A 57,671-nucleotide genomic window follows, 5' to 3' on the forward strand; every position below is an offset into this window, starting at 1 on the left:
ATCGAGAATCGGCTCAAATTATCGAGAATCGGCTCAAATTATCGAGAATCGGCTCAAATTATCGAGAATCGGCTCAAAATATCGAGAATCGGCTCAAAATATCGGGAATCGGCTCAAATTTTTGAGAATGCAGAAGGCTCGAGCAAAGGACTCGTGGCTGCACCCCGGACTGCACTATCCGCTATCGCTTGCAGTTCTGAGTTATTCGGGTAGTGTTTTCTAATGTGTGAGGCGAGGAGACGTGCGGGTTCCGGAACCTCTGAGTTGATGCTGTCTAGTAAATAATCTAACAAATCATTTGCAAGAATAAGAGAGCAGGTGCGTTCGTAAGGTGTGGTCATATCGTTAATCTGAGAAATTTTATCTGTAGATGGCAGAACTATTTGCGTAAATAGTTAATAACTATATTGTTGAACTCAGCAGAGACAGCTCGTTGCTTGTTATCCAAAAATCATTCAGACGATAAGGAGGTCGCCATTCCGCGAAAGGAATAACGGAGTCAAGAAGACGCCCAAACAGATTCGCATATGCTCGTTCGGGATGTGCCTTTGCAAATGCAGTCTCCGAAACTCTGACGGCATCACTGCTTTTCGGCAGGCCGCTTTGTATGCAGGCTGTGCGTATATGGTCGAGTACTTGACCTACATCGTGCATGTCCACGAGATAGTAAGAGTTACGATAGCCACTCACATCATGCAAAATCTTATTTTCTACTAGACGCTCAGTTAAACCAGGCACACCAAAACGTACATCCATCTCATGGAAGGTATAAAACATCGCCAGCCGGCTTTTCGCATCCATGACTTGGTCGGCATCAAAATTATGCTCTGCTTGTGGCAACGTCACATATTTCTTCTTTAATAACCAATCCCATTCATTTTGAGAACACTCTAAAAATGACCGCACCTCTTTAACAGTTGCAAGCTGCGGAGGTCGTAAATCATAAAATTCTGCTGCAGTTTTTCTATTTAGGTTAACGCTGCCACCGCCCAAAACGAGACGTATGTTTAAAGGAAGAAACGCGCTTGCCATTACGAATTTTTTTAGTGGCATCGTTGCAATCTCATAAGGGAGGTAAGGCATACGATGCGCGACGTGTTCTATTAAGTTCTCATGCAATTTTTCTGCATCGATTATGCCGTCATCCATTGAAGCGATGATGCGATTTAAAGCCCGCCTACGAGAGGCAACAGACATAATGGAAAATTGTTTGATTGTCCAATCTTCCCATATGAAGTCAATAACGCTAAACGAACATATTTGGGCAATTCCAAAAAGCGACTCTGCGTTTTCAACACATATATCGTGGTCTGTCCCGGTCTAGGTGGACACTAACTTAAGGTGGATAATGCCCACCCAGGAGTTATGTTTATGACCAAGACCAGACGTACTTATCCCGAATCATTCAAGCGAGATGCTGTTGAGCAGGTGCTTGCCGGCACGCCATTGCGTCATGTTGCGCATGCGCTTGATATCACCGAAGCACTGTTGGGCAAATGGAAACGGCAGTTTCAAGATGTTGGACCCGATGCCTTTCCGGGGCGTGGTAAGCAGAGCGGCGAAGCGGCTCAACTTAAGCGCCTTCGCGATGACCTAGCCCGCGTTACCATGGAGCGCGACATCTTAAAAAAAGCGCTCGCCATCTTCTCGCAACCCACGAAGTGAAGTTTCGGGCCATTGAGGCCCTGACTGAACGTTATCCGGTCGCTCCGATGTGTGTGCTGTTCCGGGTTTCCCGTAGCGGCTATTACGCATGGCTGCGTCGGAAGCCTTCGATGCGAGAGATGGCTAACCGCAAGTTGCTTCGCGAAATACGGCTGGTGCATGCCGAAGTCAATGGGATATACGGACACCGCCGAATCCATGCAGAGTTGATGGCACAAGGCCTGCCATGTGGCCGTCACCGGGTTGCGCGTCTGATGCAACAAGGCGGCATCAGAGTGCGTTCACGCAAGCGTTGGACGCCTGCCACTGGCGGTAAGCATGTTCTGCCAGTGGCCCCCAATCTGCTGGAAAGACAATTCGGTGCGGCATGCATCAACCAACGCTGGGTGTCGGATATGACATATATCCGTACTGGTGAAGGATGGCTTTACTTGGCAGTGGTGCTGGACCTGTACTCACGCTCAGTGGTGGGCTGGGCGATGCATCATCGCATGCAACAGGAACTCGTTCATGCTGCATTGACGATGGCGGTAGCACGACGCAAACCAACGGGTGAAGTTCTATTACATTCTGACCGTGGCAGCCAGTACTGTGCATTTGATTACCAGAACCTACTCAAGCGTCATGGCATCGTCCCCAGTCACTCCAGAGCAGGTAATTGTTGGGACAATGCAGCTATGGAAAGCTTCTTCCGTTCACTCAAGGCAGAGCGGGTGTACTTGACCCGATACGGGAGCTATGACGAAGCGCGTTCAGACGTGTTTGACTACATTCGGTTTTACAATCATCATCGCCGCCATTCGACATTAGGATATTTGACCCCAACGGAATTCGAGCAACGCCAATCAGCACTCAGTGCTTAACCTTGTGTCCATTGCGACCGGGACAGACCATCGTCTGCAATCTTAATTCGGTATGGTGCTAGTGCAGAAAAGTATTCTGAAAGCGTTACTTCTTGGTCGCTCACTTGCTCTGTTGGTATGTACCTTAAGTCTCTTTTGCAATGAGAGCAAAGTGTCATAGGAGTTCGAGCGTGGCTCAATGGCTTTTTACAATCAGGACAAATATCGATTAGAGCAATTTTATGAAGCGCACACACTGTCACACCGGAGAGGTCCCAGGCTTCTCTCAAATATCCATGCTCTTCAAGACATTTTGGGCAAATCTGCGCACGCTCTTCCATTAATGCATCGAGTGGTAGTGATGTACCTTGAACGTTAAAATAACGTCCCGCAGCTGAATTAATAGTTTTCCATTTACTTTGCATTAACTCGCCTTCATCAATGTTTGCGAGTTTCGCGATTGCTGCAACAACTTCACTTTTTGACACTATTGAAGGTCGTATGAACAATGGCGTATTCGTATAATCAGAAATAAGTTTTTTAATGATGCGTAGAGAGCTGTATCCATTTAACTCTCCTAAACGTAATAAGTAGCCGAGCACGGATTCGTCTCGATAACGAAGGGCTGATACGACAAGAGCAGAACGGGTTGGAAAGTCGGGTTTCAATTATTCAACCTTTGTGCTGAAGGCGACCTACGATGTCCATCATGGTTTTGTCGTCGGCAGCAAAAACGTCAATTAACCGCGTTCCTTCAACACTTTTTAAGTGTTGAAGGCGTTCTTCCCCTGAGCGAGAAAAATTTTTCCAAGCCATAGAAAAATGTTTCATTTTTAGTTGTGAATCCCCAGCTTGGCGTGCTCTAGACTCTGCCTGCCTAACGATTTGAGAGATAACACCAACGAGACCGTTAGAAGCTGCCAATAGGCGACCGAACCAAACATTTTCAGTGCCCAGAGCAATGGGGTCGACAAATTTGAGCCTGCCCCCTAAGACATTACAAAACGTTCTAAGAATTTCGATGTCAGTCTTGTTTGATGCTCGATAAGGTCCCAAAATTAATTTTCCACGAAATCGACGTGCCAGCTCGTCGCTTTCGGCCACTAAGTCGTCGACGCTTTTAACTCCAGAAAACACTACACAAAGACCGTCATCAATTAAAGACTTTCCGAGTTGAGTAAGTCCTAATCTGGCTCCGTCACTACGGGCTTCCGTAAGATGATGAGGTTCATCAAAAATAAGTAATTTAACCCCAGCCGCCGCAAGTAAATCTCTGGTTCTATATCGCAATTCTTTCTCTGTGCCGATTCGATGAGCGGGGTCACCCAGCGCACGTAGCACACCGATGTACACATCTATTAACTTTGCGCGCTCAACAAGATGGACATATAGAACAGGATGCTGAAAGCCATTAGGCGTGCCGAATTTTGGATAGCGGCGACATAATTCTTTCATGACTGTACTTTTAGCCTCCCAAGATTTCCTGTACGTCGACCTCACTGAAGAGTTGAGCCGGGAGGAATCCGCAATTTGGAAGGACACGATGGGAGAGCTCGATGTACTACAGGCGCCGACCGAGGATGTGCAGTACTTCGGAAGAAAAGGTCACGAGTTTCCAATGCCTTTCAACTTTGGCGGACCGAAATTCTACGAGTACGAGTCTGGCACCGCAATGAACCGAGCCGAGCGACGCAGGATGGCGCGTGAAGCCCGGAAAAAATCCAAGAAGGCAAACAATATCTGACGTTCACGGGGCATAACCTATAAATTTATAGGCTCAGATGTGTCTAGTAAACCCTGGTAACTCCATTTAGAGGATTTTTCAGGAAATGATTGAAAAACTGGATATCGGTAGCCGGTCAGCAAAGCCATCGCTGAAGACGCGTATGCGCTTATTTAAGCGGCGGTAGGCTGATACTGCTGCCAAATCGAATAGTGAAAACGTGCTGGTCGTCTGGAACGATGCCAACTTGTCGGCTTCATTTTTGAAGCACTGGCAGTCAAGATGGAATGAGGGTTCAATATTCGTTTCGAGATACTAAGTTGGAAACTGAATACTTGTGACAGCTTTAAACAGCTGGAGCTTACTTATATTGGCGGTGGGTAACTGAGGTAACAGGGTAACATTTGGCTGAGCATTGATATGCTAAGAACGAATGTTTCGAAAGTAAATTGGTTGTATTAAAACAGGTCTTTTTGTTTTAATTCAAATTGATGCGAAACATCAACTAGATAGAGTAGTGAAGTAGCACAGACACCCGTCGGATACGAGAACGGGAAACTCTGGCAAGCGCCAGAAAGTTGTCGCAAATTTGTCGCAAACGCTAGACCAAAATAAACCACTCCAGACCAAAAGCAAATGAGGGGATAAAATTGCGTTTTATCCTAAGTTAATGATTCCATTAACTATTTCTTGTCTGCGGTGGTCTGCAGTGGTTTCCCGAAAGTTGCTTTCAGAGGTATATTGGTGGAGACGGCGGGAATCGAACCCGCGTCCAGAAGCACTCTACAGACAGTTCTACATACTTAGCGCTGCCATTTGATTTAACCCGGACGACGCGGACGCGCACGCTTCGGACAGGCGAGTCACCTATTATTTAACGTCTTGCCAAGTGACCCGGCACGACGCGATTCCTTGTATATGACTTCACTGCTGTTGCCAGCCCGCCCCAAGGAAGAAACGGTGTGAAGCTAACCGGTTATTAAGCGGCTAGTGCGTACGAGTTATCGTTTGCAGTTATTACTTTTCTGGTTGTATTTACGAGGTGACCAGTCCTCGGTATGCCCTGCGCTGCTTTGCAACCCCTGTCGAAACCAGGTCGCCCCCAAGCATTGCCATTGTATCTCATTAGATGGGGTGATTCACCGCAGATTCAAGTGAGCCTGTATTTACCGATTAATCAACGTAAATAATTGCTCCGGAGATTCTGCCAGGGCATCGGCATTCCAGCTGGCCGGTGCAATATTGCCACAATAGCCCCAGCCGGCAGCGATGGTGGTCATGCCGGCAGCCTGGCCGGCCTGGATGTCACGCAAATCATCGCCGACATACCAGCAGTGCTCAGGATCGATGCCGATGCGCTTGGCAGCTTCGAACAAGGGTGCCGGGTGCGGTTTTGGATGGCTGGCGGTGTCACCGGAGATGACGCAGGCGGCATGATCGAGGCCGATCTGCGGTACCAGGCGATCAGTGAGGTAGCTGACCTTATTGGTAACGATGCCCCAGACGATGCCTTCTGCCTGCAGTTGCGCCAGCAGCTCGGTGACGCCATCGAACAAACGGCTTTCTACCGCAATCGATTGTTCGTAATTCTTCAGGAATGCGTCGCGCAATTCCGGGTACTCCGCATCTTGCGGCGTCAGGCCGAAGGCTGCACCTATCAGGCCGCGTGCACCGGCGGAAGCAGTAGGGCGCAACAGTTCATAGTCGGTCGGTTCCAGGCCGCGGGCGATGCGTAATTGATTGACTGCTCCGGCCAGGTCGGGCGCGGTGTCCGCAAGTGTACCGTCGAGGTCAAACAGGATGGCTTGTGGCGTACGTAGTTTCATGCGGGCTCTGTACAGGTAAGGAAAGTCAGGCCTGCCAAAGTGACAGGCCTGGCGGTAGACCGAAGATCAGGCGGGTTTGGTGCAGGCGACCAGATAGTTGACGCTGGTGTCCTGGTTTAGCGAATAAATCTTGGTCAATGGATTGTAGCCCATGCCTTTGAGTGCATCGATATCGAGGCCAGATTCACGCGCGAAACGTGACAATTCCGCCGGAGTGATGAACTTGGCGTAGTCGTGCGTACCTTTGGGCAGCATGCGCAGCAAGTATTCTGCGCCTATGACTGCATGCAGGTATGCCTTCGGATTGCGGTTGATGGTCGAGAAGAATACCTTGCCACCAGGCTTGGCGAGTTTGGTGCACGCAGCAACGATGGCTGCCGGATCAGGCACATGTTCCAGCATTTCCATGCAGGTCACGACATCAAAGCGACCGGCTTCACGTTCGGCCAGGTCTTCTGCTGCGATCAGTTCATAGCGTACCTGTACGCCGGATTCCAGGCTGTGCAGGTCAGCTACTTTCAGTGCTTTTTCTGACAGGTCGATGCCGGTGACATTGGCACCGCTCTTGGCCATGGATTCGGCCAGGATGCCGCCGCCACACCCGATATCGACGACAGTTTTGCCTGCCAATGGTGCACGACCATTGATCCAGCCGAGTCGCAGCGGATTGATTTCATGCAGTGGACGAAATTCTGATGTTGGATCCCACCATTGATGGGCCAAATCGCTAAATTTTTTCAGTTCTAAAGGATCGGCGTTCATGGGCTAAATGATAACTGGAAAGTGCTGCGAGCGTACTTGTTTGCATAGGCGAAAAAAAACCCCGCCGGAGCGGGGTTTAGATTTCGCAAGAAACGAATTATTTGCGTGTGCCAACAACTTCGATTTCTACGCGACGGTTTTGTGCGCGACCAGCAGCTGTTTTGTTAGTAGCAACTGGTTGTTTTTCGCCTTTGCCTTCGGTGTAAACACGTTTCGCATCAACGCCTTTGCCAACCAGGTAAGCTTTAACAGCTTCTGCGCGGCGAACCGACAGTTTTTGGTTGTATGCATCGGAACCGACCGAGTCAGTGTGACCAACAGCAATGATAACTTCCAGATTCAAGCCGTTGAGCTTGGAGGTCAGGTCGTCCAGTTTAGCTTTGCCTTCTGGTTTCAACACTGCTTTGTCGAAATCAAAGAATGCGTCAGCAGCGAAAGTTACTTTTTCCGAGGTTGGAACTGGAACAACTGCTGGAGCTGGTGTAGCTGGAGCAGGTGCTGCAGCAGCAACCAATGCACCGTCGCAACCAGGAACCGAATCAGCCGGTGTCCAGTAGCCAGTGTGCCAGCACAGACCGGTCGAATTGCGAACGATCGTACCGTTGGTAGCTTGAGCATAAGCGCTGTTAGGTGTGCTTGCTTTGATGTCGGTCTGTGCTTGAGCAGACATTGCGACAATCGCGGACGCAGCGAAGACGAGTTTTGCTAATTTATTCATATTTCTTTCTCCTCTCGAGTGAGATATCCGCAGACTAAACTGCGCAAAATTACGTGAATGACATCGGAAATGGATATTAACACGCGCTTCAACAACCACATGAAACAAATTGTTCGCATGCAATGGTTTAACTTGACTCCATTCTGCCACACCACGCCACTACAACGAACGATTGCTAAATCGACTAATTAACGTTTTTTCCAAAGCGTTGTGTTTAAACAACGCTTGCTAAGAAATATTTCCCCTGGCAAAACATTGACCTTTGGACATCAAAAACGTTCATGTTTTTGAGAAATCTTTAATAAAAAGCACTCTTTTATTTCGGCAAGTTATGCATTTCTATCAAAACGCGCCGATTTGGTGCTAAACATGCAACTAATTTGGTGCGGTTTAATTTTGCGTCACATTCCTTGACTGGCTGGCTGGCACCGACGCCGGCGACCTTCATATTGACCGTCACGCCCTTTTTCTTTAGATAGTCGGCCACTGCGGCGGCACGTTTTTCCGATAAGGCCTGGTTGGCGCGGGCATTGCCCAGCAGATCGGTGTATCCGGTAATGGTCATGCCGCTGGCACCATTGCATGCGGTCAACTTCGGCAAGACATCGTGGTCGATGCGATTTTTGGCCGCTCTATTTAATACTGCCTGGTTCAGCCCGAAAGTCTGGTCGCTTTCCAGTGCAATAGTGAAATCACAAGAATTTGCCGCAATGGCGGCTGGTGCCACCTTGCCGTCCAGATGGCTGGCCACTTCCGGCGCGGTCGGGTTCGGGATCGGGGATGCCAGTGCACCGTCGCAGCCGGCTATTGCATCGCCCGGCGTCCATGCGCCGGAACGCCAGCACAGGCCGAAGGCGCTGCGCGTCACGACGCCGCGGCTATCCTGGGTGTATGCATTGTTTGACGGGACCTGAATATCGGTTTGCGCGGCGACGTAGGACGAGGAGGCGCCAAGCAGCAAGCCAAGGACCACTTTGTTGATCATGTTTTTCTCTTGTTAATTAGATGAGGGCTGAAAAAATAGGCATATTTTTGACAGTCAGCATTTAAACATATTTTCTTCAGGCGACGTGGCTGCAATGGTCACCGAGGCGAAAGCGCGCGGATTGCCGAAAGCGGGGAGGGGAAGCCTCTGCCGTGTTAAAATCTTACGATTTGCCGGATCGCCCGTAACTAAGCTTTACCGCTCAAGCGATTCTTCATTATTAAAACCCCTAGCCAAAGACCAGACGAACCGCCAATGGATCAATTCGCTAAAGAAACAATCCCTATTTCACTCGAAGAAGAGATGCGCAAGAGTTACCTCGATTACGCGATGAGCGTGATCGTAGGCCGCGCCTTGCCCGATGTGCGCGACGGCTTGAAGCCGGTGCATCGCCGGGTCTTGTTTGCCATGCATGAGATGAACAATGTGTGGAACCGTCCGTTCGTAAAATGCGCACGTGTAGTCGGTGAAACCATGGGTAAATACCACCCGCACGGTGACGCGTCGATTTACGACACGCTGGTGCGGATGGCGCAGCCATTTTCCTTGCGTTACATGCTGGTCGACGGCCAGGGTAACTTCGGTTCCATCGACGGCGATAACGCTGCAGCTATGCGTTATACCGAGTGCCGCCTGGACAAGATTGCCGGAGAGTTGCTGGCTGATCTGGACAAGGAAACGGTCGATTTCGTACCGAACTATGACGGCAAGGAAAAAGAGCCATCGGTACTGCCGACGCGCATTCCCAACCTGCTGATCAATGGCTCGTCCGGTATTGCGGTCGGTATGGCGACGAATATCCCGCCACACAATATTACTGAAGTCATCGATGGTGCCTTGCACGTCTTGCGTAATGCGGATGCGACGGTCGATGAATTGATCGAAATCATTCCGGCACCGGATTTCCCGACGGGCGGCATCATTTATGGTGTATCCGGCGTGCGCGATGGTTATCGCACCGGTCGTGGTCGCGTCGTGATGCGCGCGAAGACCCACTTCGAAGAATTCGGCAAGGAAAACCGTGCCGCGATCATCGTCGACGAGTTGCCGTACCAGGTAAACAAAAAATCGCTGCTGGAACGTATCGCGGAATTGGTACGTGACAAGAAGCTCGACGGTATTTCCGACATCCGCGATGAATCCGATAAATCGGGTATGCGCGTCGTGATCGAACTGAAACGCAATGAAGTGCCGGAAGTCGTGCTGAACAATCTGTACAAACAGACCCAGCTGCAAGACACCTTCGGTATGAATATGGTTGCACTGGTTGATGGCCAGCCTAAGTTGCTGAACCTGAAGCAGATGCTGGAATGCTTCCTGTCGCATCGCCGTGAAGTGGTGACGCGCCGGACCATATTTGAATTGCGCAAGGCGCGCGAACGCGGCCATGTACTGGAAGGTTTGGCAGTTGCATTGGCAAACATCGATGATTTCATTGCAATCATCAAAGCCGCACCGACACCGCCAGTCGCAAAAGTTGATTTGATGTCGCGTGCCTGGGATTCGTCCGTGGTGCGTGAAATGCTGGCGCGTACCGGTGAAGAAGGCGTCGGCGGCGTGAATGCCTTCCGTCCGGAAAACCTACCCAAGCACTATGGCATCCAGGCTGACGGCTTGTACAAATTGTCCGATGACCAGGCGCAGGAAATTTTGCAGATGCGTCTGCAACGCCTGACCGGTCTGGAACAAGACAAGATCGTTAATGAATATAAGGAAGTCATGGAGCAGATCGCTGATTTGCTCGACATCCTGGCCAAACCGGAACGTGTCACCGTCATCATTACCGATGAACTGACCGTGGCTAAAAACGAATACGGCATCGGCAATAAAGATGAACGTCGTTCGACCATCGAACTGAACGCTACCGACCTCGGTACCGAAGACCTGATCACACCGCAGGATATGGTCGTGACCCTGTCGCATACCGGTTATATGAAAGCGCAGCCGATTTCCGAATACCGTGCTCAGAAGCGCGGTGGTCGCGGCAAGCAGGCGATGGCGACCAAGGATGACGACTGGATCGACCAACTCTTCATCGCCAATACACATGATTACATCCTGTGCTTCAGCAATCGTGGTCGTCTGTACTGGTTGAAAGTATGGGAAGTGCCGCAGGGTTCGCGTAACTCGCGCGGCAAGCCTATCGTCAATATGTTCCCGCTGCAAGATGGCGAAAAAATCACCGTGATCCTGCCGATCTCCGGCGAGAACCGTACTTTCCCTGAAGACCATTACATCTTCATGGCGACCAGCCTCGGCACCGTGAAGAAAACTTCACTCAGCGATTTCAGCAATCCACGCAAGGCTGGCATTATCGCGGTCGACCTGGATGATGGTGACTTCCTGATCGGTGCTGCGCTGACCGACGGCAAGCATGACGTCATGCTGTTCTCGGATTCCGGCAAGGCAGTGCGCTTTGATGAAAACGATGTGCGTCCTATGGGCCGTACGGCACGTGGCGTGCGCGGTATGAACCTGGAAGAAGGTCAACAGGTTATCGCTTTGCTGGTCGCTGAAAACGAACAGCAGTCGGTTTTGACGGCAACTGAAAATGGCTTCGGCAAACGTACGCCGATCACCGAGTACACCCGTCATGGCCGCGGCACCAAGGGCATGATTGCGATCCAGACCAGTGAACGTAACGGCAAAGTTGTCGCTGCGACCCTGGTTGATGCCAGCGATGAAATCATGTTGATCACCACCGGTGGCGTACTGATACGTACCCGTGTGGCGGAAATTCGCGAGATGGGTCGCGCGACCCAAGGTGTGACCCTGATTGCAGTCGAAGACGGCACCAAGCTGAGCGGGCTGCAACGCATACTTGAATCAGATGTAGAAGTAGATGACGATCAATCCGGTACGGAGGAAGCAGAATAATGAAGCGTGTGTATAACTTTTCGCCGGGTCCGGCTGCATTGCCGCAAGAAGTGATCAAGCAGGCAGCAGAGGAAATGACAAACTGGAGAGGTAGCGGTTTGTCAGTGATGGAGATGAGCCATCGCGGGCGGGAATTTACGGAAATCCTGGCAACAACCAAAGCTGATTTGCGCTCCTTGTTGTCGATTCCTGATAATTACAAAGTGCTGTTGATGCAAGGTGGTGCAATTGCAGAAAACGCGATCGTGCCGATGAACCTGGTTGGCCATAAAGCGCAACCTGCGACTATCGACTTCGTCAACACCGGCCACTGGTCGAGCAAGACGATAGAAGAAGCGCACAAGTACGCGAAGGTGAATGTAGCTGCTTCGTCCGAAGACAAGAACTTCACTTATGTGCCTGCACGCGATACCTGGAAGCTGACACCTGACGCTGCCTACGTACATATCTGCACCAACGAAACTATCGGTGGCGTCGAATTCGACTTCACGCCTGACGTTGGTAACGTACCTTTGGTCGCGGACATGTCGTCGAATATCCTGTCGCGTGAAATCGATATTTCCAAGTACGCGGTGATCTATGCCGGCGCACAAAAGAATATCGGCCCGGCCGGTGTAACGATTGTTATCGTGCGTGATGACATGCTGGGCCATGCATTGCCTATTTGCCCATCCGCGTTCGACTGGAAGCAAGTGGCTGAACATGATTCGATGTTCAATACGCCGCCGACCTATCCTATTTATATTGCCGGCCTGACCTTCCAATGGATGAAACGCCAGGGTGGTGTGGCTGCGATGGAGCAGGTCAATATCGCGAAAGCGAAATTGATGTATGACTACCTGGATTCGACTGGCTTCTACCTGAACAATGTCCCTGCCGCGAATCGCTCGCGCATGAACGTACCGTTCTTCCTGAAGGATGAGTCGCTGAACGGCAAGTTCATTACCGAAGCGGACGCACAAGGGCTGGTACAACTCAAAGGTCATAGCTCGGTCGGCGGCATGCGTGCGTCGATCTATAACGCGATGCCGATTGAAGGTGTGCAGGCTTTGGTCGCATTCATGAAAGACTTCGAGAAAAAGTACGGCTGATTTTTATTCAAATAAAAGATTGTTTGCATAACTATGACGACCGACGACAAGCTCAAACCACTGCGTGAACAGATCGATGCGATCGATGCGCAAATTCTCGATTTACTGAACCGGCGCGCACGCGTCGCTCAGGAAGTCGGCCACGTCAAGGCGGAGACCAATGCACCGGTCTTCCGTCCGGAACGCGAAGCGCAGGTATTGCGCAGCGTGGCAGAACGTAATCCGGGGCCTTTGCTCAACACGGATATCCAGACCGTATTCCGCGAAGTGATGTCGGCTTGCCGCGCGCTGGAAAAACGCGTGACGGTCGCTTACCTGGGACCGGTCGGCACTTTCAGCGAGCAGGCGGTGTATCAGCAATTCGGCCGCGCCGTCGATGCGATGCCATGTGCATCCATCGATGAAGTATTCCGTGCGACCGAAGCCGGTACTGCTGATTTCGGTGTTGTACCGATTGAGAATTCGTCGGAAGGCGTGATCAATCGCACGCTGGATTTGTTGCTGCAAACCACACTGACCATCAGCGGTGAAGTGTCGATCCAGGTGAATCACAGCCTGATGACGCGTACCGGTTCGATGACAGGTGTAAAGACTATCTGTGCGCATTCGCAGGCATTGGCGCAATGCCAGGTCTGGTTGAATCAAAATTACCCGAACATTGAACGCATGGCAGTTGCTTCCAATGGTGAAGCGGCTCGCCTCGCCGGCGAAGATCCGAGCATTGCTGCGATTGCCAGCGAAATCGCCGGGCAAAAATACAATCTGCAAGTCATCAAGGCGCACATCCAGGACGATCCGCATAACCGTACACGCTTTGCTGTCATCGGCCGCTTACAAACTTCGGCCAGTGGCAAGGATCAAACCTCGCTGGTCCTGTCGGTACCGAACAAGGCAGGCGCGGTCTATAACTTGCTGGCGCCTTTGGCCAAGCACGGCGTCTCGATGACACGTTTTGAATCGCGTCCTGCACGCATGGGTACGTGGGAATATTATTTCTACGTTGATGTGGAAGGCCACTTGCAAGACGCCAAGGTGGAAAATGCCTTGAAAGAACTAAAAGACAACGCAGCATTCTTCAAAGTGCTGGGTTCGTATCCATTCAGTTTGTAATCGGTTGTGCCTGGGCGGACGTCCCTGCGATGTCCAGTCCTGTCCCTGACGTGATTTATTTTGGAATCTGCTATGTCAATCAAGTTTGGTCCTGACTACGTTCGTGCGATTGCGCCTTACCAGGGCGGTCGCCCGATTGCTGAAGTCGCGCGTGAATTCGGCCTCGATGAAGCAAAAATCGTCAAACTCGCTTCGAATGAAAATCCGCTCGGCATGCCCGAGTCCGCCAAGCAGGCGATGGCCGCCGCGATTGCAGATGCCGGTCGCTATCCGGATGGCAATGGCTTCGAATTAAAAGCTGCGTTGACTGCCAAGTACGGTGTGCCGGCGGAATGGATTACGCTGGGTAATGGCAGCAACGATATCCTCGAACTGTCGGCGCATGCATTTGTGCAGCCGGGGCAGTCAGTGATTTACGCGCAATACTCATTTGCCGTCTATCCATTGGCGGCGCAAGCTGTCGGTGCTCGTTCGCTGGTAATTGCCGCGAAAGATTTTGGTCACGACCTGGATGCGATGGCGGATGCGATAGAAGCTGATACGCGTTTGATCTTTGTCGCGAATCCAAACAATCCAACAGGTACCTTTATCCCGGGCGACCAGATTGAATCCTTCCTCAAGCGTGTGCCGCCTGAAGTCGTGGTGGTGCTGGATGAAGCCTATACCGAATTCCTTGCGCCGGAACAGCAATACGATTCGATAGCCTGGGTTGCCAAGTATCCGAATCTGCTGGTGTCGCGCTCCATGTCCAAAGTCTACGGCCTGGCAGGCTTGCGTATCGGTTACGGCATCGCGCAAGCGGGCATTACCGATTTGCTCAATCGCATACGCCAGCCTTTCAATGTGAATTCACTGGCGCAAGCCGCTGCGATTGCTGCATTGAATGACCATGCTTTTGTACAAAAAAGTGCGCAATTGAATGCAGCCGGTTACCGTCAGCTGACACAGGCTTTCGATGCGCTGAAGCTGCGCTATTTGCCGTCTTCCGGTAACTTCGTCATGGTCAAAGTCGGTGACGACGATGGCGCCGGTGCGCGCGTCAACCTGGCTTTGCTGAAGCAGGGCGTGATCGTGCGTCCGGTCGGTAACTATGGTTTGCCGCAATGGTTGCGCATTTCCATCGGACTGGAAGAGGAAAATACGATCTTCATCGCCGCGCTGAAAAAAGCCCTGGCCTGATTTTGTACTGAACCGATCAACTTTAATCCCTACGCTCTCGTGCTAAAAAAAATCGTCATCTTTGGAGTGGGTTTGATAGGCGGATCGTTTGCGCGCGCTTTGCGCCAGGCGGGAGCAGTTGAGCAAATCGTTGGCGTAGGACGCACTGCTGCGGTATTGCAGCGCGCCCAAGAGCTGGGCATCATCGATGTCGCCAGCACTTCTGTTGAAGAAGCTTTGCGCGGCGCTGACCTGATATTGCTGGCAGCGCCGGTTGCGCAAACCGAAGTGATCCTGAAATCCATCAAACTTTATTTGCAAGCCGGTACTGTGGTGACCGATGCCGGTAGTATCAAAGGCGAAGTCGTTGCTACTGCGCGTGCGGTCCTGGGCGACAAGATTGCGCAATTTGTACCCGGCCATCCTATCGCCGGCCTGGAAGCTAACGGCCCTGAAGCTGCCATTCCCGATTTGTACGTGGGCAAAAAGGTTGTCTTGACGCCGCTGGCGGAAAATTCCGCCGCCGATGTTGCACTGGTGGCGCAAGCCTGGCAGCAATGCGGTGCGATCATCCATCAGCTAACACCTGAAAATCACGATGCAGTATTTGCAGCTGTCAGCCATTTGCCGCATTTGCTGGCGTTTGCTTTGGTAGACGACATTGCGAGCAAACCGCATGCTGATTTGCTGTTCCAGTATGCCGCCAGCGGCTTCCGCGATTTCACGCGGATCGCCGGCTCTTCACCCGAGATGTGGCGCGATATCAGCCTGTCGAACCAGAGTGCGATCCTGACCGAGCTGGATGCCTATATTGCACAGCTGAACCGCTTCCGCGCGCAATTGGCGGCCGGTGATGGTGAGGCGATGCAGGCGATGTTTGCGAATGCACAGCGCGCGCGCCAGAATTGGCAACGCAGCATAGAAACGGCTGAACCCCAGCACCAACCAGATGGCGATAAATGAAACACTATCCGCATTATCTTGACCTGAAACCGGCGATGCACGCGAAAGGCGTGGTGCGTTTGCCTGGCTCCAAAAGTATTTCCAACCGTACCTTGCTGCTGGCAGCGCTGGCGCAGGGGACGACGCATATCCGTGATTTGCTGGCTTCCGACGATACGCATGTAATGCTGATGGCATTGCAAAAGCTGGGGGTCAAATGGGAGCAGATAGGTGAGTCGCAGGATTACATCGTGCATGGTGTCGATGGCAGCTTCCCGGTGCACCAGGCCGATCTGTTCATGGGCAATGCAGGTACCGCGATACGTCCGTTGACAGCGGCGCTGGCAGTGACCGGTGGCGATTACACCTTGCATGGCGTGTCACGCATGCACGAGCGTCCTATCGGTGACCTTGTCGATGCCTTGAATGCGATCGGTACACGTATTGAGTACACCGGCGAACCCGGTTATCCGCCGCTACATATCCAGCGTGGCCACATCCACGCGCACGAGATGTCGGTGCGCGGCAATGTTTCCAGCCAGTTCCTGACGGCGCTGCTGATGGCTGCGCCTTTGATGGCGCGCGAACAGGATGTGACCATCAATGTGATCGGCGAGTTGATCTCCAAGCCGTATATTGAAATCACGCTGAACCTGATCCAGCGCTTCGGCGTGGCAGTGCAGCGCAATGGCTGGCAATCGTTCACGGTGAAAGCCGGTCAACGCTATGTCAGCCCCGGCAATATCCATGTTGAAGGCGATGCCTCGTCGGCATCCTACTTCCTCGCTGCAGGTGCGATCGCTGGTGGTCCGGTGCGGGTCGAAGGTGTGGGGCAGGACAGCATCCAGGGCGATGTGCGTTTTGTGGAAGCGCTGGAACAAATGGGCGCGACCATACGCATGGGCGATAACTGGATAGAAGCAGAATCGAATGGCGTGTTGCGCGCAATCGATGCCGACTTCAACCATATCCCGGATGCTGCGATGACGATAGCGGTGGTGGCCTTGTATGCCGACGGTCCGAGCATTTTGCGCAATATCGGGAGCTGGCGCGTCAAGGAAACTGATCGCATCAGCGCGATGGCGACTGAATTGCGCAAGCTGGGGGCGATTGTGGAAGAAGGCGACGATTACCTGAAGGTGACGCCGCCGGCTGAAATCCAGTCCGCCGCGATTGATACCTATGACGACCACCGGATGGCGATGTGCTTTTCGCTGGCGACACTGGATGGCGCTGCGCGCCGCGGCAACAAAGTGCGTATCAACGATCCGCAATGCGTAGCCAAGACTTTCCCTGAGTATTTCGAGGCCTTTGCCAAGGTCGCGGAAGACAGCCTGTTTTAATGCGTGGCGGGGTGCATACTCGTTCCGCCATGTATCCCATTCCCCCTTGCGACTCCAGCCTTGGGCTTTAGTTGTATTTTCGACACACTCCTGACATGACTTCCATTCCTTCATCCGCCATTCCGGTCATCACCATCGATGGTCCCACCGCTTCCGGCAAAGGCACGGTGGCCCAACTGGTCGCGACTGAGCTGGGCTTTCATTACCTCGATTCGGGTGCCTTATACCGCCTGACGGCCTTGTCTGCCTTGTATCGCGGCATTGCCATCGATGATGAGCAAGCTGTCGCTAACTCCGTCGAAACCCTCAATTGCGGCTTCAAAGATGGCGATATCTTCCTTGATCGTGAAAATGTCACCATGTCGATCCGGGCTGAGGAAGTTGGTAATACAGCATCAAAAATCGCTGCTTTGCCTGCCGTGCGCAAGGCCCTGGTTGATTTGCAGCTGCGCTTCCGTGAGGCGCCGGGCCTGATTGCCGACGGCCGGGATATGGGAACCGTGATTTTTCCGGATGCCAGACTCAAGGTCTTCCTCACCGCCAGCGCCGAAGCGCGGGCCGAAAGACGGTATAAGCAATTGATTGACAAGGGATTTTCTGCTAATATAGAAGACCTTCTGAAAGATTTGAACGAACGGGATACACGTGATGCAAATCGCGCGATTGCCCCGCTCAAACCTGCTGAAGGTGCATATTTGCTGGATACCTCGAATTTGACCGTGCAGCAGGCGGTGGATCAGGTGCTGGCCTGGTATGCAGCTGTAAAGAATTAAGTTCCATTTGTTCTAGAAGTACCCTGGTGTCTGTCCGGTGCAAAGTCGGGCAGGCGTTGAAAAACCTAACCCATGATTCGTTCCTTTTGCCATTTTTATATACGGCAAATCGAGTAAGCCCGAATTCTGGTCAACTTGTTTAAATCTATGACTACTGTTGTCACCTCTGAAGCAACACCTGTTGGTATGGAAAGTTTTGCCGCTCTTTTTGAAGAATCGTTGTCACGTCAGGACATGCGTTCTGGTGAAGTGATTTCGGCTGAAGTTGTCCGCCTCGACCATAACTTCGTTATCGTCAACGCTGGCTTGAAGTCGGAAGCATTTATTCCAATCGAAGAATTCAAAAACGACAATGGCGAACTCGAAGTCAACGTTGGCGATTTTATTTCCGTCGCTATTGAATCCCTCGAAAACGGTTTTGGCGACACCATCCTGTCGCGCGACAAGGCTAAACGCCTGGCATCGTGGCTCTCGCTTGAAAAAGCGATGGAATCCGGTGAAATCGTTGTCGGTACCGTTAACGGTAAAGTCAAAGGCGGCCTGACCGTTTTGACCAATGGCATCCGCGCATTCTTGCCGGGTTCGCTGGTTGATACCCGTCCTGTTAAAGACACGACTCCATTCGAAGGCAAAACGCTCGAATTCAAAGTTATCAAACTCGATCGCAAACGTAACAACGTTGTGCTGTCGCGTCGCGCTGTCATCGAAGCATCGATGGGCGAAGAACGTCAGAAACTGATGGAAACCCTGAAAGAAGGCACCATCGTTACCGGCGTCGTTAAAAACATCACCGACTACGGCGCGTTCGTGGACCTGGGTGGTATCGATGGTCTGTTGCACATCACCGATCTGGCATGGCGTCGTGTGCGTCACCCATCGGAAGTACTCACCGTCGGCCAGGAAATCACCGCAAAAGTACTCAAGTACGATCAAGAGAAAAACCGTGTATCGCTGGGCGTCAAGCAATTGGGCGACGATCCTTGGACCGGTTTGTCCCGTCGTTACCCACAAGGCACACGCCTGTTCGGTAAAGTCACCAACCTGACCGACTACGGCTCATTCGTTGAAGTTGAGCAAGGTATCGAAGGCCTGGTGCACGTTTCCGAAATGGACTGGACCAACAAAAACGTGGCACCAAACAAAGTCGTTCAATTGGGCGATGAAGTTGAAGTCATGGTTCTGGAAATCGACGAAGAACGTCGTCGTATCAGCCTCGGCATGAAACAATGTAAAGCCAACCCATGGGATGACTTTGCTGTGACCCATAAAAAAGGCGACAAAGTTCGTGGCGCGATCAAATCGATCACCGACTTCGGCGTGTTCATCGGCCTGGCTGGCAACATCGACGGTCTGGTTCACTTGTCCGACCTGTCCTGGACAGAAACCGGCGAAGAAGCTGTTCGTCGCTTCAAGAAAGGTGACGAGCTGGAAGCAATCGTGTTGGCTATCGACGTGGAACGTGAACGCGTATCCCTCGGCGTTAAACAACTCGAAGGCGACCCATTCAACAACTTCGCTGCAATGAACGACAAAGGCGCGTTGGTAACTGGTACCGTTAAATCGGTTGAGCCTAAAGGCGCAGTAATCCAATTGTCCGATGAAGTTGAAGGCTACTTGCGCGCTTCCGAAATCTCCCGCGATCGCGTGGAAGATGCCGGTACGCACCTGAAAGTCGGCGACACAGTTGAAGCCATGGTTATCAACGTTGACCGCAAAGCACGCGGCATCCAGTTGTCGATCAAAGCTAAAGACAATGTTGAAACGCAAGAAGCAATGCAAAAAATGTCGTCGGATTCGAACGCTGCATCCGGTACGACCAGCCTCGGCGCATTGCTCAAAGCTAAGCTCGATAACAAGAACTAAGACCATCGTCAATGACAAAGTCGGAGCTGATTGCTCGCTTGGCTGAGCGTTATCCGCAACTGGTAGCTAAGGATGCGGATTACGCGGTCAAAACCATCCTTGATGCAATGTCCGACGCCCTGGCGACCGGACAGCGCATCGAGATACGTGGTTTTGGCAGCTTTGCACTCAATAGCCGCCCACCGCGTATCGGTCGTAACCCAAAGTCGGGTGACAAGGTGATGGTTCCGGAAAAACGGGTCCCTCACTTCAAGCCAGGCAAGCAGTTGCGTGAGCGTGTGGATGCGATGGTTGGGCAACCAATCATCGAAGACTGAGTTGTTTGTAACGAAATAAGGACGGCATCTTCGGATGCCGTTTTTTTTCACGTACAATTTCGTTAATCTCTGTGCCAAACTGGCATTGTGCGGTAACCCGGATTAGCTTAATAAAGGAATGACGCCATGAAAATCCTGCTCAGAATTATTGCTGTCTTACTTTTCATTGTGTTCTTCGGTTTCGCGATGAAAAATACGCAGGAAGTATCGCTGCAATTTTTCCTCGGCTACGAAATGCGCGGACCTTTGGTATTGCTCCTGCTCGGTTTCTTTGTCGGTGGTGCGGCCCTGGGCGTATTGGCGATGACGCCAACCCTGTTCCGTCACCGTCGTGAACTGGCGAAGCAGAAGAAGACGATTACAACGATACAAAAAGAAGTACAGGAACAGGCTATGGTGAAATCGCAGCCGCCACAGCCGGATGCCGTGATTCATCTGTGAAATGCAGGAATCGCGCGCTCTTTGATTATTTGATCACTCTCTACAACACAACATTGCATGGAATTTGAAACTTGGTGGTTGCTTGCCGTTCCAGCCTTTTTTACTTTGGGCTGGATTGCTGCGCGCGTAGATATCAAACAATTGGTTTCGGAATCGCGCAGCCTGCCGCGCGGCTACTTCAAGGGTTTGAATTTCCTGCTGAACGAACAACCGGACAAGGCAATTGACGCCTTCATCGAAATCGTCAAGCTGGATCCGGAAACGGCCGAACTGCATTTCGCGCTGGGTAATCTGTTCCGCCGCCGTGGCGAGACTGAACGTGCGATACGGGTGCACCAAAACCTATTGGCGCGTCCTGATTTGCCGCTGGAGCATAAAGTCCACGCGCAGTATGAGCTTGGCCAGGATTACCTGAACGCCGGTTTGCTGGACCGGGCGGAAGAAACCTTCAACCAGTTGGTCGACACCCAGTACGGTGCACAGGCCCGACGCGCATTGCTGGAAATTTACCAGCGTGAAAAAGAATGGGAACGTGCGATTCAGGCGGCGCATGCACTGCAGGAGTCGGGTGCCGGCGGCCGGCAAAAGGAAATCGCGCAATTCTATTGCGAACTGGCACAAGATGAATTGGTGCATACGCATCCTGAAACCGCGATTACCTTGCTGGAAAAAGCATTGGCAGCGGATCGCAAGAGTGTACGTGCGACCATCCTGCTGGGCGATGCGCAACTGGCACAGGGCGATATCGAATCGGCGTTGCTGACCTGGCGTCGTGTCGAGCATCAGAGTGTGCCGCACGTGGCGCTGGTGGCGCAGCGCCTGATGGATGGCTATCGTGCTGTCGGGCGGGCGCAAGAAGGCGTGAACCTGTTGAAATTCTATCTGGCCGAAGCGTCATCCATCGATTTGCTGGAAGTCGTGTTCAAGGCGGTGCTGGAGCTGGAAGGTGTCGATGCCGCCAATCAAATGGTCAGCGATGAATTGCGTCGTACCCCGACCCTGCTGGGACTGGACAAGCTGCTGGAGGCGCGCCTGATGGAAGCGCCACCGGAAATGCGCTCCGAGCTGTCGCTGGTCAAGAACCTGGTGCATGGCTATACGCAAAAACTCGCGCGTTACCAGTGCAGCCATTGTGGTTTCAAGGCGCGCCAGTATTACTGGCAATGTCCTGGTTGCAGTAAATGGGAAAGCTACCCGCCACGTCGTACTGAAGAACTGAATGTCATGAATTAAATGTTTCGTCTTACCCCGACTAAGCTGCTTTAAAACACCAACAGCTTAGTCGGCACTCACTTGCAATTGCTCTCCCTCCTATGCATTTCCTTTCGGAAATGTCCGATTCAAATCCCGCCTTGTTTTCCCTACATTTGACTCTGGTTTAGCGATAAATATGGCTGTTTGTCGTCGTTATTCCTGTGCATTTTTACAAACTGATTAGGGAGATCTATATGTTGAAAAATGTGTTGCTGGCATTCGCAGCTATGTTTTTATCTATGAACCTGGCCTGGGCCGAGGTCGACGTCAATAAGGCCGATCAGGCTGCGCTGGATGGTATCAAGGGGGTTGGTCCCGCCATGTCCAGGGCGATCCTGGATGAGCGCAAGAAGGGTGGTAACTTCAAGGATTGGGATGACTTGCAGAAGCGCGTCAAAGGTATAGGAGAAAAGAGTTCCGAAAAGCTCTCGCAAGCCGGACTTACCGTGAATGGCCTTACCCGGGCAGGTGTGGCTAAACCTGCTGCAAAGAAGGGAGCTGCCAAAACGGTTGCAAAAGGCACGACTGCAAAGGGAAAAGCCGATAAGTAGCGATCGAATGCCGTGCTATCCCGCGAGCCCTGCCGAAATCAATCGGCGGGGCTTTTTGCTATTGCGCGGGTTTTTATCGAGTTCGTACGCGCAATAGCATCTGCGATTAAAATGGCGTTTTACCAGAGACACCATCCAAGTACTCACTATGCAATATTTGACCATCGAAGACACCATCGGCAATACCCCACTGGTACAACTCAAACGGCTGGGCGGTGAAGATGCTGCGCGCCGCAATAACGTTATCCTCGGCAAGCTGGAAGGCAATAACCCGGCCGGTTCGGTAAAAGACAGGCCGGCGCTGTCGATGATCCTGCATGCGGAAGAGCGCGGTGTGATCAAACCGGGCGATACGCTGATTGAAGCGACCAGCGGGAATACCGGGATTGCACTGGCCATGGTGGCAGCGATGCGTGGTTACAAGATGGTTCTGTTAATGCCGGAAAACCTGAGCGAAGAACGACGCCAGGCGATGGCTGCGTATGGTGCGAAGATCGTATTGACGCCTAAGACCGGCGGTATGGAATATGCCCGTGACCTGGCCGAACAAATGCAAAAGAATGGCGAGGGCTTGATCCTCGACCAGTTTGCCAATCCGGATAACCCGCGTGCGCACTATGAAACCACCGGCCCGGAGATCTGGCGTGACACCGGCGGTCAGATTACCCACTTTGTCAGTGCAATGGGAACCACAGGCACCATCATCGGTGTATCGGAATACCTGAAAGAAAAGAACCCAGATATCAAGATCATCGGCGTACAGCCGGATGAAGGCTCGCAAATTCCAGGCATACGGAAGTGGCCGGAAGCATACCTGCCAAAAATTTATGATGCGAGCAAAGTAGATCAGCTCGAATATGTGAGCCAGGCAGTGGCCGAGCAAATGGCTCGCCGTCTGGCGATAGAAGAGGGAATTTTCTGTGGGATTTCAGCTGCTGGCGCGTGTGAGGTTGCGCTCAGGATTTCTCAGACAGTAGAGAATGCGACGGTGGTCTTCATCGTCTGCGATAGAGGGGATCGTTACCTGTCGACAGGAGTATTCCCGGCTTAAGCCGAGAATACTCTGCAGGTAACAGACATTACTCTTGCGGCTCGGTTGCGACGCCGCCTTCTTTTGGCTTGAATTGCTTGTCGCTGATACGGAATTTATCGCGACGGTCACCCATCAGGATACGCAGGTCACGAATGCTCAAATCGCTGACTTCGTGCATGCGGATCAGCAGGGATGCGCCTACCGGCAAACGGCGATGGCGGATCTTGCTGATGACTGGTGGGGCGACTTCGAGTGCGCGCGACAGGGCCGCATCATTTTTCAGATGCAGTCTTTCAATCAACGAGTCCAAGAGATGGTTGGGGTCGTAAGCAACTTGATCTGCAAGTCGGTTACTTGTCATTTGGCTATCTTGAGTAGTCATAGTATCTTCGATTTCAAAGTGTCAAACGAGGGATCGGGGAAATGCAAGGCACCTTGCAATTTCGACGGCTACTGATATTGGAGTCTTGTCATATTAGTAAAGTTGCAAACGGTGATGATTTTTTCGGGGCTACATATGAAAAAATTAACTATATGCAATCAATATAGCAAGGAATTTCAAAAAAGCAATTACAACTCAGTGTTCTTTTGGCCTCACAATTGACCAAGAGTTCCTTCAAACAATCTTTTCTTTTTGAGAAAAGTAGCGTTATTGAAATTTTATTCTTTTCTGCGGTTTTTCACAAAAAAACCTTAAAAATCAATGCTTGGTGTTGTTTTAAGGAATGATTCTAACAGGCAATTCTTACGCTTAAATAACACTTGTATGTCATTATTTGCGCTTTTGCCCTGGCGTTGACAATTGTAAATTCGTCCATCCTTCCAGGCCCAACTTACGTAACGTTTCCATATTCTTTTCATAGATTTCCTCGGCTTCGGGAAAAGCCTCGACTGCGCGTTCTATGCTGGCCTCGCGCAAAAGATGCAAGATCGGATACGGTGAACGATTCGTGTAGTTTTCTATATCGTCCACTTTGCTGTCTGCAAATTGATAGTCAGGATGGAAACTGGCAATCTGGATTTCACCATCCAGCTCCAGATCTTCAATTGCTTCATCGGCAATATCGAGGAAGTCGTTGTAGTCCAGGAAGTCGGCCAGCAGCTCCGGCAGGATTAACAAGGTGGTATCGATTTCAGCCGGATCGCTCTGATGCAAATGCTGTAACTCTGCACTGAGTTCTTCATATAAGGCATCGGTATTACGCGCAGTGCTGACGACATAGCGGATTTGCTGTTTGACGTAGACCGCTTTGGCGAAGGGGCAGAGATTCAGGCCGATCACGGCTTTCTCCAACCAGGCTTGGGTAAGGGCGATGACTTCATCGTGTGCTACCGGGGGAGTAGGTGTGTGCATGCAAGCCATCCTGTTGATCGATCGCTATTTTAAACGTTTGCTGCAATCGGTTCCGGCCGGTATCGAAACCCGGGGGTGCGTGTAGCTTATATAAATTGATCGCAGAGTGGGGCCGGATCGGCTATTCTTGCCACCGTTCCGTTGTGCGCATACGCGCGACATATTCATCAAAGTAGAATTTCATGGCTCTTAAATCCACCATTTTCAAAGCTGACCTGCAAATCGCCGATATGGACCGGCAGTATTACGACGGGCATGCGCTGACGATAGCGCGTCATCCGTCCGAGACGGATGAACGCATGATGGTCAGGATACTGGCCTTTGTGTTGCATGCGCATGAGGCGCTGTCCTTTGGCAAGGGTTTGAGTGCTGATGACGAACCTGATTTGTGGCAAAAGGATTTAACCGGCGCGATCGAACTCTGGATAGAGGTCGGCCAGCCGGATGAGAAGCGCATCATGAAAGCATGTGGCCGTTCGAATCAGGTGATCATTTACAGTTACAGCAGCATGAGCAATATCTGGTGGAACCAGATTGCCGGCAAGGTCGACCGGGCGAAGAACCTCAGTGTCTACAATCTGCCGGCTGCTACCAGCCAGGCACTGGCCAAACTCGCGCAACGCAATATGCAATTGCAATGCACAATCCAGGACGGCCAGGTATGGATTAACGGCGAAGGCGAATCTATCCAGATCGACCTCGCCCAATTGAAAGCGCCTGCGAACGCAGTACGCTGAACACGACTACTCAATGAGTAGTCGTCAGTCCTTAAAAATTGCGCGCAGCGCGTACCGCACGGCTCAGGTCTATCACCGACATCGCATAGAAAAAGCTGCGATTGTATTGTGTGATGGCAAAGAAGTTATCCGCGCCCAACCAATACTCGCTGGCATCCGCACCATTCTGTAAATCGACCAGGCCGAACAACATATCGGCCGGTGGTTCCACCAAAGGTGTTACACCGGCTTCCTTCATTTCCTTCAGTGTGAACTTGGCGCTCAATCCCTGATTGATAAAGCGCTGCCAGTTTTCCGTCATGTCTACCTTGGCCGGGAATACGGTAGGTTCGCCGCTGCGCCAGCCATGCTGTACCAGGAAGTTGGCCACGCTGCCGATGGCATCGACCGGTGAATTACGCAGGTCGATATGGCCGTTGCCATCAAAGTCGACCGCGAACTTACGAATACTGCCCGGCATGAATTGCGGCCAGCCGATCGCACCGGCATAGGAGCCGAGCAGCGAGAACGGATCTATCTGTTCGTCACGTGCAAACAGCAGTGTGTTTTCCAGCTCAACTCTGAAGTAATTCATGCGCGCGGTGCGGTTCGGTGTATCCGGGTATGCGAAGGCTAACGTCGTGATGGCATCCATTACGCGGAAATTACCGGTATTACGACCATAGACGGTCTCTACACCGATAATCGCGACGATGATTTCTGCCGGTACGCCGTACTTGGCTTCGGCGCGTGCGAGTGCATCAGCGTACTGGTTCCAGAAGGCGACACCGCCATTGATGCGCACCGGTTCAACAAAGCGCGCGCGGTAGGCCGCCCAGTTCTTTGGTTTGCCGGGCGGTGCCGGCTTCATCAGCTGGATCGCGCTATCGACGTAATGGGTCTGGTTCAGCGTGCTTTGCAATTGCTGTTTATTGAAGCCATTCTTTTCCACCATCTGGTCGATGAAGCTGGAGACATCGCTCCATTGCGAGAAGTTGGCGAACTCATCACCCTGTACCGGCTTCACGACCTTTTTGGTTTTGGCGCTTGTCTTGCTTGCAGCGGCCTGCTTTTTACCGGTTTCACCGGCGGATGCACAACCGCTCAGTGCGAGGATGGAAGAAAGGGCAAGTAAGGGGAGGGCTTGTCTGGAGAGCAGGGGAAATGTCATCGAATTTGAGTCAAAAGTGATTTGAGTGTGGAAAGCACGTCCGATGGCGACCATTGTTCAGCGCGACCGTAACGAACTTTTTCGTAAAGAGCCATAAATTTCCCGGCAGCATGTTTGTGCTTTTCGCTCAGGGTGGAATCTGCTTCCTGCAAGCGTAGCGCATAGCTGCGCGGTCCTTCATAAATGAGTCGCGCATAACCATGGCGCGCCATCAGTTTGCAAAACTGCGCATAAGTGGTTTCCAGCGGGTCACGCTTGCGGCGCGTGCCTAGCAGCAGGATGGCAAGCAAGGCCATCACCGTAGCACCTGCAGCCAACAGCAGCAATACCAGCGTTTGCCAGTTGATGTTACCGAAGCCCAGTGAACGTAGCAAATTCTTTTGCTCGTCCGGTGTGTAATTCAGCACCCATTGATTCCAGCCGTTGTTGATGGCTTCCCACTGGAAGCGCAGGCTGCGCAGCCATGACGCCGGTCCACTGTCGGCATTCACCAGGCCACCCAATACCGTCTCAGTGGCAGCCGCAGTTGCCGTATTGCGTTCTATGCGCTCCGGCGCGATCACCGCGGTCGGATCGACCCGTACCCAACCGCGCTGCTCCAGCCAGACTTCGGCCCATGCATGCGCATCCGATTGCCGGACGATCATATAGCCGTCAACCGGATTGATCTGTCCGCCCTGATAGCCGGTCACCACGCGTGCCGGGATACCCATCGCACGCATCAATACGACAAAGGCGCTCGCATAATGTTCACAAAAACCTGCACGCGTGGAAAATAAAAAATCATCGACGCTGTTTGCACCCAGCAGCGGTGGCTCCAATGTGTAGCGAAACGGTTCGTTGCGGAAGCTTTGCAATACCTTATCGATGGCAGCCTGGTCGTTTGCTGATGTGCTCCTGATTTGCGCCGCCAGTGCCAGCGTGCGCGGATTAAATTGTGCAGGCAAAGCCAGCCACTGCTTGAGTGAGGCAGGATCCGCTTGCTGCAGGAAATCAAATGCCAGGTTCGATGCGACGTCATAACGAATCCGTTCCGTGATCGGGCGTGCTGCGCGCAATTCATAGGCCGGCGTTTTGCCGACGAACTTGCCTGCCAGTTGCGGTACTGCATTTGGTAATTCCAGCGCAAACAGCCACGGTTCCGAACTGGCTTCCTGTGTCACTTGATAACGTACAGGTTCACCGCGCGTTTGTGGCGCAGGCAAGGCAATCTTGCGCGTGGTCGCCGCTTTGCTCCAGGTACGTCCATCATATTGGTCGAGCACGATGCCGCGCCAGTACAACTGATTATTTTGCGGAACGGCATCAATGAATTTGACCCGAAAGGCGACTTCGGTAGAAAGCGCGAGCTTGGCGATATTGCCCGGGCTCATGCTGCTGGAGAGGCCGCTACGGGCGGTTTTGGTATCGTTCGGCATGCCCCACAAAGGTCCCTGGATACGCGGGAATAACAGGAACAGTACTATCGTCAGTGGCATTGCCAGCAACAGGATCTTGCCGGCGAGTTGCAGCCGCTTGCGCAAGGAAGGGATGGCATCGGTATATTGAAATGATAGTTGCGCGGCCAGCATGGCGATGACACTGATGATGCTCAGAAAAGCAATCGGCAGGGATTGCGAATTGAAAAAATTGGTCAACAATAAAAAGAAGCTCAGGAATACGACTGCGAACAGATCGCGGCTTGCATGCATTTCCAGCAGCTTGAAAGTCAGTAGCAAGGTCAGCACAGCGACGCCTGCTTCGCTGCCGACAAAGGTTTTGAATGTCAGGTAGACACCACCCATCGCCAGTAATGCAAGGGGCAGCAATAGCCAGCGCGACGGCATGCGATTGCCACGGAAGGTAATCCAGCCGCGCCACAACAGCATTACGCACACGACAGCGACGATCCACGGCGGCAGGTTCGATACATTGGGTGCCAGCACCAACGCACATGCCAGCAGCAGGAGCAGGGTATTGGCTTTGTCACGCGACATCGGGCGCATGATGCTTTGCAGTTGCTTCATGTGGCACGCTCGTGCAAGGCCAGCGCTTGCAGGCAGGCGGCTTGATGTGCAGGACCGATCGCGGGTGGCAGGTAGAACTGGCCGAGGCGGAATGCATAAGGCAGGCCGCACGCTTCAGCCATCAGTACCCAGTTCGTCAGGCGCGCCAGTCTGTGTTCGACACCCAAGGCCGCCGGCAGCTGGCCGTAGTCCAGCGCAAGTTCGCTTACCGCACCACCTTCAAACTGTTTGGTCACCAATGCACCGTCATTACTGCGCGCAATCTGGCGCCAAGCCATATGACGGATGGAGTCGCCCGCCTGGTAGGAACGGATCCCGGCAAAATCGTCGTGGCCGGCGCTGCCGCGACCATCCGACTGTTCGCCTGTCGTCAGTGGCAATGGCGGGCCATCTTCTTCCGGACGTGGATAGACCAGCACACGCATCGCCGGCTGCCAGTAAGCCCATGCCTGCAGCAAACCAAGTGGGAAGCTTGTTTGCAGTCGTATACGCGGCGCTATCAGCCAGCCGCGCTCCAGTGCCGCGGTACTGAGTGTCACAGCGCTGATCGTATTGGCAGGGATATCGGTAAAGTGCGGCACACCGGCCACACCATCAGTAATGAACGTCAATCGAATCGCGTAGCGTTCATATGGTCGGCGATTGTCCAGGTGCAGGCTGAATTGTGCCGCTTCACCCACGAATACCGCTGCCGTGCGACCCGGTGACAGATGTAAGTATGCGAGGTTGCGGAAAGTCAGGTGCATGCCAACGATGGCGCAACTGGCCAGCAAGAAAGTCAGTGCGAAACCCAGGCTCAGGTTGTAATTGATAGAGCACAGAAACAGCACCAGCAGCATGATGCCGAATGTCAGGCCGGCGCGGGTTGGCACTATAAAGATACGGCGTTGCGGCAGGAATACTTCGCCTGCTTCGGCGGCACGGTGCCGGAACAGGTGCTTGCCTGCCCAGAGGCTGATGCCGGTTTGCAGGCGACTAGGGAAGAGACGCACGATTAGTGGCTCCGCTTCAGACGCTGACGGACCTCATTAATTGCAGGACCAGATCGCGACTGCCGAGAGCGCTCGCGCTACCGGCTTTGACTGAGCGCAGGCGATGTGCGGTCACAGGCACCAGCACCGCTTGCACGTCTTCCGGGATGACATGGTTGCGTCCTTCGAGTGCAGCCCAGGCACGCGCCGCTTGCAGCAACGCAATCGTGGCGCGCGGACTCAGTCCCTCGACAAACATGCCGTTCTGGCGCGATGCTGCAGCAAGGGCCTGGATGTAATCGATCAGTGCTGACGAGACATGGATATTTTTCAGTTCCGCCTGGGCCGCCGTCAAATCAGTGGCCTGCATCGCCATCGGCAATGCTTTCAACAGCGTGCGCCTGTCCTCTCCCATCAGCAAGGCGCGTTCGGAAGCGGCATCCGGATAACCGAGCGACAAACACATCAGGAAACGATCCAGTTGCGATTCAGGCAGCGGGAAGGTGCCGAGCTGATGCGTCGGATTTTGCGTGGCGATGACAAAGAAGGGTTCGGGCAAGGGGCGGGTGACGCCATCGGATGTGACTTGCCGTTCTTCCATTGCTTCGAGCAGGGCCGATTGTGCTTTCGGTGTAGCGCGATTGATTTCATCGGCCAGCAATACCTGCGTGAAGATAGGGCCGGGATGAAATACAAAGCCGTTTTTTTCGCGGTCGAAGATAGAAATGCCGACCACATCTGCCGGCAGCAGGTCACTGGTAAATTGTTGACGGTTGAATTGCAAGCCGAGTGAGATCGCCAACGCATGTGCCAGGGTCGTCTTGCCGACACCGGGCACGTCTTCGATCAAGAGGTGGCCACCGGCCAGCAGGCAGACCAGCGCCTGACGAATCTGTACATCTTTGCCAACTACGATTTCGCCCACTTGCCTGGCGACTGCATGCACTTTTGCGAACATTCGATATTCCGTCGTTGATGGGCGCCATAGTGACGCATGAAGGGCGAGCCTCAGATTCTATGCGAAATCACTTGCTTTGACGCAAGCCAGGGATGGGGTTTGTTACAGGGTGGGAAATTGAACGAATGTTCGTTTGCAAATGAATATGACGTCTGTTAATCCTGCTTTTGCTTGCGGATGACAAACCAGCCGGCGACAACGGTGAAGGTGGCGACGATGCCGGCCACGATCCAGAAGCCGTAAGCATGCTCGGCGAGCGGTACGCCGCCGACGTTCATGCCAAGCAAACCGGCAATGATATTGATCGGCAGCGCGAGTACCGTGACGATGGTCAGCACATACAGGCTGCGGCTGTTTTCTTCATTGACCTGCGCTGCGATTTCTTCCTGTAGCAATTTGATACGCTCTTGCAGCGAACTCATATCGCTCAGGACCACCGAGAATTCCTCGGTCGACTGGCGCAATTCCTGGCTATCCAGTTCGACCACCCAGGCCGGAGGTTTTTGCAACAGGCGGAACAGGGCTGCAGGTTCCGGTGCCAGCAGGCGTTGCAGGCGCACCAGGATACGGCGCAAGGCACCGAGATCGGTACGTTGCTTGTTCAGGCGCCCGGCCAGCAGGCTGTCTTCCACCCGGTCGACCCGGGCGACGGCATCGCGCACGATTTTGACCAGCACATCCGCCTGGTCGCGCAGCAGGTGCACCAGCAGCTCGACTGATGACCGTATCGTATCGCCATGCTCGACTGCCTGGCGCAAGCGCTCGATAGATTTCAGCGGCGTGCGGCGCGCGCTGATGACGACATCTTGCGTCACGCTCAGCCACAAGGTGGCGATATCGGCCGATTCAAAGGAAAAGCTGTGCAACACATCGTTGACAACCGCAATCAGCGTGTTGTCGGCCAGCTCGATACGGGTTGAGCGCGAGCCATCATGCAGTGCTTCATTGAACTCGTCGGCGACACCGGCATGTTCGCTCATCCATTTTTCGCTGGCGGTATTGCTGAGGTTGAAGTGCAGCCAGATAAACTCACCGGCGCGTTGTGCCGGTGCCAGCTGTAGCCAGGCCAGTGCTTCACTGGAATGGATCAGACTCGCCGGCTGTTCCGGTTTGAACAGGAAGCCCCAGATCAGGCCGGATGGGTCCGAGCCGTAGTTCAAGCCGCTGGTGCTGATCATCGTTTATCGAGTGGGGTGGGAGTGAAGCGATACCGTGCGGTGACGGCGGGCGTCATGCGACAGCGCAGCAAAAGGACGAGAGAAGTGCACGATAGATGCGTTTCTTGCAATGTCCGGCAGGGCCTGCAACACCGCAAAGGAATTGGTCGGGGCCTTTATTGCGCCGGTCCCCGTTGGCGCTGCGGACATGAGTGTGCATGCCGGATATGACGCGCGTATGACAATTTTTGCTGATTTCGGGATACTTAATGCGTGGAATCTGCCGAAACCGGGGTCGGCTTGTCCTCGAAGGGGGCTGCGAGCGAGTAAAATAGCGGCTTGCTTCCCTCAGATAAAGTCACGCATGTCCATACAATGGTACCCAGGTCACATGAACGCCGCCCGCAAGAAGGCGGCGGAAGCCATGGAAAAGACCGACATGATCATCGAGGTGCTGGACGCGCGCGTACCGCAGGCCAGCCGTAATCCGATGATCGAAGAGCTGCGCACCTTTCGCCAGCGCCCCTGTTTAAAAATCCTCAACAAGAGTGACCTGGCCGACCCGGTCGCGACGCAAAAATGGCTGGATTTATACAATAGCCAAAAGGGCGTGCATGCGGTCGCGCTCAGCTGCAAAAAACCATCCGATGTCGCCAAGGTTCCGGGTTTGTGCCTGAAGATTGCACCGCATCGCGGGACCGCACTCAAACCTTTGCGCATCATGATCATGGGCATTCCCAACGTCGGCAAGTCGACGCTGATGAATGCCTTGCTGAAAAAGCGTGTCGCCAAAGTGGGTGACGAGCCTGCCGTGACCAAGATGCAGCAGCGTCTCTACCTCGGCAACAATATGGTGCTGACCGATACACCGGGCATGATGTGGCCGAAGATCGAACATCCAAGCGATGGTTTGATGCTGGCGGCCAGCCATGCGATCGGCAGCAATGCCTTGATTGAAGAAGAAGTTGCGACCTTCCTGGCCGACATCGTCCTCATGCATTACCCGCATTTGCTGACGGCGCGTTACGGTTTTCCTACCGAAGGCATAGACGGTGTCAGTGTGATTGAAGGTGTGGCTTTGCGGCGCGGTTTCCGCATCAAGGGTGGTGAACTCGACCTGGAAAAAGCTGCACACACTTTCTTGCAGGATTACCGGGTTGGTGCGCTGGGTCGGGTCAGCCTGGAAACACCGGAAAGTCGTATCGCTTTGCTGGCCAGCTTCCAGCCGCCGCCATCGCTGAGTGACGTGGCAAATGACGATGATGAAGAAACGGAAGACGGACACGATGATAAGGCATCACGTCGTCGCTAGATAAATTCGGAAGTTTCAAGTCATAAAACAAAAAGCCCGCAAGGCATAAACCTTGCGGGCTTTTTTTGATGTGCAGGAAAAGCGCATCGGGCTGCGGTACCGTGCAATACGGTACCGCAAGCGGAATGACAATTACATCATGCCGCCCATACCACCCATGCCGCCCATACCGCCCATATCACCCATGCCGCCTGCTGGTTTGTCTTCAGTAACTTCAGCAACCATGCAATCGGTGGTCAACAACAGGGCAGCGATCGATGCAGCATTTTGCAATGCCGAACGGGTCACTTTAGCTGGATCCAGCACGCCCATTTCAACCATATCGCCGTAGGTACCGTTGGCAGCGTTGTAACCGAAGTTACCTTTGCCTTCCAATACTTTAGCCACAACAACCGAAGCCTCTTCGCCGGCGTTTTGTACGATCATGCGCAATGGTTCTTCCATTGCACGCAGAACGATACGGATACCAGCGTCTTGATCAGGGTTGTCGCCTTTGATCTTGATCGCAGCACGTGCGCGCAACAGGGCAACGCCGCCGCCAGGAACAATACCTTCTTCAACTGCAGCGCGGGTTGCGTGCAGGGCATCTTCAACGCGTGCTTTTTTCTCTTTCATTTCAACTTCGGTAGCTGCACCGACTTTGATCACTGCAACGCCGCCTGCCAGTTTGGCAACGCGTTCTTGCAGTTTTTCACGGTCGTAGTCCGAAGTGGCTTCTTCGATTTGGGCACGGATTTGTTTAACGCGTGCTTCGATCGTGACAGCCTGGCCGTTACCGTCGATCAGCGTGGTGTTTTCCTTGCCGATTTCGATACGTTTAGCCTGGCCCAATTCTTCCAGCGTGATTTTTTCCAAAGTCAGGCCGACTTCTTCAGCCACAACCTGGCCACCGGACAGGATAGCGATGTCTTCCAACATTGCTTTACGACGGTCGCCGAAGCCTGGAGCTTTCACTGCGCAGGTTTTCAGGATGCCGCGGATGTTGTTCACAACCAGGGTTGCCAGTGCTTCGCCTTCGATGTCTTCTGCGATGATCAGCAGTGGACGGCCGGCTTTGGCAACTTGTTCCAATACCGGGAGCAGGTCACGGATGTTGGAGATTTTCTTGTCGCACAACAGGATGAACGGGTTTTCCAGGATAGCGGTTTGCTTTTCCGGATTGTTGATGAAGTATGGCGACAGGTAGCCGCGGTCAAACTGCATACCTTCAACGATGTCGAGTTCGTCGTTCAGGGATTTGCCGTCTTCAACAGTGATGACGCCTTCCTTGCCGACTTTTTCCATCGCTTCAGCGATGCGCTCGCCGATCGATGCATCGCTGTTAGCGGAGATCGAACCAACTTGAGCGATTTCTTTGGTGGTGGTGCATGGCTTTGCAATGGCAGCCAGTTGTTCGACAGTTGCTGCAACAGCTTTGTCGATACCGCGCTTCAGGTCCATTGGGTTCATGCCGGCTGCAACGTATTTCATGCCTTCGCGAACGATCGCTTGTGCCAGTACGGTTGCAGTGGTGGTGCCGTCGCCTGCGTTGTCGCTGGTGCGGGAAGCCACTTCTTTCACGAGCTGTGCGCCCATGTTTTGCAATTTGTCTTTGAGTTCGATTTCTTTAGCGACCGAAACACCATCCTTGGTGACGGTTGGTGCGCCGAACGAGCGTTCCAGAACCACGTTACGGCCTTTAGGGCCCAGGGTTACTTTAACTGCATTCGCCAGAACGTTGACGCCTTCAACCATCTTGGCGCGCGCTGCGTCGCCGAAAATTACTTCTTTAGCTGCCATGTTGATTGCTCCTGATTATTCGTTGAGTGACTGAATCACTGAATCCCGACTAGGGATGACACCATTTCGAGCGCTGCGGCATGGCCGTTGCGTCCGAAAAACGGCATCACTTTTGTACGATTGCCATGATGTCTTCTTCGCGCATCACGAGAACTTCGTTGCCATCAACTTTGACGGTTTGGCCGGCGTATTTGCCGAACAGAACGCGATCGCCGACTTTAACGTCGAGTGGGCGTACTTTGCCGTCTTCGAGGATCTTGCCGTTGCCGATTGCCAGAATTTCACCTTGATCAGGCTTTTCAGCAGCTGCTTCAGGAATGATGAGGCCGGACGCAGTTTTTGTTTCCTGGTCGAGGCGCTTGACGATGACGCGATCGTGCAAAGGACGAAGGTTCATACAAACTCCTTAGTTTTCAATAGGTTATGGTGATTTGCGGCAGTGGGCTGCAAAGCGTGCTTTACAGTGCATACATGCCGCACTAGAAAGTTGGTCGTCCGGGGCTAGTTGTTAGCACTCTCTCCCGACGAGTGCTAAGTATAGGGACGCTTGTTGGATAATTCAAGTCGGCTGGGCTGTTCAAAATGAAATAATAAAAATTCGGAAACAGATCCTGGACTTTTATTGTTTTTTTGGAAAGCAGTTGAGGGGTGGGATAGGTTTAATTGTCCGGGCGGGAAAGCTGCAGCTATATATAGTGGCGTCCGGCGTTGGGCGCTTGACGGTACCCAGTTACAGGTTGCACAAGGATAGGTTCAATTCACCGGCAAGTGTTCACGGCCGGATTTCCGCCGCCGCAAAGAAACTGTAGCCGGCGTTGCGCGCCGTATTGACGGGTAATTCCATATCCAGTGTCTCTTCCGCCTTGCGGCGCAAGCGTCGCATTTGCGTATCCAGCCGACGCTGGTCGTAATGCAGGAAATCTTCCCCCAGTGCTTGTACGATGGTTAATCGGCTGACGATTTCACCTTGCGCGGCCATTAGCGTGCGCAACACGGTTACGTCCTGTTGTGAGAGGGAGATGGCAGATTGGCCGGGTGGTAACAGGCGGCGTCGACCGACTTCGAGGACCCAGCAATTACTCGCTTCCGGTTGCGCCAGGCGGCGTTTGAGGGCGGCGAGGGTGGCGGCCAGCTCATCCAGATCGGCGGTTTTGGCCAGATAATAATCAGCCCCTTCACCCAAGCCGGCAATTTTGTCGGGCATCCCGCCACGTGCGGTCAGTACGACGATGCCGATCCGATGCCCCTGTCCGCGCAACTGTCGTATCAATGCCATGCCATCACCATCAGGTAGGGTAAGGTCCAGCACCGCCATATGATGGCTGGCGACAGAATACATGTCGTGGAACTCGGCGAGGGTGGACGCGGCATCGACGGCATAGCCGAGGTCCGTCAGGAATTCGGCCAATTCCTGGCGCAATACGTTTTCGTCTTCGAGCAGAATAAGCTTGTACATCGTATAAGGATAGCCGATTCCCCGCGTTTTATACCTGAGTGTTTCTGAGCGTTGACACAGGTACAGAATCAACTGCGCACATGTTATTCTCGCCGCCGATGAAACGCATATTTTCCATCCTTTTTCTATTTTCCATCCTGCTGCCCTTGTCGGGCCTGGCTCAATCTGCGCTCGACTTGCAAGCCGGTACACGGAAAGTAAGCGGCAGTGGCCATTTGTCCATGTTGCGTGATCCGGGGGCGCAATTGACGCCGGACGACGCTTTGGCATCGGATCACTGGCAAGCAATACCTGCAGCCCTGAGTGCCGGCTATACGAAAGATGCGATCTGGCTGCGTTTGGTTGTGGAGCGGCAGGCAGATGCCCCGCAAGAATGGTTCCTGCGCTTTACGAATGCCTTGCTCGATGATGTGCGCTTGTATCGGCCCAATGGTGCCCATGCGTGGAGTGAACAGCTTGCCGGCGAAGATGTGGGTCGTGCGGCGTGGCCGCTGGATACCCGCAATGTGGTGTTGCCAATACGGATGGCGGCTGCCGGGCGCGAAATATGGCTGATTCGCCTGCAGAGCAAGAATGCGATGTCGACCAATGTGGAAGTCTGGTCGCGCCTGGCCTTCGGCGACTCTTCGCGCCGTGAGTATCTTTTTTATGGTTTGTACTTTGGCTGCTTTGCCTTGCTGATCGTGTTGCATGTGTTTTTTTGGCGCATGACAAGGGAAAAGCAGAGTGGGCTGTATTTGCTGTATGTATCGATGAATATCCTGACCGAGTTGATGACGGTCGCAATCCCACAGCAATTGTTCGATATTCCCGTCGCGTTTTCTGATCCTTTGCTTGGCTTGTCCATGTGCGCCAGTCTCGCCGTAGGCGTGCACTTTTCCTTGCAGCAGCTGGAATTACGTCCGGTGTGGCCGCGCTTCAGTCGTTTTGTCTTGTATGGCGCGCGCACGGTGGCTTTGCTTAGTGCTGTACTGATACTGAGCGGGCGCTTCTCCATGGGCGTTATCCTGATGCAGCAGGTGGCGATGGCGCTGATAGCGGTGTTTATCAGTATCGCGTTGTGGCTGGTACTGCACGGCCACAAGCCGGCGCGCTTTTTCCTGTTGGTATTCGGGATTTTCTACGCTGGTGCGGTGATCAGCTATTTGCGCAATATGGCAGTGGTACCGACGAATTTCGGGACAGATCATGCAATCGCGATAGGCGCTCTCCTGCATACGGTATTGATGAGCTTGCGCTTGAACTTCCGCTACGACGGCTTGCGCCGTGATAAGGAAATGGCGCAGGCGGAAACTGTTCGCGTAGTGCGTCAATTGAATGAAAGTCTTGAACACCAGGTTGCCAAGCGTACCGAAGCCTTGCAACAGGAAATCGCGCAGCGGATGCAACTTGAACAAGAGTTGCGACAGGCGCTGGATGTGGAACGGAAAATCAAGGAAGAACAGCAGGATTTCGTGGCCATGGTGTCCCATGAATTCCGTACCCCCTTGGCGATCATCAACACGACCGCACAGCAAATTGCGAAGAACCTCGATGCAGCGCGTGAGAGAACCTTGGTGCGATGTCAGAACCTGCGTGATGCCGCACGTCGCATGGCCGCATTGGTGGATGAATACCTGACCGCCGATCGGATGGAGGCGAGCGCGACGGCTTACCGGCCTGCGGTGTGTGACACACAGCAGGTGCTGCAAGCAACGCTGGCAGAGTGGCCGACGGAACGCATCACCTTGTCCGCGCAAAGCTTGCCGGCTTCTTTCTTTTGTGACCGGGGTTTACTGCAGGTGGCATTGCGTAACTTGTTGGCGAATGCCGATCGGCATTCCATTACAGACCGGACCATCCATGTCAACGCGACAGCAGCGGAGGGCGGTGATTTGCATATTGCAGTCAGCAACCATGGTGAGCCCATACCCGAAGACGAGGTGCCGCGCCTGTTCCAGAAATACTTTCGCGGACATGCAGCACAACATCAGCCGGGCGCCGGTTTGGGTTTGTATCTGGTTAAGCGTATCGCCGAAATGCACGGTGGCAGTGTGCATCTGGAAAACAATATCGCCGCGAAGATGGTCACATTTTCCTTGCGCTTGCCGAATACCGGGGCTGTTTGAACGAGTGAGGGCGGCAGGGGAATCCGACTGTTCTGGTCGGGTACTGCTCAGGTTTGCTCGATTCCATACGGCAATTTTTCGATAACTTCCTAGCTTGGTTTTTTACAAGATAAAGCGCGCGTCAGTCGCGTCAACAGGAAGGAAGCTATCGTGAACAAGGCATATCGCATCGTCTGGAGCAAAGCGCGCTCGGCATTTATCGTCACCCATGAAAAATCATCAAGCCGGGGCCGGGCAGCCACGACTTGTGCGGCCACTTTAATCGGCGCTGCCGCACTTCTGTTGAGCGCGGGCCAGGTGTCTGCGGCTGGTTTATGTGCGAGCGGTCCCACGGTGATCAATAGTGCGACGTCCGGTGACAACTGTGTACTTGGTAGTGGTGCCAGCGTAGAAGTTGGTGCGAGCGGTTCTATTCTCAGCACTGGTGTATCGGCCATTTACACGAGCAGCGCCATTAATAGCATTACAAATCACGGCAGTATAAGTTCAGATACCAATATCGGTATCTCTATCGATTACGGCAGCGTCGCCGGCGATATCCGCAATACCGGTATATTGGCTTCCGTCGCCAATGGATCCAACTACTCAAACGGTGCGCTATATGCGAATGGCGCGACCATCAGTGGTTCCCTCATCAATGATGGCGGCCTGATTGCCAATACACTGACTCTGCGTGCCTCCAGCGTGGATAGCATCAAGAATATCAACGGTGGATCTATCGAGGTCTTCGGTCAGCAAATCGCTGGTATCAACCTCGATCGTACGACTGTAGCCAACGGCATATTGAATGATGTCGGCAGTACTATCAGCACCTCCGGCTATACGGGGATAAATATATATGGCGGCAGCATTCAGGCCGGAGGCATCGTTAACAACGGCGATATTTTTCAGGGTGGGATCACGCTCTATAGTAATGCTACGGTTGCTGGTGGTATCAGCAATACGGGGCGGATCGAAGACATCGCGACGGTTGCCATAGGCGTGTCGGATGGCTCAGTCCTGAGTGGTGGCATCCACAATACGGGCAGCATCCTGAGCCTGGGTATCGGTGTATTAATAGACTACCAGGGAGAGGTTAGGGGAGGGCTCAACAATGAAACTACGCTCAGCGCAAGGGACAGGGGGATTTTCCTCGATCAGGGCGGCATCTTGGGTGGCGGGGTGGACAATAGGGGCACCATTACAGGGACTAATTCGTACGGTATTCAGCTTGCTGCAGGCAGCACGATCGCCGACGGTATACGCAATAGCGGCACGATCGAAGGCCAACGCGCGGGGGTGCTACTCGAGAGCACTTCTACGCTGACTGCGGACGAGGATGGCGTGGCGCTCCAAAACAGCGGCACCATCCGTGCGAATGCCAGATATACATCGGAAAACAGCGGCCTCCATCTGCGCACTGGTGCAAGTATCACCGGCGATATCGTCAACACGGCGAGTGGCACTATCGATGGTAACTACGGTATCAACGTAACAGGTGCCAGCCAGATAGACGGCAAGATCGTCAATAGCGGCACTATCAGCGGCAACGCGTACTCCGTGTACGTCAGTGACAATTCCACCCTGAATGGTTTGAGTGTGCATGGCGCGGCGGGGCGTTATGTGGGTGACATTTATGCGAAGAATACCGACTTCACGGTCGCTGCTGGCGCTACTTTTACCAATGAAAGTGCAATAGACGTGCAGGGCTTCAAGGTGGAGTCTGGCGCTGTATTGCATCTGGAACACGGATACTCCTCTGCCGGCATGCCTATGTACGGCATCGCAGTTGGCAGCAATGGCTTCGTCAATGCAGGTACGGTATTGGTGGATGACGGGGTAGATGCGACTATCCAGGGCACATACACGCAAGCCGCAACTGGCGTACTGGATGTGGGTAACTACGCGTGGCTATCTTTGGATGGCAATGCCAGCAATAGCGGCACCATTAATTTAAGAGCGGATACCCGTCTGCTTGCCACCAGCCTCAGCAATAACAGCGGTGGCACGATCTATATGGAAAACCAGGCCGAGATCGTGACGACCAACGGTTTCAATAACAGTGGCGTGCTGAGTCTGGGTAGCGGTGTCAATGGCGTGGTGCGCGGTGACTACACGCAAAGCAATACCGGCGTATTGCGCCTGGGTGTAAGTGACAATACGACTTATGCCAAGCTCGATGTGCAGGGTACGGTTAACCTGGGTCATAACGCGAAAATTGAGGTCGACGTCAGCCCACGTGATTACAGATTCAGCGTCGATCGCCTGCAAAACATCCTGACTGCGACGACCTTGAATAGCGATGGCACGTTTGCGGTCACGGATAATTCGACCCTGTTTGATTTTGGTGCCATCAAGGATGGCAATGCCGTGCACCTGACGCTGACTAAATCGGGGAGTACCACGGTGCTGGCCAGTGTCAGGGATGCGAACAATACGCCGGCACTGGGTGCCGCCAGCGTACTGGATCAGGTCATTGCGGCGAATCCCGGCGGGGCGATCGGTAGTCATTTCGTTGGCCTGACCAGCAAGCAGGCGGTATCGGATGCGGTGTCGCAAACACTGCCATTGCTCAACGGCGGTTCGATGGCCGCCGCTACCGGTTCTATCAGCAGCATCAATCGTGTCGTACAGGCGCGCATCGAGAGCAATCGCGGCTTGTCCTCCGGTGACGAGATGTTGGGAGATAAATACGTTTGGTTTAAACCCTTCGGTTCCTGGGCGCGGCAGGATGACCATGATGGCCAGTCCGGCTTCAAGGCCAACAGCACCGGTTTTGTCGCAGGTGCAGATATGGCCGCCAATGAGCGCAGCCGTCTCGGTGTGGGTTTTGCCTATGCAAAAGCGAAAGTCGATGGCAACTCCGTAATAGCGCCACAGCACATGGATGTCGATGTATTCCAGTTGCTTGGATACGGTAGCTACACACTCGATGAAAATACCGAAATCAACTTCCAGGCTGATGTCGGCCAAAACAGCAATAAAGGTAGCCGCCGCATCGCCTTCACCGGTAGCACTGCCAACGCTGACTATAAAAGCCTGACGGCACACGCGGGTGTTGGTATCGGTCGCATCTTGCCCTTGAATGCAAATACCAGCTTTACACCATCGGTGCGTGCGGACTATACGTGGATTAAGGATCAGTCTTATCAGGAAAGCGGGGCCGGTGCATTGAACCTCAATGTAAATGGACGCAGTGCAAATGAATTGCTGCTTGCTGTCGACGGCAAGCTGACGCACAAGCTGAATGAGAAAACGACTTTCGTTGCCAATCTCGGTGCCGCATATACCGCGGTGAAAGGCAATACTTCCATCATTGCAGCCTTCGCCGGCGCGCCGCAAGCAGCATTTGCTACCTACGGTATGGAACAACGGCCGTGGACAGTGCGTGGTGGTTTCGGGCTGGTACGCAAAACGGCGAGTGGTACGGAGATCGCACTGCGCTACGACGCCGAAGCGCGCAATGATTTTGTGAACCAGACTGCTTCCGTCAAGGCGCGTTGGGCGTTCTAATTTTTAAAATCAAAGATGCAGATCCAATTCTCCGACAAGGTATTTTCCTGTCGGAGAATTTTTTGTTCCGAATCCGGAAATCGTTGTTTCCCTGCTTCATTCGAAATTAATTGATCCAGAAGAGACCTTAGTCACCAAGCAGAAGCGGTGTGTAAACGGTCGTCAATATAAGTTATGTTTTTGTTCTTTTTTATTTAAAAAAATAGCCTGATCCCGATTCGTAATATGTGCGGAAACCCTCATAAACACTCGATTTATCAATCTTTAACATTCTTTCCGGGTCATTTGTATTTTTCATGTCAATTGTTAGCATTTGTTGACATTGTGTTTTTTTACGCTCTGCTACAGTCCGCTCTACTTTCCAATATTCGCTTCGCGCGATCGCACCATTCAAGCGTTTATACCTGGATGTTGATTCAGAAAATTCTTGGCGTTCGGGAATTTTCCAGCATGAGAAAATCCGCATCCGTTTTGCACGAGTAGGAACTCTATGTATTTGTACGCATCTATTTGAATGGATGCCACTGTTTAAAGATGGCGGGCGCAACTGATCGGCGATTCGCTCTTAACGATGTGTCTTTATTTTCATCCATAAATTCACATTCATTTTGTTTAGCGAGCTCATGAGAAATAAGCGCAATCGTTTACAAGCAGCAGTTTCGGGAATCACATTTTGTTTTTTGGGTTTAGGCGTAACAGGTTTTACACAAGCGGCTATCCCATCAACTGAATATGATGCCGTGATCCATGCCGCGCGTGACGGTCAGACCACGCCAGCGATTGAAAAACTGCAGGCATGGCATCGCGCATATCCGGAGAATCAAAAGGTACTGTATGACCTCGTCGTCGTCCTTGCCTGGGCAGGTGACTTTAATAGCGCGCTTGCTTATGCCGATGCGCTGACCGTGGCCGGTACGCCTGCTTATGTATTGAAATCACTCGGGCAGTCGGCTCGTTCCGTCGAGCGCTGGTCGCTCGCGGAAAAAATCTACCGCCACGCCTTACGTACCGATCCAAATGATATGGAGTTGCGTACCGGCCTGGTTCATGCGTTGATCGGGCAGAAGCAATTCGATGCGGCTTTGCAGTATGTACAAAACTTCCTGCCGACCTTCAGTTCCGCATACAAGCGCAGTGATGCGCCTATGGTCACTTTATTGGGCTTTGTTTACAGCCGTCGCGAAGAAGCCTTGTATGCGGCCAATGCTTATCAGGACGCACTACGGCTTGACCCACAATCGCGCGAAGCGTTTCGCGGCTATGTATTTTCACTGAATGGTGCGGGCATGCCTTATCTGGCGGCGCGTAACGCGGATAAACATCTTGACTGGTTTAGCAGGGAAGAGCAGTTGCAGCTGGCACATTCAGTTGCCGGCCACACCGTCAATTTTGGTGAAACACAATTGACGGTCGATGAAAAGAAGCCACGTTTCCAGACGACCGATACGGCTCTGGCCGAAACGGCGGGTGTTCTGGATCGCTTTGGGCCGCAAGCAGCAACCCGGTTTGATCGCATGGTTGCCTTGCGTGATCGCCAGATGATGAAAGAGGTAGTGCAGCTGTATCAGGAATTGTCAGCCGCCGGTATTGCCATGCCTTCGTACGCGAAAGCAGCTGCGGCCGATGCCTATCTCTATCTGGAGCAACCGGAACAGGCGCGTGACTTGTATATAGCAGCGATCAATGATGCCGGACGCGGTGATGTCGCGAATGTCGATACCTGGCGTAATGGCCTGGCATATGCGTATAGCGAAGCCGAGCAACATGATGAGGCACAAGCACTGGCCGATGGTGTCATGCAGGTAACGCCGACACTGGCCAACCGTGGCATTCCATCGGTAGAAGCACCAAACGGCGACTATCCGACCGCAACGGTGACACCGGCCTTGATACGCATGTATGCGGATCGTTTGAAAGAAGCTGAGAAGCATCTGGCGGAGCTGCGTGCAATTGCACCATTCAATGGACAGACCCGGCTGGCCTGGGCCAGCCTGCAAAGTTCGCGTGAACATCCGCGGGCGGCACTGGATGAATTCACGCTGATGCAGCTCGATGACCATAAATCATTGGGCGCGCAAGTTGGCCGTGGTGAGAGTTTGTTGGCATTGAATGAATTTTCCCAGGCAAAGATTATCTTGCCACCATTACTGGATGACTATCCGGAAGACAAGGGTGTACAAAATCTCGCGCGCAAGCTGGATATCCATGATCGACCGTTTTTACGTATCAGCACGACTATAGGTAAGGGCGGGCAGTTGGCCGGAGCCGAGTCGATTTTCGATGCGCAGCTTTACTCCGAGCCATTGACGAATTCCCTGGGCGAGCCGTTCCGCGTATTTACCCATCTGTCGCGTTCGACCGGTAGCGTGGATCGTCAATTGCCGACTGAAACGAGCGTGCCACGAACCCGTATCGGTGTTGGCCTGGATTACCGGGTGCGCGATTTTGAAATAGAAGGCGAAGTTAACCAGGCTACGCAAAACGCGGACAAAAGCGGTATTGCCTTGCAGTTCGTGAAGTATTTCTCGGATCACTGGCGCATGCGTCTGGCCGCTGACAGCAATGTGAATGACCTGTCAGCCGCCGCATACAACGCGAACGTGACCGGTCGTCGAGTACTGGCCAGCATGACCTGGCAGCAAAACGAATCACGCAGCATCGATGCGGAAGTGTCTGCGACCAAGTTCAGCGATGGCAATCAACGCGATGTGTTCGGTATCGCATGGACCGAGCGCTGGATTAGTGGTCCGATCTTCAAACTGGACTCGATGATTTCATTGGCGACATCGCGTAACAGTGCGCGTGATGTGGTGTATTTCAATCCGATCCGCGATCGCGAAGCCACTGTTGCCCTGCTCGGCGAGTGGCGCACATGGCGACGCTATCGCCGGTCTATGGTGCAGCAAGTGCAGGTCTATACCGGGCGCTACTGGCAGGAGGCTTTTAACACCGGTTCTACCTCCGGCTTGCAGTACGGGCACCTCTGGTCATTTGATGATGAGTTCAGTATCGGCTACGGCCTCGGTGTCAGCATGCACCCGTATGACGGTGTGCGTGAAAAACGTCATTACGGGTATTTGAATTTGAATTGGGCAATCAAGTGAAGAATATGTTGACGATAGCGCTCAGCAGTCTGCGCAAAACTGAAAACATGATCCGGCTGTGCGTGCTGTTTAGCGCATTGTTGCCGGCCTTCGCATCGGCGCAGCAAGCAGCCGGTGTTGAAGTACCGCGCTTGCAAATAGCGGCACAACGCATAGATTCGCCGCAGTCTTATCGCGTGCTGTGTTATCACGATGTGCGTGACAACGTGCGTGAAACCTTCAAGGTCTGGCCGGAAGCGACCGCGGTGGATACGCGTGACTTGGCGGCGCAGCTGAGCTGGCTGGACCAGAACGGTTATCACCCGGTCAGCCTGCAGCAAATCATTGATGCGCGTGCGGGCAAGAAGCCATTGCCGGAGAAGGCCATTCTGTTGACCTTCGATGACGGCTTTGAAAGCATGTACACCAAGGTCTTCCCTTTGCTTAAGCAATTCGGTTTTCCGGCCCTGATTGCAATCGTCGGCGACTGGATCCAGACACCGCAAGACCAGTCGGTACAGTTCGGCGATATCAAGGCACCGCGCAAGGCATTTGTGAATTGGGATCAGGTGCGTGAGATGCAGGCATCCGGCCTGATTGAAGTTGCTTCGCATTCGCACAGCCTGCACAAGGGCATCATTGGTAATCCCCAGGGCAATATGATGCCGGCGGCCATTACGCGTTTTTATTGGCCACAGAATAAGCAATACGAAAGTGATGAGGCCTATACCAAGCGCATACGTGCCGACCTGGAGCGTAGCGCCAGCCTGATCGAAAAGGAAATCGGCAAGCGTCCACGTGCGATGGTGTGGCCATATGGTGCCAACAGCCAGATCGCCAACAAGATCGCAGCGGAGGTCGGGATGCCGATTTCGCTGAATTTGGAACCGGGTCCGAATACGCCCAACGATGATCCGAATTACATCCGCCGTACCCTGGTGGTATTCGATACCGAACTCAACGGCCTGGCTGAAATATTGCGGCAACCTGCGACTTACGATGGCGTCGAACGACCGATGGAACGCGTGATCCATGTCGATCTCGATTATGTCTATGATCCTGATCCGGAAGTACAGGAAGCGAACTTGTCGAAACTGCTGGATCGCATGGTGCGCCTGCGCCCGACTACCGTTTACCTGCAAGCCTATGCCGATCCGGATGGCGACGGTGTAGCCGATGCATTGTATTTCCCGAATCGGCATATGCCGATGCGCAGCGATCTGTTTACACGTGTCTCATGGCAGTTGCGTACACGTGCCGGGGTGCGGGTGTTTGCCTGGATGCCGGTGATGGCTTTCAAACTGCCTGACTCCAATCCGGCCGCTACGCATCTGGTGCAGACCATGCCGGGTGCACCTGCATCCGCGTCGCAGAACCGCTATTTGCGCCTGTCACCGTTCGACCCGCTGGCGCGGCAAACCATTACCGAGATATACGAAGACCTGGGCAAACATTCAGCGTTCTACGGCGTGTTATTCCACGACGACGCGACCTTGTCGGATTATGAAGATGCAAGCCCGGCCGCGCTCGCTGTGTATCGCGACCAATGGCATTTGTCCGGTGCTATGGAAGAAATGCGTAACGATCCGCAAGTGCGTCGACTGTGGGCGCAGAAGAAAACTGCTTACCTGAATGATTTCACCTTGCACCTGGCTGCTACCTTGCGCAAATACCAGCCTGCATTGATGACGGCGCGCAATATCTACGCTGAGCCGATTTTGAATCCGGATTCGGAAGACTGGTTTGCACAGACTTACCCCAGCTTCCTCGCGACCTACGATTACACCGCGATCATGGCGATGCCGTATATGGAGGGTGCGAAGGACGCCAGCGCCTGGCTTGCACGGCTGATGGATACCGTGAAACAAACGCCGGGTGCGTTGCGCACGACAGTCTTTGAATTGCAAAGCAAGGATTGGCGCAATAACACGCCGATCCCGTCGGCCACGCTGGCGGCACAGATACGCCAGTTGCGCCTGGCCGGCGCGCGTGGCGTTGGCTACTATCCGGACGACTTCCATGCGAACCAGCCGGAAGAAGACATCATCAAGCCTGAAATCTCCGTCGAAACGCACCCGGCGCGGAGATAGCCATGACTTTTGAAAACGTCCTCTTTGGTTTTACTTTTTACTACCCATTGTTCATGGCTTATGTCTGGATCATCGGTGGTATTACGTATTACCTGCGTTATGAGAGGACCAGCCTGCATGATCAGAATCCACTGACGGAATTGAAATCAACGCCACCGGTTTCGGTGATCGTGCCCTGCTTCAATGAAGGTGACAATATCCGCAGCGTGGTAGACGCCTTGTCGCGCCTGAACTATCCGGATTACGAAATCATTTGCGTCAACGATGGCAGCAAGGACAACACCGGCGCCATCCTCGATGAATTGATTGCAACGCATCCGAAGCTGCGCGTCGTACATCAGGCGCGTAACCAGGGCAAGGCCGTGGCCTTGAATACCGCTGCGCTGATTGCCAAGAGTGAATTCCTGATGTGTATCGACGGCGATGCGATCCTCGATCCGGATTCGATTCCGTGGCTGCTCAAGCATTTTGAAACCGGCCCGCGCCTGGGTGCAGTGACCGGTAATCCGCGTATCCGGACCCGTTCCACTTTGCTCGGGCGTTTGCAGGTAGGCGAGTTCTCTTCCATCGTGGGCCTCATCAAACGTACGCAACGTATTTACGGTCGTTTGTTCACGGTATCCGGTGTGGTGGTGATGTTCCGTCGGCGCGCTTTGCTCGATGTGGGCTTCTGGAGCCCGGAGATGTTGACTGAAGATATCGATATCAGCTGGAAGCTGCAGGCGAACCACTGGGATGTGCGCTTTGAGCCGCGCGCACTGTGCTGGATCCTGATGCCGGAAACCGTCAAGGGCTTGTGGAAGCAACGCCTGCGCTGGGCGATGGGCGGGGTGCAGGCGATTTTCAAATACGCATATATTTTCCGGCACTGGCACCTGCGCCGATTGTGGCTGGTCTATATCGAATACAACCTGTCAGTCTTGTGGGCCTACACCATGCTCGCAGTACTGGTGCTGTACATCCTCAGCCTGTTTATTTATATCCCGCCATTGTGGCGTGTAGAGATTTTCCCGAGCTGGCACGGCGTGCTGATCGGTACGACCTGTCTGTTGCAAGTGATGGTCGGCATGATCCTTGATCGCCATTACGACAAAAAGGTGTATCGCCATTACTTCTGGATGATTTGGTATCCGGTCTTTTACTGGATGCTGAATATGTGCACCACTGTTTGGTCGGTGCCCAAGGTCCTGTTCCGCAAGAGCGGACGTCGTGCTGTATGGGTCAGCCCGGATCGCGGCGTCGGCTCGGCAGATGGCGTGCACGTGAAAGCACTGCCACCGACCAATACACAAGCGGCAGTGCAGCCGCATCGAGGCAATCATGACTAGCGACCTGCAAGAACAAACCAATCCGCTCATCCTGAATAAACCGCACCTGGTGGCGCCACTGACAAAATTCGTGAGCGCGCTGGTTACTATCGTGTTCTGGGGTTTCTTCGTTTACCTGTGGTGGCCTTTGCTGACCTTGATCGCCGGCATGCTGGGCTATCACTCGATCAATGAGCTGACCTATGCCGCCGATATGCTTACTGTCCGGCATTTGACAGTGTCCTATGCCCTGATCGTGATCGCGCTGTCCGGTTCGCTATTGCTATGGGCGGCGATCGAGTACTTTCGCTTTCGCAACCTGAATCGTCGCCGTTGGCCATTCTCGGTGGCGGTGGCTGACCTGGCTTCCTATGCCCGGCTGCCGGAACCTGAGCTGGCACAATTACAAACCGAACGCCGGCTGGTCGCACATCATGATGATCATGGGGGTGTGATGCAGTTTGATAGTGCCCGCGGTAATGGGAATGCCGCCGTAGGCGGTAAAACACCCGCACCGAAATTGCCGCCATCATTGCTGACAGCGTAGTCCGGCTGAGCTGACCCGGGAAGGACCTGCCCGGACGTGGTTTTTAAGTCACGCCGGCGCAGCTATCTTCCGGCGCGCGGTGCGCCGGCGGTGAATGCGATTGGCCCTGTGAGCAGGGCTCATACCGAGCTGCTTTAAACCCCGATTTCCTCTATCAAGAGAGCGGTTCCCGCGATCTTTTATTTCCTTCATTGCAAGTCTTTGAGTCAGCCAATTCCTTGATCTTTAAAGGAAAATCCTATTGTCACCCCCATCTCGATTATTACAAGTAAATGCAAATATCAGTGTTAATGAGAATCATTATCTATTAAAATAAGCGCATTCTTATAAAAACCGCATCAGCCAGCTTTTCGTCAGCCAGTGCAAGTTCCGAAGGGGAAGTACTGTGCTGTATCGAAAAACCATTGCGCTTGCCATTGGTATGGCTTGGGCTGTACCGTTTTCTGTTGCGCATGCGCAGCAGGGAAATACTGCAAACAACGATAGTGTATCCAATGCGTCTACTACAACTTTGCCGGCAGTTCATGTCACTGCAGTATCGGATGGCAGTAGCGAACATACCGGTTCGTATGCGGCGCAGGCCGTCACTATCGGATCCAAGATCCCGCAAACCGTGAGAGAGACACCTTTCTCCATCAGCGTGGTGACACGCCAACGTCTGGATGATCAGAACATCACGAAGATTGAAGATGTACTGAAGCAGACGACAGGTATGACCGTGACGCGCTTTGATGGCGGTGGCAATGCAAACAATATTATGGCGCGTGGTTTCGCCATCGGATCGATTCAACTTGATGGACTGCCGATCAGTCAGGCGACCAATTACACGACGGCATTGGATACATCACTGTATGACCGCATCGAGGTATTGCGTGGACCGGCTGGTTTGTTGCAAGGTGCAGGCGAGCCGGGTGGCACTATCAATCTGGTGCGCAAACGTGCGCGTGCTGATTTCGCGGGCAATGCCGCAGTCATGCTGGGCTCCTGGGATGCGCGGCGCGGCGAATTTGACGTCACCAGCAAGCTCGTCGAATCGGGCGCGATACGTGCACGGGTCGTCGGTATAGTCGATAACCGTGACTCTTATGTTGATCTCGTCAAGAACGATAAGACCGTAGCCTACGGCACGATCGAAATGGATTTGAGCCCACAGACCACATTGTCTTTGGGCGCATCCCAGCAAAAACTGGATACGGTGCGTGACCTGGGTTTGCCGACCTATGCAAACGGCACTTTGATAGATCTGCCGCGTTCGACCTTTGCCGGCAGAAGCGGCAACACGCAAAAGCAGGAAACGAGTGAAATGTTTGCCGAGCTGGAGCACAGGCTCAGCGGTGGGGGATTGATGAAACTCTCGGCGCGCGAAGTCGATCGTTATACCTATGATTATGGTGTGCGTGGTAATAGCGCCCCCAATCCGCTTACCGGATTGATGAACCTGCAAGGTGCCGCTTCGGAACGTACGACGACCAACCGCAATCTCGATGCGTATATCACCACACCGTTTGAATTGGGTGGACGCACGCATCGTGCATTGGTCGGTGTGAGCTACAGCACAGAGGATGACAAGACTGCATCGACCACAACCGGCGCGGCGGGTGGCGGTACTTTGAATATATTCCAGCCGAATTACAACGTGGCATTGCCAGTCATGAATATCGGACCTTACACCGCAGGAGTGAATCAAACTCAAGCCGGTTTATATGGGCAGGTACAACTCAAACCATGGGACAGATGGACGTTCTTGCTGGGTGGACGTGTCAGTCGATGGGAAACGGAATCCCGTAACCTGATTACCGGTGTAAGTGCGCCTGTACAAAAGCCAAAACCACAATTCACTCCGCTCACTGCGGCGATATTTGAGCTGAATGACCATTCATCCCTATATGGCAGTTACGCGGAAACGTTTGTGGCGCAGACTGCAATCGACGTTAATAAGAACCTCTTGCCTGCACGCACCGGCTCGCAAATCGAATTCGGTATCAAGAGCGAGTTTTTTAACAAGCGCCTGAATACTCATTTGGCGGTTTTCCGTATTCTTGATAATGATCGTGCTATTGCGGATCCGAACGTGCCAACCGCATCCATTGCCGGTGGTGAGGTAAGAAGCCAGGGCCTTGAGGCTGAAATCAGTGGACAGATTCGACCGGGTTGGGAATTGACCGCCGGCTATGCGTACACCGATACCAAAATCCTAAAAGCCGCGGTGAGCGATATAGGGCAGATTTTTAGCCCGGGTACGCCTAAGCATAATGTCAATTTGTGGACCAAACACACATGGCGTGATGGCGCATTCAAACGCTGGAGCGTGGCAGGCGGTTTGCGTGCGGTCAGCGATACCTATGCGCTCAGCGGTAGCGGTAACAACATCATACGTATCAACGCGCCGGCTTATACCGTGGTCAATGCACAAGTCGGTTACCAGATCAGTCCGACGACCAGCCTGAGCCTGACGGTGAATAATTTGTTCGATAAAACCTATTACGAAAAAGTAAGCCTGCCTAGTCGTCAAAATTTTTATGGTGAGCCACGTGCGGTCATGCTGGCTTTGAGAACTGCCTGGTAAAGGCCAATAAACAAATCGTTGCTTATCAATTCTAATTATTCAAATGGAGCCCTTGTCATGAAAAGAAATTTCGTACTTCTGTCCTTACTCTCGACACTGATGTTTTCAGGTGCGGCACACGCACATCAGATTTGGCTGGAGCAAACAAGCAAGGCCGCCAGTTTGTACTTCGGCGAATTCGACCGGAATCTGCGCGAAACTTCCCCGGGCCTGCTGGATAAAATTACGCAAAAAAGTGCGACCCTGGCCGACGAGAAAGGGGAGAAAATCCTGAACTTCACCCGCAAGGAGAATGCACTTGTACTGCCGGCACGTGCAGCGAAAAACCAGAGTATTTATACCGAAGACGTGGATTTCCCTGTTTCCGAATATAAAAATGGCGATCTTACCGTGCGTTCTGCCAGAATATTGGGCGCGCGCCTGGTGACGTCGACGGCGGCGCTGGCCCCGAAACTTACCCTGGACCTGATTCCAAACGGCAAGCAAGGCGAATTCAAGGTTTTTTATAAAGGCCAGCCACAAGCCAAAACGAAAGTCGGTTTGATTGCACAATCCGGCTGGACCAGGGAAGCGACAACGAATGAACAAGGTGTAGTGAAGTTTGATTTGCCGTGGCAGGGTACATATGTGCTGGAAGTGCGTTATGTAGATAAAACGCCGGGAGAGCGTGCCGGCAAGCCTTACGATTTTACGAACTTCATGACGACTTTGTCTTTGACTCAAACAAGCGGTATCAAGGGCTTGCCGACTACGCCGGCAGAGGCTCCCAATAAATAAGCAGCAGAAATGAAACTGAACGAAGAATTGCAATACCGTCTGGGCGTTGCCTCACGTGCCGTAGCCGCCATCCTTGGTGGTTACGCAGTGACGGCGCTGGCGACTGCTTTGCTGGCGGTCATCCTCCCTATGGTGCGGATCGATGCCGTGCTGACGGCGACTTTATTATCTTTTACCGTCTATACCTGCGCCGTGTTGTGGGTGTTCGCGGCGCGTAGTGCATTCCGCGCCTGGATTGGTATCGTATTGCCTGCTGCCATCCTCGGATTGGGTTTGCTGGTGCATCGGAGTTTCGTATGAAAGAAGGATTCCGCCAGTCGATGGCATGGTTGCACACCTGGTCAGGTTTGCTGGTGTGCTGGGTCTTGTTCCTGGTTTTTACGGCGGGAACCGCTTCGTATTTCCGTGACGAGATTACGCTGTGGATGAAGCCGGAATTGCATGCGGCGGCAGCGACGCCGGTGCCGGCGGCGCAGGCGATAGACCACGCAGTGCGCATGCTGGAAAAAGAAGCGGCCGGTGCATCGCGCTGGTTTATTACCTTGCCGGACGAGCGTAACCAGGCTTTGAACGTGACCTGGATCGGACAGCCTGAACCGGGTAAAAAAGGCCGGGGCAAGCTCGAACGCGCGCAGTTGAATCCAGCTACCGGTGAACGCCTGGCCGAGGTACGCGAAACGCGCGGTGGTGAATTCATCTATCGCCTGCATTACGATTTGCATTACATGCCGGCGATATGGGCGCGCTGGATCATCGGTTTCTGTGCGATGTTTATGCTGGTGGCTATCGTCAGCGGCGTGATTACACACAAACGGATTTTCAAGGATTTCTTTACCTTCCGTCCGAAGAAGGGCCAGCGTTCATGGCTGGATGCACATAACGCGGTAGCGGTACTGGCCCTGCCGTATCACCTGATGATTACCTATACCGGGCTGGTAACGCTGATGTTTTTGTATATGCCGTTCGGCGTGCAATCGGCGTACAAGGGCGATGAAAAAGCCTTTACCGCAGAAGCCTTCCGCCAGGCGGAAAATAAAAAGCCGGCCCACAAGGCGGCGCCACTGGCACCGATCGGACCGATGCTGGTACAGGCTGAAAAACACTGGAATGGCGGACAGGTCAGTCGCGTGACAATCAACAATCCGGGCGATGCGAATGCCACCATTCAAGTCACGCGGGAACCGGAAACCAAGTTGTCGAATACACGCCAGTCTATGCAGTTTGACGGTGTAAGCGGTGCTTTCATTTCTTCTATAGGTGATGAGACGAGTACTGCGGTCGAAGCACGCGGTGTGCTCTATGGTTTACATGTGGCCGACTTCGCCAATCCCTTGTTGCGGACTTTGTTTTTCCTGTGCGGGCTGGCAGGCTGCGCGATGGTGGCGACCGGTGCCTTGCTGTGGGCGGTCAAGAAGCGACAGAGCTACGCGAAGGTACTGGCTAAAGGCGGGCGTGTCGGCTTTGGCTTGCGCCTGGTCGACGGTTTGAATATTGGCGCGATTGCCGGACTGCCGATTGCGTTGGCCGCTTATTTTTGGGCGAATCGCTTGTTGGCGGTCGGCATCGAAAAACGTATTGAAACCGAAATCAGCTGGTTCTTTATTGCCTGGGGCGCGGCGGCAGTGCTCGCGCATATCCGTCCGAATCGTCGCATGTGGCAGTGGCAATTAACCGCCGGCGGCTTGCTGTTTGCGCTGATACCGGTGTTGAATGTATTTACCACCAACTCACATCTGGGCGTGACCCTGTTGCAGGGCAAAGGCCCATGGGCGGTGGCAGGCTTTGATTTATTTGCGCTCGGCTTTGGCTTGTCCCTGATTTATGCGGCGAAACGACTGGCGCAGAAGAAACCGCTAGCCAAGGCAAAAGCAGTAGAAAAAGCGCGCGAAAGGGGCGATAGCGATCGCCCTATGCAGGAGGCGGTATGAGCATGTTTGGATTCATCGCAGCGCTGGCACTGTCTTATGGTGGCTGGACTGCGCTCAGCCTGGGCATGGATCGGCATTACGCCGATATACATGGTCGCGGCAAGGAGCCGCAGCAGCGCGAACGCAATTTGTACCGGATGCTGGGAACGCTGGCTTTGCTGGCTACTTATGCGATCAGCATCCAGTTGCAGGGATGGACCGTCGGCTCGGTGTTATGCCTGGGCACCATGACGGCAGGTGCCTTGCTGCTGGTCCTGTTGCTGACTTATGCACCACAACGGACAGTCCAGATGGGCAAGGTCGCCACCGGCCTGGCGCTCTTGCTGGGGGCGGTATGGTTGCTCGGCTAGCAGGACAGGCTTAGCGCTCTCTTTTCTTAACAACGGCCGCATTTGCGGCCGTTGACTTTTGGGCCTTAACCGGCTGGTCATATTGGATGGGCATACTCTTTGCCTGTTCTTGGGCGCTAGTGTTGATTGAATTAATTTCTGAATAATCGATCTTATTGATCGTAGATGCCCTATTTATTCAGGGCAGGCTAGTCCAGGTTCGGCCGCTGCAAATTTCAAAACCCTTACAAGAGGTAATAAAAATGGCAAATGCTCAAACGGATACGCTTGATTCACCCACTGCTACTTTGGACTCCGACCAGGTCAAGGGCTACAAGAATCGCTGGATGCAACTGGTCATCGGGATTTTGTGTATGGGGCTGGTCGCCAACCTGCAGTACGGCTGGACGCTCTTTGTGGAACCCATGGAGAGCAAGCATCATTGGGGTACTGCTTCCATCCAGCTCGCATTTTCCATTTTCATTGTGATTGAAACCTGGCTGGTGCCGATTGAAGGCTGGCTCGGCGATAAATTTGGTCCGCGCCCGGTTGTGGCCGGTGGAGCCATCTTTGCCGGCCTCGGCTGGATCATGAATAGCTATGCCGATTCCCTCACCATGCTGTATGCAGCGGCGGTAGTCTCGGGTATCGGTGCCGGCTGCGTCTACGGTACTTGCGTCGGCAACGCGCTGAAGTGGTTTCCGGACCGACGCGGCCTGGCCGCCGGCCTCACGGCAGCGGGGTTTGGCGCAGGTGCCGCGGTGACCGTGATTCCTATCGCGAACATGATAGGTAGCGCCGGTTACGAAAAGACCTTCCTGACTTTCGGCATCATTCAGGGCGTGGCGATCTTCATTCTGGCGCTGTTGCTGGTGCGGCCTGTGGCTCCCAAACACGCGCAAAGTAAAGTAGCCAACGTATCGAAGGTTGATTACACCACACGCCAAATGCTGACCAAGCCGGTGTTTTGGTTAATTTATGTGATCTATGTGCTGGTCGCAGCGGGCGGTGTGATGGCGACTGCGCAATTGGGGCCGATAGCACATGACTTCGGTATCAGTTCCACACCGATGACGATGTTTGGCGTGACCCTGCCTTTGCTCACGCTGGCGCTCTCCATTGATAATGTGGCGAATGGTTTGACGCGTCCTTTGTGTGGTTTCATTTCGGACAAAATCGGTCGTGAAAACACCATGTTCATTGTGTTCATAGGCGAGGGCCTGGCCTTGCTGGGCTTGATGCAGTATGGCCACAATCCATATCTGTTCATTCTCTTTGCTGCTTTGATTTTCATGTTCTGGGGTGAGATTTTTTCGATTTTCCCTGCGATTTGCGGTGATACCTTCGGTAGCAAATATGCGACCGCGAATGCCGGTACTTTATATACCGCGAAAGGTGTGGCGGCGCTGATGGTGCCGTTGGCATCGGTGCTGGCTGCGGGTGGCAACTGGAACCGTGTGTTCATACTTGCGGCGGTGGTGACGATAGGGGCTGGTATTGCAGCCAAGTTTGTATTGCTGCCTATGCGGAAGCGCTTTATCAGTGCTGGTGACGATACGAAAAACTGAGGATGTAAGGATAAGAATGCCCTCCGGTTTTTGACCGGAGGACATTTTTTGTTCGTGTTTCGGTTTGTTGTTAGTAATGCTGCTCTTTCTCCGAAGAGACTTGGTATGCCGGGGGTGGCCCGGCGGCCACTCACTTTCTTTGCTTCGCCAAAGAAAGTAAGCAAAGAAAGGCGACCGCGAAGCCGCAGCCCCTTCGGGGTCCCCGTTTGTGCAAGACAAAAAATGGGAAGCGGACGAAACTCGCTTCGCTCAGACAACGTCCACTTCTTTTTCCATTTTCTGCCTCGCACAAACGGCAGCGTCAAAGCGGGAAACAGCAACAGCCTTTTTGATTTAAGCGTTATTCACTACATCCATACCAAGCAAAACAACAAACTAATAAAAAAGGGCAGACATAAACAAATGTCCGCCCTTTTTTATTTGTCGGCACTTTCGTGCCTTAGCTAAATACTAGTTCCTGATTTCCAGTGCCCGGTTCAGGCTCAAGGCCGCCAGCGAGCCGACCGCGCCGGAGAGCAGGTAGAGGCTGACATAACCGAGGCCGAAGTGTGCCGACAGTCCGAGTGCGACCAGTGGTGCGAAGGCAGCACCTACCAGCCATGCCAGATCGGAGGTGAGGGCAGCGCCGGTGTAGCGATATTTCGCATGGAAGTTGGCCGAAACCGCACCAGCGGCCTGGCCATATGACAAACCGAGCAGCGCGAAGCCGATCAGGATGAACAGGTCTTCACCACGGGTACCGCCGTTGAGCAACATCGGCACGAAACCGCTGAAGATCGCGATCAGGCAAGCCAGCGTACCGAGCGTGGTGCGACGGCCGAAACGATCGGCAATCAGGCCGGAGATGACGACGCCAACGGCCGCCAGTGCCGCGCCCATCATTTGTACATGCAGGAAGGCACTGATGGAACGGTCAGAATAGAGGCTAATCCAGGACAGCGGGAATACCGTGACCAGATGGAACAGCGCATAGCTGGCTAATGCTGCCAAGGCGCCGATGATCAGGTTGCGGCCTTGTTTTTGCACGATTTCAGTAGCACTGACCGGTTCCAGCTCTTGTTCATCCAGCAGGCGTGAGTACTCCGGCGTGGAAACCAGACGCAGACGGGCGAACAGCGCAACTACGTTAATCGCGAAGGCGACATAGAAAGGATAGCGCCAGCCCCAGTCGAGGAAGTCGGCACGCGACAGTTCGGACAACAGGAAAGAGAACAGTCCGGCCGCGATCAGGAAACCGACCGGAGCACCCAGTTGTCCCAGCATCGCATACCAGCCACGACGGTTTTGCGGTGCATTCAGTGCCAACAGTGATGGCAGGCCATCCCATGAGCCGCCGAGTGCGATACCTTGACCGATACGCAACAAAGACAAGAAAAGGATGGCGCTCATGCCCAATTGCGCATAACTTGGCAGGAAAGCGATACCGGCAGTAGAGAAGCCGAGCAGGAACAGCGCCAGCGTCAGCTTGGCTTCCCGGCTAAACCTGCGTTGAATTGCCATAAATGCAACAGTCCCCAGCGGTCGCGCCAGGAAGGCAAAGGCGAACACGGTGAATGAGTACAGCGTGCCTTCGAGGGGTTGTGCAAATGGAAAGAATACGGATGGGAATACCAGCACAGAGGCGATGGCATAGACAAAGAAGTCGAAATACTCTGATGCGCGACCAATCACTACACCAATGGCAATTTCCCCGGGGGCGATATGTCCGCCGCGAGTGTTGAT

The 57,671-nt window shown here is 53.3% G+C and carries 49 protein-coding genes and 1 other RNA gene (1 of these 50 running past the window's edge); 30 read left to right on the forward strand and 20 right to left on the reverse strand.

The features are described 5' to 3' along the window. Positions 1-113: 113 nt before the first annotated feature. Positions 114-341, reverse strand: coding sequence for a BPSL0761 family protein (locus ACFQPC_RS00385; protein ID WP_382269694.1), 228 nt, complete (start codon positions 339-341; stop codon positions 114-116). 61 nt (positions 342-402) lie between these two features. Further along, the gene (locus ACFQPC_RS00390; protein WP_382269695.1) at positions 403-1,149 is read right to left on the reverse strand and encodes a hypothetical protein; all 747 of its coding nucleotides are present in this window, start codon (positions 1,147-1,149) and stop codon (positions 403-405) included. A gap of 222 nt (positions 1,150-1,371) precedes the next feature. Here ACFQPC_RS00390 and ACFQPC_RS00395 point away from each other — a divergent pair, with 222 nt between their 5' ends. Beyond that, positions 1,372-1,665 carry a transposase gene (locus ACFQPC_RS00395; RefSeq protein WP_382269696.1) on the forward strand — a complete coding sequence of 98 codons (294 nt, stop codon included), beginning with the start codon at positions 1,372-1,374 and terminating at the stop codon, positions 1,663-1,665. Then, the gene (locus tag ACFQPC_RS00400; protein ID WP_382269697.1) at positions 1,662-2,528 is read left to right on the forward strand and encodes an IS3 family transposase; all 867 of its coding nucleotides are present in this window, start codon (positions 1,662-1,664) and stop codon (positions 2,526-2,528) included. The genes ACFQPC_RS00395 and ACFQPC_RS00400 overlap by 4 nt, the downstream gene beginning before the upstream one ends. Here the strand turns inward: ACFQPC_RS00400 and ACFQPC_RS00405 are convergent. Beyond that, positions 2,525-3,175, reverse strand: a complete 651-nt coding sequence (locus ACFQPC_RS00405; RefSeq protein WP_382269698.1) for a TniQ family protein — start codon at positions 3,173-3,175, stop codon at positions 2,525-2,527. The genes ACFQPC_RS00400 and ACFQPC_RS00405 overlap by 4 nt on opposite strands. Before the next feature lie 4 nt (positions 3,176-3,179). After that, a complete protein-coding gene (locus ACFQPC_RS00410) occupies positions 3,180-3,962 on the reverse strand; it encodes a TniB family NTP-binding protein (RefSeq protein ID WP_382269699.1) in 783 nt (260 codons plus the stop codon). Between ACFQPC_RS00410 and ACFQPC_RS00415 the strand changes: the two genes are divergently transcribed. Continuing rightward, the gene (locus ACFQPC_RS00415; protein ID WP_382269700.1) at positions 3,961-4,251 is read left to right on the forward strand and encodes a hypothetical protein; all 291 of its coding nucleotides are present in this window, start codon (positions 3,961-3,963) and stop codon (positions 4,249-4,251) included. The genes ACFQPC_RS00410 and ACFQPC_RS00415 overlap by 2 nt on opposite strands. Positions 4,252-4,972: 721 nt before the next feature. Here the strand turns inward: ACFQPC_RS00415 and ssrA are convergent. The 5 genes from ssrA to ACFQPC_RS00440 all read right to left on the reverse strand — a co-directional run bounded on the left by ssrA (position 4,973) and on the right by ACFQPC_RS00440 (position 8,521). Beyond that, positions 4,973-5,334: a transfer-messenger RNA gene (gene ssrA / locus ACFQPC_RS00420) on the reverse strand. A 62-nt stretch (positions 5,335-5,396) separates the two neighbouring features. Next, on the reverse strand, positions 5,397-6,056 hold the full coding sequence (locus ACFQPC_RS00425) for an HAD family hydrolase (RefSeq protein WP_012080530.1): 660 nt from the start codon (positions 6,054-6,056) through the stop codon (positions 5,397-5,399). Positions 6,057-6,122: 66 nt separating this feature from the next. Continuing rightward, positions 6,123-6,818: a bifunctional 2-polyprenyl-6-hydroxyphenol methylase/3-demethylubiquinol 3-O-methyltransferase UbiG gene (ubiG, locus tag ACFQPC_RS00430; protein ID WP_382269701.1), complete on the reverse strand. Its 696-nt coding sequence runs from the start codon at positions 6,816-6,818 to the stop codon at positions 6,123-6,125. Positions 6,819-6,915: 97 nt separating this feature from the next. Beyond that, positions 6,916-7,536 carry an outer membrane protein OmpA gene (gene ompA, locus ACFQPC_RS00435; protein ID WP_382269702.1) on the reverse strand — a complete coding sequence of 207 codons (621 nt, stop codon included), beginning with the start codon at positions 7,534-7,536 and terminating at the stop codon, positions 6,916-6,918. A 316-nt stretch (positions 7,537-7,852) separates the two neighbouring features. Continuing rightward, positions 7,853-8,521, reverse strand: coding sequence for an OmpA family protein (locus ACFQPC_RS00440; RefSeq protein ID WP_382269703.1), 669 nt, complete (start codon positions 8,519-8,521; stop codon positions 7,853-7,855). 255 nt (positions 8,522-8,776) lie between these two features. Between ACFQPC_RS00440 and gyrA the strand changes: the two genes are divergently transcribed. The 13 genes from gyrA to cysM all read left to right on the forward strand — a co-directional run bounded on the left by gyrA (position 8,777) and on the right by cysM (position 23,292). Next, a complete protein-coding gene (gyrA, locus tag ACFQPC_RS00445) occupies positions 8,777-11,398 on the forward strand; it encodes a DNA gyrase subunit A (protein ID WP_012080526.1) in 2,622 nt (873 codons plus the stop codon). After that, positions 11,398-12,489 carry a 3-phosphoserine/phosphohydroxythreonine transaminase gene (gene serC / locus ACFQPC_RS00450; protein WP_382269704.1) on the forward strand — a complete coding sequence of 364 codons (1,092 nt, stop codon included), beginning with the start codon at positions 11,398-11,400 and terminating at the stop codon, positions 12,487-12,489. Before gyrA ends, serC begins: the two co-directional genes overlap by 1 nt. 33 nt (positions 12,490-12,522) lie before the next feature. Continuing rightward, complete coding sequence (gene pheA, locus ACFQPC_RS00455) at positions 12,523-13,599, forward strand: prephenate dehydratase (RefSeq protein WP_382269705.1); 1,077 nt, start codon at positions 12,523-12,525, stop codon at positions 13,597-13,599. Positions 13,600-13,671: 72 nt separating this feature from the next. Beyond that, positions 13,672-14,778 carry a histidinol-phosphate transaminase gene (gene hisC, locus ACFQPC_RS00460; RefSeq protein ID WP_382269706.1) on the forward strand — a complete coding sequence of 369 codons (1,107 nt, stop codon included), beginning with the start codon at positions 13,672-13,674 and terminating at the stop codon, positions 14,776-14,778. 39 nt (positions 14,779-14,817) lie between these two features. Next, positions 14,818-15,720, forward strand: a complete 903-nt coding sequence (locus ACFQPC_RS00465) for a prephenate dehydrogenase (protein ID WP_382269707.1) — start codon at positions 14,818-14,820, stop codon at positions 15,718-15,720. Next, positions 15,717-17,042: a 3-phosphoshikimate 1-carboxyvinyltransferase gene (aroA, locus tag ACFQPC_RS00470; RefSeq protein WP_382269708.1), complete on the forward strand. Its 1,326-nt coding sequence runs from the start codon at positions 15,717-15,719 to the stop codon at positions 17,040-17,042. The genes ACFQPC_RS00465 and aroA overlap by 4 nt, the downstream gene beginning before the upstream one ends. A gap of 104 nt (positions 17,043-17,146) precedes the next feature. Then, positions 17,147-17,815, forward strand: coding sequence for a (d)CMP kinase (cmk, locus tag ACFQPC_RS00475; protein WP_382271847.1), 669 nt, complete (start codon positions 17,147-17,149; stop codon positions 17,813-17,815). Between the two features lie 186 nt (positions 17,816-18,001). Beyond that, a complete protein-coding gene (gene rpsA / locus ACFQPC_RS00480) occupies positions 18,002-19,678 on the forward strand; it encodes a 30S ribosomal protein S1 (RefSeq protein ID WP_041296608.1) in 1,677 nt (558 codons plus the stop codon). 11 nt (positions 19,679-19,689) lie between these two features. Beyond that, positions 19,690-19,995 (forward strand): integration host factor subunit beta, encoded by a 306-nt coding sequence (locus tag ACFQPC_RS00485; RefSeq protein ID WP_011871954.1) that lies wholly within the window; start codon positions 19,690-19,692, stop codon positions 19,993-19,995. Positions 19,996-20,121: 126 nt separating this feature from the next. After that, the gene (locus ACFQPC_RS00490) at positions 20,122-20,436 is read left to right on the forward strand and encodes a LapA family protein (protein ID WP_382269709.1); all 315 of its coding nucleotides are present in this window, start codon (positions 20,122-20,124) and stop codon (positions 20,434-20,436) included. 57 nt (positions 20,437-20,493) lie between these two features. Continuing rightward, complete coding sequence (lapB, locus tag ACFQPC_RS00495; RefSeq protein ID WP_382269710.1) at positions 20,494-21,669, forward strand: lipopolysaccharide assembly protein LapB; 1,176 nt, start codon at positions 20,494-20,496, stop codon at positions 21,667-21,669. A gap of 215 nt (positions 21,670-21,884) precedes the next feature. Beyond that, on the forward strand, positions 21,885-22,241 hold the full coding sequence (locus ACFQPC_RS00500) for a ComEA family DNA-binding protein (RefSeq protein WP_382269711.1): 357 nt from the start codon (positions 21,885-21,887) through the stop codon (positions 22,239-22,241). A gap of 148 nt (positions 22,242-22,389) precedes the next feature. Further along, the gene (gene cysM / locus ACFQPC_RS00505) at positions 22,390-23,292 is read left to right on the forward strand and encodes a cysteine synthase CysM (protein WP_382269712.1); all 903 of its coding nucleotides are present in this window, start codon (positions 22,390-22,392) and stop codon (positions 23,290-23,292) included. A 28-nt stretch (positions 23,293-23,320) separates the two neighbouring features. Here the strand turns inward: cysM and ACFQPC_RS00510 are convergent, their stop codons facing one another. Together ACFQPC_RS00510 and ACFQPC_RS00515 are read right to left on the reverse strand one after the other, a co-directional pair. Continuing rightward, entirely contained in the window at positions 23,321-23,656 is a 336-nt protein-coding gene (locus ACFQPC_RS00510; protein WP_382269713.1) for a hypothetical protein, read from the reverse strand. Positions 23,657-24,046: 390 nt separating this feature from the next. Next, on the reverse strand, positions 24,047-24,628 hold the full coding sequence (locus tag ACFQPC_RS00515) for a DUF1415 domain-containing protein (RefSeq protein ID WP_382269714.1): 582 nt from the start codon (positions 24,626-24,628) through the stop codon (positions 24,047-24,049). Positions 24,629-24,810: 182 nt separating this feature from the next. On the opposite strand from ACFQPC_RS00515, the gene ACFQPC_RS00520 reads away from it, so the two are divergent. Continuing rightward, the gene (locus ACFQPC_RS00520; RefSeq protein ID WP_382269715.1) at positions 24,811-25,365 is read left to right on the forward strand and encodes a YaeQ family protein; all 555 of its coding nucleotides are present in this window, start codon (positions 24,811-24,813) and stop codon (positions 25,363-25,365) included. Between the two features lie 31 nt (positions 25,366-25,396). Here the strand turns inward: ACFQPC_RS00520 and mltB are convergent, their stop codons facing one another. The 5 genes from mltB to ACFQPC_RS00545 form a co-directional block, all read right to left on the reverse strand. Next, positions 25,397-26,515 carry a lytic murein transglycosylase B gene (mltB, locus tag ACFQPC_RS00525; protein ID WP_382269716.1) on the reverse strand — a complete coding sequence of 373 codons (1,119 nt, stop codon included), beginning with the start codon at positions 26,513-26,515 and terminating at the stop codon, positions 25,397-25,399. Continuing rightward, positions 26,512-28,521 (reverse strand): transglutaminase TgpA family protein, encoded by a 2,010-nt coding sequence (locus tag ACFQPC_RS00530; RefSeq protein ID WP_382269717.1) that lies wholly within the window; start codon positions 28,519-28,521, stop codon positions 26,512-26,514. Before ACFQPC_RS00530 ends, mltB begins: the two co-directional genes overlap by 4 nt. Beyond that, entirely contained in the window at positions 28,518-29,513 is a 996-nt protein-coding gene (locus ACFQPC_RS00535; RefSeq protein ID WP_382269718.1) for a DUF58 domain-containing protein, read from the reverse strand. Before ACFQPC_RS00535 ends, ACFQPC_RS00530 begins: the two co-directional genes overlap by 4 nt. Positions 29,514-29,529: 16 nt before the next feature. Beyond that, positions 29,530-30,450 carry an AAA family ATPase gene (locus ACFQPC_RS00540; protein WP_382269719.1) on the reverse strand — a complete coding sequence of 307 codons (921 nt, stop codon included), beginning with the start codon at positions 30,448-30,450 and terminating at the stop codon, positions 29,530-29,532. A 155-nt stretch (positions 30,451-30,605) separates the two neighbouring features. Continuing rightward, positions 30,606-31,628, reverse strand: a complete 1,023-nt coding sequence (locus ACFQPC_RS00545) for a transporter (protein ID WP_382269720.1) — start codon at positions 31,626-31,628, stop codon at positions 30,606-30,608. Positions 31,629-31,971: 343 nt separating this feature from the next. Between ACFQPC_RS00545 and ylqF the strand changes: the two genes are divergently transcribed. Beyond that, positions 31,972-32,919, forward strand: coding sequence for a ribosome biogenesis GTPase YlqF (ylqF, locus tag ACFQPC_RS00550; RefSeq protein WP_382269721.1), 948 nt, complete (start codon positions 31,972-31,974; stop codon positions 32,917-32,919). 132 nt (positions 32,920-33,051) lie between these two features. On the opposite strand, the gene groL is transcribed toward ylqF, so the two are convergent. The 3 genes from groL to ACFQPC_RS00565 all read right to left on the reverse strand — a co-directional run bounded on the left by groL (position 33,052) and on the right by ACFQPC_RS00565 (position 36,154). Next, a complete protein-coding gene (gene groL / locus ACFQPC_RS00555; protein WP_382269722.1) occupies positions 33,052-34,698 on the reverse strand; it encodes a chaperonin GroEL in 1,647 nt (548 codons plus the stop codon). 106 nt (positions 34,699-34,804) lie between these two features. Further along, positions 34,805-35,095, reverse strand: a complete 291-nt coding sequence (groES, locus tag ACFQPC_RS00560; RefSeq protein ID WP_012080503.1) for a co-chaperone GroES — start codon at positions 35,093-35,095, stop codon at positions 34,805-34,807. 375 nt (positions 35,096-35,470) lie between these two features. Next, positions 35,471-36,154, reverse strand: coding sequence for a response regulator transcription factor (locus ACFQPC_RS00565; RefSeq protein ID WP_382269723.1), 684 nt, complete (start codon positions 36,152-36,154; stop codon positions 35,471-35,473). Positions 36,155-36,234: 80 nt separating this feature from the next. On the opposite strand from ACFQPC_RS00565, the gene ACFQPC_RS00570 reads away from it, so the two are divergent. From ACFQPC_RS00570 to oxlT, 12 genes are all read left to right on the forward strand, one after another. Further along, positions 36,235-38,262 (forward strand): sensor histidine kinase, encoded by a 2,028-nt coding sequence (locus tag ACFQPC_RS00570; protein WP_382269724.1) that lies wholly within the window; start codon positions 36,235-36,237, stop codon positions 38,260-38,262. A 150-nt stretch (positions 38,263-38,412) separates the two neighbouring features. Further along, a complete protein-coding gene (locus ACFQPC_RS00575; RefSeq protein WP_382269725.1) occupies positions 38,413-41,754 on the forward strand; it encodes an autotransporter domain-containing protein in 3,342 nt (1,113 codons plus the stop codon). Positions 41,755-42,377: 623 nt separating this feature from the next. Next, entirely contained in the window at positions 42,378-44,858 is a 2,481-nt protein-coding gene (pgaA, locus tag ACFQPC_RS00580) for a poly-beta-1,6 N-acetyl-D-glucosamine export porin PgaA (protein WP_382269726.1), read from the forward strand. A 5-nt stretch (positions 44,859-44,863) separates the two neighbouring features. Continuing rightward, on the forward strand, positions 44,864-46,927 hold the full coding sequence (gene pgaB / locus ACFQPC_RS00585) for a poly-beta-1,6-N-acetyl-D-glucosamine N-deacetylase PgaB (protein WP_382269727.1): 2,064 nt from the start codon (positions 44,864-44,866) through the stop codon (positions 46,925-46,927). A gap of 2 nt (positions 46,928-46,929) precedes the next feature. Continuing rightward, complete coding sequence (gene pgaC / locus ACFQPC_RS00590) at positions 46,930-48,255, forward strand: poly-beta-1,6-N-acetyl-D-glucosamine synthase (RefSeq protein WP_382269728.1); 1,326 nt, start codon at positions 46,930-46,932, stop codon at positions 48,253-48,255. Beyond that, positions 48,248-48,781 (forward strand): poly-beta-1,6-N-acetyl-D-glucosamine biosynthesis protein PgaD, encoded by a 534-nt coding sequence (gene pgaD, locus ACFQPC_RS00595; protein WP_382269729.1) that lies wholly within the window; start codon positions 48,248-48,250, stop codon positions 48,779-48,781. The genes pgaC and pgaD overlap by 8 nt, the downstream gene beginning before the upstream one ends. Before the next feature lie 421 nt (positions 48,782-49,202). Beyond that, positions 49,203-51,347 carry a TonB-dependent siderophore receptor gene (locus ACFQPC_RS00600; protein WP_382269730.1) on the forward strand — a complete coding sequence of 715 codons (2,145 nt, stop codon included), beginning with the start codon at positions 49,203-49,205 and terminating at the stop codon, positions 51,345-51,347. Positions 51,348-51,404: 57 nt separating this feature from the next. Continuing rightward, positions 51,405-52,124 (forward strand): DUF4198 domain-containing protein, encoded by a 720-nt coding sequence (locus ACFQPC_RS00605; protein ID WP_382269731.1) that lies wholly within the window; start codon positions 51,405-51,407, stop codon positions 52,122-52,124. Positions 52,125-52,133: 9 nt separating this feature from the next. Continuing rightward, positions 52,134-52,424: a DUF3649 domain-containing protein gene (locus tag ACFQPC_RS00610; RefSeq protein WP_382269732.1), complete on the forward strand. Its 291-nt coding sequence runs from the start codon at positions 52,134-52,136 to the stop codon at positions 52,422-52,424. Continuing rightward, complete coding sequence (locus tag ACFQPC_RS00615; RefSeq protein ID WP_382269733.1) at positions 52,421-54,052, forward strand: PepSY-associated TM helix domain-containing protein; 1,632 nt, start codon at positions 52,421-52,423, stop codon at positions 54,050-54,052. The genes ACFQPC_RS00610 and ACFQPC_RS00615 overlap by 4 nt, the downstream gene beginning before the upstream one ends. Next, the gene (locus ACFQPC_RS00620; protein WP_382269734.1) at positions 54,049-54,402 is read left to right on the forward strand and encodes a DUF3325 domain-containing protein; all 354 of its coding nucleotides are present in this window, start codon (positions 54,049-54,051) and stop codon (positions 54,400-54,402) included. The genes ACFQPC_RS00615 and ACFQPC_RS00620 overlap by 4 nt, the downstream gene beginning before the upstream one ends. A 326-nt stretch (positions 54,403-54,728) precedes the next feature. Further along, complete coding sequence (gene oxlT, locus ACFQPC_RS00625; protein WP_382271848.1) at positions 54,729-55,949, forward strand: oxalate/formate MFS antiporter; 1,221 nt, start codon at positions 54,729-54,731, stop codon at positions 55,947-55,949. Positions 55,950-56,399: 450 nt separating this feature from the next. Here the strand turns inward: oxlT and ACFQPC_RS00630 are convergent, their stop codons facing one another. Continuing rightward, positions 56,400-57,671, reverse strand: partial view of an MFS transporter gene (locus tag ACFQPC_RS00630; protein ID WP_382269735.1) — the 3' portion only. The gene runs 72 nt beyond the window's last position; the window shows 1,272 of its 1,344 coding nt (coding positions 73-1,344); its start codon lies off the right edge, out of view; it ends in the stop codon at positions 56,400-56,402.

The organism is Herminiimonas glaciei, from assembly GCF_042664955.1.
In the GTDB taxonomy this organism is placed as follows: Bacteria; Pseudomonadota; Gammaproteobacteria; order Burkholderiales; family Burkholderiaceae_D; genus Oxalicibacterium; species Oxalicibacterium glaciei.

What these genes read in the sequence shown, in the direction of transcription:
- ACFQPC_RS00385 (WP_382269694.1), bottom strand. Translation starts at nt 341, where the DNA reads ATGACCACACCTTACGAACGCACCTGCTCTCTTATTCTTGCAAATGAT.
- ACFQPC_RS00390 (WP_382269695.1), bottom strand. Translation starts at nt 1,149, where the DNA reads ATGGATGACGGCATAATCGATGCAGAAAAATTGCATGAGAACTTAATA.
- ACFQPC_RS00395 (WP_382269696.1), top strand. Translation starts at nt 1,372, where the DNA reads ATGACCAAGACCAGACGTACTTATCCCGAATCATTCAAGCGAGATGCT.
- ACFQPC_RS00415 (WP_382269700.1), top strand. Translation starts at nt 3,961, where the DNA reads ATGACTGTACTTTTAGCCTCCCAAGATTTCCTGTACGTCGACCTCACT.
- ACFQPC_RS00410 (WP_382269699.1), bottom strand. Translation starts at nt 3,962, where the DNA reads ATGAAAGAATTATGTCGCCGCTATCCAAAATTCGGCACGCCTAATGGC.
- ACFQPC_RS00425 (WP_012080530.1), bottom strand. Translation starts at nt 6,056, where the DNA reads ATGAAACTACGTACGCCACAAGCCATCCTGTTTGACCTCGACGGTACA.
- ubiG (WP_382269701.1), bottom strand. Translation starts at nt 6,818, where the DNA reads ATGAACGCCGATCCTTTAGAACTGAAAAAATTTAGCGATTTGGCCCAT.
- ompA (WP_382269702.1), bottom strand. Translation starts at nt 7,536, where the DNA reads ATGAATAAATTAGCAAAACTCGTCTTCGCTGCGTCCGCGATTGTCGCA.
- ACFQPC_RS00440 (WP_382269703.1), bottom strand. Translation starts at nt 8,521, where the DNA reads ATGATCAACAAAGTGGTCCTTGGCTTGCTGCTTGGCGCCTCCTCGTCC.
- gyrA (WP_012080526.1), top strand. Translation starts at nt 8,777, where the DNA reads ATGGATCAATTCGCTAAAGAAACAATCCCTATTTCACTCGAAGAAGAG.
- serC (WP_382269704.1), top strand. Translation starts at nt 11,398, where the DNA reads ATGAAGCGTGTGTATAACTTTTCGCCGGGTCCGGCTGCATTGCCGCAA.
- pheA (WP_382269705.1), top strand. Translation starts at nt 12,523, where the DNA reads ATGACGACCGACGACAAGCTCAAACCACTGCGTGAACAGATCGATGCG.
- hisC (WP_382269706.1), top strand. Translation starts at nt 13,672, where the DNA reads ATGTCAATCAAGTTTGGTCCTGACTACGTTCGTGCGATTGCGCCTTAC.
- aroA (WP_382269708.1), top strand. Translation starts at nt 15,717, where the DNA reads ATGAAACACTATCCGCATTATCTTGACCTGAAACCGGCGATGCACGCG.
- rpsA (WP_041296608.1), top strand. Translation starts at nt 18,002, where the DNA reads ATGGAAAGTTTTGCCGCTCTTTTTGAAGAATCGTTGTCACGTCAGGAC.
- ACFQPC_RS00485 (WP_011871954.1), top strand. Translation starts at nt 19,690, where the DNA reads ATGACAAAGTCGGAGCTGATTGCTCGCTTGGCTGAGCGTTATCCGCAA.
- ACFQPC_RS00490 (WP_382269709.1), top strand. Translation starts at nt 20,122, where the DNA reads ATGAAAATCCTGCTCAGAATTATTGCTGTCTTACTTTTCATTGTGTTC.
- lapB (WP_382269710.1), top strand. Translation starts at nt 20,494, where the DNA reads ATGGAATTTGAAACTTGGTGGTTGCTTGCCGTTCCAGCCTTTTTTACT.
- ACFQPC_RS00500 (WP_382269711.1), top strand. Translation starts at nt 21,885, where the DNA reads ATGTTGAAAAATGTGTTGCTGGCATTCGCAGCTATGTTTTTATCTATG.
- cysM (WP_382269712.1), top strand. Translation starts at nt 22,390, where the DNA reads ATGCAATATTTGACCATCGAAGACACCATCGGCAATACCCCACTGGTA.
- ACFQPC_RS00510 (WP_382269713.1), bottom strand. Translation starts at nt 23,656, where the DNA reads ATGACTACTCAAGATAGCCAAATGACAAGTAACCGACTTGCAGATCAA.
- ACFQPC_RS00515 (WP_382269714.1), bottom strand. Translation starts at nt 24,628, where the DNA reads ATGCACACACCTACTCCCCCGGTAGCACACGATGAAGTCATCGCCCTT.
- ACFQPC_RS00520 (WP_382269715.1), top strand. Translation starts at nt 24,811, where the DNA reads ATGGCTCTTAAATCCACCATTTTCAAAGCTGACCTGCAAATCGCCGAT.
- mltB (WP_382269716.1), bottom strand. Translation starts at nt 26,515, where the DNA reads ATGACATTTCCCCTGCTCTCCAGACAAGCCCTCCCCTTACTTGCCCTT.
- ACFQPC_RS00530 (WP_382269717.1), bottom strand. Translation starts at nt 28,521, where the DNA reads ATGAAGCAACTGCAAAGCATCATGCGCCCGATGTCGCGTGACAAAGCC.
- ACFQPC_RS00540 (WP_382269719.1), bottom strand. Translation starts at nt 30,450, where the DNA reads ATGTTCGCAAAAGTGCATGCAGTCGCCAGGCAAGTGGGCGAAATCGTA.
- ACFQPC_RS00545 (WP_382269720.1), bottom strand. Translation starts at nt 31,628, where the DNA reads ATGATCAGCACCAGCGGCTTGAACTACGGCTCGGACCCATCCGGCCTG.
- ylqF (WP_382269721.1), top strand. Translation starts at nt 31,972, where the DNA reads ATGTCCATACAATGGTACCCAGGTCACATGAACGCCGCCCGCAAGAAG.
- groL (WP_382269722.1), bottom strand. Translation starts at nt 34,698, where the DNA reads ATGGCAGCTAAAGAAGTAATTTTCGGCGACGCAGCGCGCGCCAAGATG.
- groES (WP_012080503.1), bottom strand. Translation starts at nt 35,095, where the DNA reads ATGAACCTTCGTCCTTTGCACGATCGCGTCATCGTCAAGCGCCTCGAC.
- ACFQPC_RS00565 (WP_382269723.1), bottom strand. Translation starts at nt 36,154, where the DNA reads ATGTACAAGCTTATTCTGCTCGAAGACGAAAACGTATTGCGCCAGGAA.
- ACFQPC_RS00570 (WP_382269724.1), top strand. Translation starts at nt 36,235, where the DNA reads ATGTTATTCTCGCCGCCGATGAAACGCATATTTTCCATCCTTTTTCTA.
- pgaA (WP_382269726.1), top strand. Translation starts at nt 42,378, where the DNA reads ATGAGAAATAAGCGCAATCGTTTACAAGCAGCAGTTTCGGGAATCACA.
- pgaB (WP_382269727.1), top strand. Translation starts at nt 44,864, where the DNA reads ATGTTGACGATAGCGCTCAGCAGTCTGCGCAAAACTGAAAACATGATC.
- pgaC (WP_382269728.1), top strand. Translation starts at nt 46,930, where the DNA reads ATGACTTTTGAAAACGTCCTCTTTGGTTTTACTTTTTACTACCCATTG.
- pgaD (WP_382269729.1), top strand. Translation starts at nt 48,248, where the DNA reads ATGACTAGCGACCTGCAAGAACAAACCAATCCGCTCATCCTGAATAAA.
- ACFQPC_RS00600 (WP_382269730.1), top strand. Translation starts at nt 49,203, where the DNA reads ATGGCTTGGGCTGTACCGTTTTCTGTTGCGCATGCGCAGCAGGGAAAT.
- ACFQPC_RS00605 (WP_382269731.1), top strand. Translation starts at nt 51,405, where the DNA reads ATGAAAAGAAATTTCGTACTTCTGTCCTTACTCTCGACACTGATGTTT.
- ACFQPC_RS00610 (WP_382269732.1), top strand. Translation starts at nt 52,134, where the DNA reads ATGAAACTGAACGAAGAATTGCAATACCGTCTGGGCGTTGCCTCACGT.
- ACFQPC_RS00615 (WP_382269733.1), top strand. Translation starts at nt 52,421, where the DNA reads ATGAAAGAAGGATTCCGCCAGTCGATGGCATGGTTGCACACCTGGTCA.
- ACFQPC_RS00620 (WP_382269734.1), top strand. Translation starts at nt 54,049, where the DNA reads ATGAGCATGTTTGGATTCATCGCAGCGCTGGCACTGTCTTATGGTGGC.
- oxlT (WP_382271848.1), top strand. Translation starts at nt 54,729, where the DNA reads ATGCAACTGGTCATCGGGATTTTGTGTATGGGGCTGGTCGCCAACCTG.